General features: G+C 52.9%; 45 protein-coding genes, 2 pseudogenes and 1 riboswitch (1 of these 48 running past the window's edge). Of the genes and pseudogenes, 20 read left to right on the forward strand and 27 right to left on the reverse strand.

All coding sequences use genetic code 11. The annotated features are described in order from the left end of the window. Positions 1-185 (forward strand): annotated as a pseudogene (locus CPA45_RS15665) (IS110 family transposase); the annotation flags it as partial. Between the two features lie 469 nt (positions 186-654). Here CPA45_RS15665 and CPA45_RS15670 read toward each other — a convergent pair. Next, on the reverse strand, positions 655-1,494 hold the full coding sequence (locus CPA45_RS15670) for an AbiJ-NTD4 domain-containing protein (RefSeq protein ID WP_096653079.1): 840 nt from the start codon (positions 1,492-1,494) through the stop codon (positions 655-657). Positions 1,495-2,040: 546 nt separating this feature from the next. Beyond that, complete coding sequence (locus CPA45_RS15675; RefSeq protein WP_096653081.1) at positions 2,041-3,666, reverse strand: BCCT family transporter; 1,626 nt, start codon at positions 3,664-3,666, stop codon at positions 2,041-2,043. 392 nt (positions 3,667-4,058) lie between these two features. Between CPA45_RS15675 and CPA45_RS15680 the strand changes: the two genes are divergently transcribed. The 4 genes from CPA45_RS15680 (at position 4,059) to CPA45_RS15695 (ending at position 10,656) form a co-directional block, all read left to right on the forward strand. Further along, complete coding sequence (locus CPA45_RS15680; protein WP_244287628.1) at positions 4,059-5,819, forward strand: sensor histidine kinase; 1,761 nt, start codon at positions 4,059-4,061, stop codon at positions 5,817-5,819. Next, positions 5,816-7,198: a sigma-54-dependent transcriptional regulator gene (locus CPA45_RS15685; protein WP_096653085.1), complete on the forward strand. Its 1,383-nt coding sequence runs from the start codon at positions 5,816-5,818 to the stop codon at positions 7,196-7,198. The genes CPA45_RS15680 and CPA45_RS15685 overlap by 4 nt, the downstream gene beginning before the upstream one ends. A 217-nt stretch (positions 7,199-7,415) precedes the next feature. Further along, on the forward strand, positions 7,416-8,441 hold the full coding sequence (locus CPA45_RS15690) for a TAXI family TRAP transporter solute-binding subunit (RefSeq protein WP_096653087.1): 1,026 nt from the start codon (positions 7,416-7,418) through the stop codon (positions 8,439-8,441). A gap of 82 nt (positions 8,442-8,523) precedes the next feature. After that, positions 8,524-10,656 (forward strand): TRAP transporter permease, encoded by a 2,133-nt coding sequence (locus CPA45_RS15695; protein WP_096653089.1) that lies wholly within the window; start codon positions 8,524-8,526, stop codon positions 10,654-10,656. A gap of 199 nt (positions 10,657-10,855) precedes the next feature. Here CPA45_RS15695 and CPA45_RS15700 read toward each other — a convergent pair whose 3' ends face one another. Then, a complete protein-coding gene (locus CPA45_RS15700) occupies positions 10,856-11,719 on the reverse strand; it encodes a sensor domain-containing diguanylate cyclase (RefSeq protein ID WP_096653091.1) in 864 nt (287 codons plus the stop codon). Between the two features lie 91 nt (positions 11,720-11,810). Continuing rightward, a complete protein-coding gene (locus CPA45_RS15705) occupies positions 11,811-12,737 on the reverse strand; it encodes a YihY/virulence factor BrkB family protein (protein WP_096653093.1) in 927 nt (308 codons plus the stop codon). 314 nt (positions 12,738-13,051) lie between these two features. On the opposite strand from CPA45_RS15705, the gene CPA45_RS15710 reads away from it, so the two are divergent. After that, complete coding sequence (locus tag CPA45_RS15710) at positions 13,052-13,462, forward strand: DUF1090 domain-containing protein (RefSeq protein WP_096653095.1); 411 nt, start codon at positions 13,052-13,054, stop codon at positions 13,460-13,462. Between the two features lie 92 nt (positions 13,463-13,554). Here CPA45_RS15710 and CPA45_RS15715 read toward each other — a convergent pair whose 3' ends face one another. The 5 genes and pseudogenes from CPA45_RS15715 to CPA45_RS15735 all read right to left on the reverse strand — a co-directional run bounded on the left by CPA45_RS15715 (position 13,555) and on the right by CPA45_RS15735 (position 20,687). Beyond that, entirely contained in the window at positions 13,555-14,025 is a 471-nt protein-coding gene (locus CPA45_RS15715) for a pseudoazurin (RefSeq protein WP_244287629.1), read from the reverse strand. Between the two features lie 257 nt (positions 14,026-14,282). Further along, positions 14,283-14,804 (reverse strand): annotated as a pseudogene (locus CPA45_RS15720) (ABC transporter ATP-binding protein); the annotation flags it as partial. Beyond that, on the reverse strand, positions 14,801-15,844 hold the full coding sequence (locus tag CPA45_RS15725; RefSeq protein ID WP_096653099.1) for a FecCD family ABC transporter permease: 1,044 nt from the start codon (positions 15,842-15,844) through the stop codon (positions 14,801-14,803). The pseudogene CPA45_RS15720 and the gene CPA45_RS15725, both read right to left, overlap by 4 nt. Beyond that, the gene (locus CPA45_RS15730; protein ID WP_244287630.1) at positions 15,841-16,962 is read right to left on the reverse strand and encodes an ABC transporter substrate-binding protein; all 1,122 of its coding nucleotides are present in this window, start codon (positions 16,960-16,962) and stop codon (positions 15,841-15,843) included. Before CPA45_RS15730 ends, CPA45_RS15725 begins: the two co-directional genes overlap by 4 nt. Further along, a riboswitch (cobalamin riboswitch) is annotated at positions 16,920-17,108 on the reverse strand. (Overlaps the previous gene by 43 nt.) Before the next feature lie 123 nt (positions 17,109-17,231). Then, positions 17,232-20,687 carry an AAA domain-containing protein gene (locus CPA45_RS15735; RefSeq protein ID WP_096653101.1) on the reverse strand — a complete coding sequence of 1,152 codons (3,456 nt, stop codon included), beginning with the start codon at positions 20,685-20,687 and terminating at the stop codon, positions 17,232-17,234. A 174-nt stretch (positions 20,688-20,861) separates the two neighbouring features. On the opposite strand from CPA45_RS15735, the gene CPA45_RS15740 reads away from it, so the two are divergent. Genes CPA45_RS15740 through CPA45_RS15750 form a run of 3 tightly spaced genes read left to right on the forward strand, consistent with a single transcriptional unit; the run spans position 20,862 to position 24,395 of the window. Beyond that, entirely contained in the window at positions 20,862-21,659 is a 798-nt protein-coding gene (locus CPA45_RS15740) for an IclR family transcriptional regulator (RefSeq protein ID WP_244287631.1), read from the forward strand. 6 nt (positions 21,660-21,665) lie between these two features. Continuing rightward, positions 21,666-22,955 (forward strand): NAD(P)/FAD-dependent oxidoreductase, encoded by a 1,290-nt coding sequence (locus tag CPA45_RS15745; RefSeq protein WP_096653105.1) that lies wholly within the window; start codon positions 21,666-21,668, stop codon positions 22,953-22,955. Positions 22,956-22,988: 33 nt separating this feature from the next. Beyond that, a complete protein-coding gene (locus CPA45_RS15750; RefSeq protein WP_096653107.1) occupies positions 22,989-24,395 on the forward strand; it encodes a Na+/H+ antiporter NhaC family protein in 1,407 nt (468 codons plus the stop codon). A gap of 62 nt (positions 24,396-24,457) precedes the next feature. Here the strand turns inward: CPA45_RS15750 and CPA45_RS15755 are convergent, their stop codons facing one another. Together CPA45_RS15755 and CPA45_RS15760 are read right to left on the reverse strand one after the other, a co-directional pair. Further along, on the reverse strand, positions 24,458-25,078 hold the full coding sequence (locus CPA45_RS15755) for a LysE family translocator (RefSeq protein WP_096653109.1): 621 nt from the start codon (positions 25,076-25,078) through the stop codon (positions 24,458-24,460). Positions 25,079-25,154: 76 nt separating this feature from the next. Next, a complete protein-coding gene (locus tag CPA45_RS15760) occupies positions 25,155-26,036 on the reverse strand; it encodes a LysR family transcriptional regulator (protein ID WP_096653111.1) in 882 nt (293 codons plus the stop codon). A gap of 261 nt (positions 26,037-26,297) precedes the next feature. Between CPA45_RS15760 and CPA45_RS15765 the strand changes: the two genes are divergently transcribed. The 3 genes from CPA45_RS15765 to CPA45_RS15775 are packed head-to-tail and all read left to right on the forward strand — an operon-like array spanning position 26,298 to position 30,020. After that, positions 26,298-27,461: a M20 metallopeptidase family protein gene (locus tag CPA45_RS15765; protein ID WP_096653113.1), complete on the forward strand. Its 1,164-nt coding sequence runs from the start codon at positions 26,298-26,300 to the stop codon at positions 27,459-27,461. A 14-nt stretch (positions 27,462-27,475) separates the two neighbouring features. Further along, positions 27,476-28,900 carry a YfcC family protein gene (locus tag CPA45_RS15770; protein ID WP_096653115.1) on the forward strand — a complete coding sequence of 475 codons (1,425 nt, stop codon included), beginning with the start codon at positions 27,476-27,478 and terminating at the stop codon, positions 28,898-28,900. Between the two features lie 13 nt (positions 28,901-28,913). Beyond that, the gene (locus tag CPA45_RS15775) at positions 28,914-30,020 is read left to right on the forward strand and encodes a mandelate racemase/muconate lactonizing enzyme family protein (RefSeq protein WP_096653117.1); all 1,107 of its coding nucleotides are present in this window, start codon (positions 28,914-28,916) and stop codon (positions 30,018-30,020) included. Between the two features lie 192 nt (positions 30,021-30,212). Here the strand turns inward: CPA45_RS15775 and CPA45_RS15780 are convergent, their stop codons facing one another. From CPA45_RS15780 to hppD, 6 genes are all read right to left on the reverse strand, one after another. Next, positions 30,213-30,983: a M15 family metallopeptidase gene (locus CPA45_RS15780; protein ID WP_096653119.1), complete on the reverse strand. Its 771-nt coding sequence runs from the start codon at positions 30,981-30,983 to the stop codon at positions 30,213-30,215. A 5-nt stretch (positions 30,984-30,988) separates the two neighbouring features. Then, entirely contained in the window at positions 30,989-32,266 is a 1,278-nt protein-coding gene (locus CPA45_RS15785; protein WP_096653121.1) for a TRAP transporter large permease, read from the reverse strand. Beyond that, on the reverse strand, positions 32,263-32,790 hold the full coding sequence (locus CPA45_RS15790; RefSeq protein ID WP_096653123.1) for a TRAP transporter small permease: 528 nt from the start codon (positions 32,788-32,790) through the stop codon (positions 32,263-32,265). Before CPA45_RS15790 ends, CPA45_RS15785 begins: the two co-directional genes overlap by 4 nt. A gap of 132 nt (positions 32,791-32,922) precedes the next feature. Further along, the gene (gene dctP / locus CPA45_RS15795; RefSeq protein ID WP_096653125.1) at positions 32,923-33,954 is read right to left on the reverse strand and encodes a TRAP transporter substrate-binding protein DctP; all 1,032 of its coding nucleotides are present in this window, start codon (positions 33,952-33,954) and stop codon (positions 32,923-32,925) included. 346 nt (positions 33,955-34,300) lie between these two features. Then, positions 34,301-34,669 carry a Rieske (2Fe-2S) protein gene (locus CPA45_RS15800; RefSeq protein WP_096653127.1) on the reverse strand — a complete coding sequence of 123 codons (369 nt, stop codon included), beginning with the start codon at positions 34,667-34,669 and terminating at the stop codon, positions 34,301-34,303. Positions 34,670-34,696: 27 nt separating this feature from the next. Next, positions 34,697-35,803, reverse strand: a complete 1,107-nt coding sequence (hppD, locus tag CPA45_RS15805) for a 4-hydroxyphenylpyruvate dioxygenase (protein WP_096653129.1) — start codon at positions 35,801-35,803, stop codon at positions 34,697-34,699. Between the two features lie 128 nt (positions 35,804-35,931). Between hppD and CPA45_RS15810 the strand changes: the two genes are divergently transcribed. The 3 genes from CPA45_RS15810 (at position 35,932) to CPA45_RS15820 (ending at position 39,851) form a co-directional block, all read left to right on the forward strand. Continuing rightward, entirely contained in the window at positions 35,932-36,408 is a 477-nt protein-coding gene (locus CPA45_RS15810; protein ID WP_078089308.1) for an Lrp/AsnC family transcriptional regulator, read from the forward strand. A gap of 33 nt (positions 36,409-36,441) precedes the next feature. Continuing rightward, on the forward strand, positions 36,442-38,004 hold the full coding sequence (locus CPA45_RS15815; RefSeq protein ID WP_096653131.1) for a sigma-54-dependent transcriptional regulator: 1,563 nt from the start codon (positions 36,442-36,444) through the stop codon (positions 38,002-38,004). A gap of 386 nt (positions 38,005-38,390) precedes the next feature. Beyond that, entirely contained in the window at positions 38,391-39,851 is a 1,461-nt protein-coding gene (locus CPA45_RS15820; protein WP_096653133.1) for a sodium-dependent transporter, read from the forward strand. Between the two features lie 206 nt (positions 39,852-40,057). Here the strand turns inward: CPA45_RS15820 and CPA45_RS15825 are convergent, their stop codons facing one another. The 3 genes from CPA45_RS15825 to CPA45_RS15835 form a co-directional block, all read right to left on the reverse strand. Then, on the reverse strand, positions 40,058-40,519 hold the full coding sequence (locus CPA45_RS15825) for a DUF6455 family protein (RefSeq protein WP_096653135.1): 462 nt from the start codon (positions 40,517-40,519) through the stop codon (positions 40,058-40,060). Positions 40,520-40,699: 180 nt separating this feature from the next. After that, entirely contained in the window at positions 40,700-41,755 is a 1,056-nt protein-coding gene (locus CPA45_RS15830; RefSeq protein WP_096653137.1) for a TRAP transporter substrate-binding protein, read from the reverse strand. 227 nt (positions 41,756-41,982) lie between these two features. Continuing rightward, entirely contained in the window at positions 41,983-42,465 is a 483-nt protein-coding gene (locus tag CPA45_RS15835) for an Lrp/AsnC family transcriptional regulator (protein ID WP_096653139.1), read from the reverse strand. Positions 42,466-42,642: 177 nt separating this feature from the next. Between CPA45_RS15835 and CPA45_RS15840 the strand changes: the two genes are divergently transcribed. Continuing rightward, the gene (locus tag CPA45_RS15840) at positions 42,643-46,173 is read left to right on the forward strand and encodes an indolepyruvate ferredoxin oxidoreductase family protein (protein WP_096653141.1); all 3,531 of its coding nucleotides are present in this window, start codon (positions 42,643-42,645) and stop codon (positions 46,171-46,173) included. An 83-nt stretch (positions 46,174-46,256) separates the two neighbouring features. Here the strand turns inward: CPA45_RS15840 and CPA45_RS15845 are convergent, their stop codons facing one another. From CPA45_RS15845 to CPA45_RS15875, 7 genes are all read right to left on the reverse strand, one after another. Further along, positions 46,257-47,468, reverse strand: a complete 1,212-nt coding sequence (locus tag CPA45_RS15845) for a multidrug effflux MFS transporter (RefSeq protein WP_096653143.1) — start codon at positions 47,466-47,468, stop codon at positions 46,257-46,259. 130 nt (positions 47,469-47,598) lie between these two features. Continuing rightward, positions 47,599-48,243, reverse strand: coding sequence for a maleylacetoacetate isomerase (gene maiA / locus CPA45_RS15850; protein WP_096653145.1), 645 nt, complete (start codon positions 48,241-48,243; stop codon positions 47,599-47,601). An 11-nt stretch (positions 48,244-48,254) separates the two neighbouring features. Beyond that, positions 48,255-49,274, reverse strand: a complete 1,020-nt coding sequence (locus tag CPA45_RS15855) for a fumarylacetoacetate hydrolase family protein (RefSeq protein ID WP_096653147.1) — start codon at positions 49,272-49,274, stop codon at positions 48,255-48,257. A gap of 58 nt (positions 49,275-49,332) precedes the next feature. Next, positions 49,333-50,640: a homogentisate 1,2-dioxygenase gene (hmgA, locus tag CPA45_RS15860; RefSeq protein ID WP_096653149.1), complete on the reverse strand. Its 1,308-nt coding sequence runs from the start codon at positions 50,638-50,640 to the stop codon at positions 49,333-49,335. 46 nt (positions 50,641-50,686) lie between these two features. Next, a complete protein-coding gene (locus CPA45_RS15865; protein ID WP_096653151.1) occupies positions 50,687-50,887 on the reverse strand; it encodes a DUF2783 domain-containing protein in 201 nt (66 codons plus the stop codon). Continuing rightward, positions 50,874-52,619, reverse strand: coding sequence for an FAD-dependent oxidoreductase (locus CPA45_RS15870; protein WP_096653153.1), 1,746 nt, complete (start codon positions 52,617-52,619; stop codon positions 50,874-50,876). Before CPA45_RS15870 ends, CPA45_RS15865 begins: the two co-directional genes overlap by 14 nt. 75 nt (positions 52,620-52,694) lie before the next feature. Further along, on the reverse strand, positions 52,695-53,663 hold the full coding sequence (locus CPA45_RS15875) for an MBL fold metallo-hydrolase (protein WP_096653155.1): 969 nt from the start codon (positions 53,661-53,663) through the stop codon (positions 52,695-52,697). Between the two features lie 539 nt (positions 53,664-54,202). Between CPA45_RS15875 and CPA45_RS15880 the strand changes: the two genes are divergently transcribed. From CPA45_RS15880 to CPA45_RS15895, 4 genes are all read left to right on the forward strand, one after another. After that, a complete protein-coding gene (locus tag CPA45_RS15880; RefSeq protein ID WP_096653157.1) occupies positions 54,203-54,691 on the forward strand; it encodes a MarR family winged helix-turn-helix transcriptional regulator in 489 nt (162 codons plus the stop codon). 359 nt (positions 54,692-55,050) lie between these two features. Next, positions 55,051-56,124, forward strand: a complete 1,074-nt coding sequence (locus CPA45_RS15885; RefSeq protein WP_096653159.1) for a TRAP transporter substrate-binding protein — start codon at positions 55,051-55,053, stop codon at positions 56,122-56,124. Between the two features lie 30 nt (positions 56,125-56,154). Continuing rightward, positions 56,155-56,697 carry a TRAP transporter small permease gene (locus CPA45_RS15890; RefSeq protein ID WP_096653161.1) on the forward strand — a complete coding sequence of 181 codons (543 nt, stop codon included), beginning with the start codon at positions 56,155-56,157 and terminating at the stop codon, positions 56,695-56,697. Continuing rightward, on the forward strand, positions 56,690-57,671 hold the 5' portion of the coding sequence (locus tag CPA45_RS15895) for a TRAP transporter large permease (RefSeq protein ID WP_096653163.1). It continues 314 nt past the right edge of the window; the window shows 982 of its 1,296 coding nt (coding positions 1-982); it begins with the start codon at positions 56,690-56,692; its stop codon lies beyond the right edge, outside the window. The genes CPA45_RS15890 and CPA45_RS15895 overlap by 8 nt, the downstream gene beginning before the upstream one ends.

A 57,671-nucleotide genomic window follows, 5' to 3' on the forward strand; every position in this document is an offset into this window, starting at 1 on the left:
TTTCTGAGGCCGCTGTGCTTTATCTGCGCGGCAATCCAGGTGCACAAAAGCTGTTGCAACGCTTCCAGAAACGCATGAGTAAAGCTAAAGCTTTATCGGCTCTGGCCCACAAGTTGGGGCGTGCGGTCTATTTCATGTTAAAGAACGAAAAGGTGTTTGATGAACAACGCTTTTTAACGAGTTAGTCACGCAGCAGGATGATGATCAATGTCTAACTGGATCATCAAGGAGTGTGCTGAAACCGGGTGTCTGCTGACTGACTTTCATATCTAAAACCCGACTTCTACACCCAACTAGAAGCCCGTCGCTTTGATTATCCATCCTGCTGGCGTGCACCAATACCCTGAGCGAGTGGGCTTACACCGGCTCTGAACCTGAAACTAACTGGGACTATAAAGTAACCCGCTGTTTGAATAGGACAGATGCTGGTTAACCGATGAATGTCTAGTGCCCCAGACCAACCTGCAAGGAGCAACCCGGTTTGGCAGTGGTGAACTACCACGTTAGAGAGCCTCAATAGGTGTTTGCTGTAAGCCACCAACAGCCAACGATGACAGATGAAGTAGGATCACTGGCTCAGGGACTTGATATTGACCGCTTACGCGGTCAATAAAAAATGCTGCGGCCTATTGACAGGCAGAAGGCTCATAGGTGTTAGCTTTTTTCACTTTGTTTGCCTAATACATAATTTACGAAAGCACTGCATGCAACGAGCATAAACTTAGCATCGCTATAGCTTATTGTGCTTTCTTCTAACAGTGCGTGGCGAATTCCATCTGAGTCACTGGTATAGCCATACAAACTTGATAGCGCTTTCTTGAAAGCGGGATGCAACTTGTGTTTGGTCTCAATGGTGTTCAATGCATTACCAAGCGTGGCCTTGGAGTTTCCAGAAACTGCTACACAAATTGACTCTATCGCACTTATTGACTCTTTGATCGAGTTTCTATAATCAGGTGACTTACGATCTGATAACAGCGCGAGAGCAGTTTGCAGATGTTTTCTTGCTCCGGAGTGTTTTGTAGTCGCGTCAATCGCAGATTCAATACTCTCTAACTCTTCAGCGCTTGTTATATCAGTTAGCTGAATTCCAACAAAACGGTAAGCCGAAAGCTCTTTTTCCAATATATGGTTGCAAAAATCAGTGAATTTTTTTGCAAGACTTTCAGGGCAGTTCTGGGCGGTAAACTCAATAAAATCGTAAACCTCGTACCACTCACATTTAAAGAAATACTCTCTTACACGCCTATGAGCATCATCAAGGTAGCTAGGTAAATTATCTAAGGGCCTTTTAAAGAGATTGTGCCAATAATGCTGGAACAAACCATATACATTAGAAGATTTAAATGTCTGGGAGTAATGGTTATATTCAATTTGCTCCCATATACAAATATGTAAAGCATTCCAAAGCCCATGCCTGAGAGCATCGTCCATTCCGTCCTTCTGAACAGAATCACGAACAATTGATAGCCCTTTCCTCTTTGAAAATAGCACACTTATCTCCTACGGAAGCTAACCGTTTTATTCATGCGCATGCGCGTTTTTCTGGAAAGCCGTACCCTGCCAACAGGTACCTAAATTACTGATAGAAAAGGGTTGAATACTATTTTTTCTCGTAAGTCTCGTGAGAAAAATGCGCATGCACATTAACCTTCATGATCATTTTTTCAAAATGGCACATAAGCATACAACGCCTTTTTATAAACTATTGTTTTACCAAAACTTACAGCATACTTTCCCAGAAATATGCGCACTCATATTACAACCGCCACCAGAAAAACGCGCATTGTGAGCTGAGCGCTCCGTAAATATATGGTTATAGAGAACATCAGCTCAGGGTCGTTAGCAGCCTTTACACCCTACACCCCACTAAATTCAACCTAGCACAGGCTACTTAAGTGGGCTGGGTTTCTTAAGCGCTACATTTCAACGTTCTTTATGTAGTGAAGAAGCTATAGATATAAAGCTCAATCTACCCGGGTCACTCAAATTACAAAAACAGAGGCCTGCGAGAAATCGCAGGCCTCTGTTTCCTGTCACCTACTCCTCCGGCCTTAGTGCTTTCTGGCTGGGTGGGCTGCCTACTTTCACTTCGCTGAGGTCCTCTTGGGCCAGGCCGCGGAACAGTGAGAACATCATGGCGAACACCAGAATAAACATCGGTAGGCCAACGACGGTAATCACTTCCTGCAGTGCGCTAAGCCCCGCATCGCCAGCCAGCACAATCAGCATGGCTGCTAGCATGCCCTCAGAGACACCCCAGAATACTCGCTGGTGCCAGGGGCCGGGGTCTGGGCTGCCGGTACACAGCATATCAACGACCAGGGAGGCGGAGTCTGATGAGGTGGCAAAGAAGATGGCGACGATCACTACCGCTAAGCCCTGAATCAAAGTGGCGGCTGGGAAGTTTTCGAAAAACGCGAACATGGCGAGGGGGATGCTTTCGCTGACAGCCGCGGAGAGTACCCCGGCTTGGTCTCCCATGGCTGCCCGGGCTTCGGCCCCAATCCCGTCTATTTCCATCGCTGACCAGCCAAAGATGGCAAACCAGACCAGCGTAAAGATGGAGGGGGCGAACAGCACCCCAAGGACAAACTCACGGATGGTTCGCCCGCGTGAAATACGCGCCACAAAGATCCCAATAAAAGGCGACCAGGTGACTGTCCAGGCCCAATAGAACACTGTCCAGCTGCCTTGCCATCCCCAGCCGGTGCCGTCATTGCTGGTGTAGCTCGCCAGTGTGTCATTCCAGAACGCCATGGGTAACAGGTTCGATATGTAGAGGCCAAAGGTCTCGACCACGGCACGCAACAGGAAAACGGTCGAGCCGGTAAACAGCACAAACACCAGTAGGCCGACGGCCATCCCAATATTGATATTGGAGAGCCGTTTCACACCGGCATCCAGCCCCGCAACGATGGACCCCACGGCAACGGCCGTTAGCACGGCGATGATGATCACTTTCGTCATCACTGCATCCGGCACACCAAATAGCTCAGTTAGCCCTGCATTAATTTGCTGGGTGCCCAGGCCAATCGAAACCGCCACACCAAACAGGGTGCCGAGAATGGCAAAGATATCGAGGGTTTTGCCAATAGGGCCGTAAATGCGCTCGCCTATCAACGGGTAGAAGACCGAGCTGAAACGCATTGGCAGGTTGTAACGATAGATAAAGTACGCAAACGCCAGCCCAGGCATGGCGAAAATCGCCCAGGTATGCAACCCCAGGTGGTAGATCGAAAAGCTCATGGCATCGTCGGCGGCGGCCACCGAGAAGGGCTCTACACCCGGCCTAGGGGGAGCCGTAAAGTGGGAGATCGGCTCAGCCACGCCCCAGAACATTAATACCGTGCCGATACCACCGGCGAACAGCATGGTGAACCAGGAGATGTTGCTATAAGCCGGCTTGGCATCATTGCCACCCAGGCGAATCGCCCCGTAACGGCTAAGTGCCACCCACAGCAGGAACGCCACCCAGCTTGTCACCCCTAAAATAAAGAACCAACCAAGGTTGGTCACAATCCATTGCCGTCCTGCGCCGAAGGCTTCGCCTATTGCGCCTGGTGCAATCAAAAGCGCCACCAGGAAAAGAATCATGATCCCTGCGGATGTGAAAAAAATGGTGGGATCCGTTTTGAGGCCCAGCTTTCTCGCAAGTGCATCCATCGTTACGTCTCCCCGTGTTGTTATGCCCTGTCTTAAAGCTGGTCTTAAAACCGGCCTTTAAAACTAGCCTTTAAAGCTCTAGCCTCTAAAACTCTAGCCTTTAAAACTCTAGTCTCTAAAACAACGTAGGAGTTATTTGCTGATCATGCCAAGCGCTCTGCTGATTAGTAGCAGCTCAGTGAATAGGTGTGTGGTTTGGCGGGTTAAGGAAGTAGCCGGTCTTTTATCTGTAAATAGTGGTTAGGTTGGCTTAATCTTCTGGTTTTTTGTACTTTGGTGGGGTTTTTGCGCTGTTCATTCCTGGGCTGTAGCTGCCTTCGGTAATGGGAGTGATCACGCCTGGGTGATAAGCTCTTAGACCTGATCAATCCGACCTTTGAGGCAAACTCACCGTGAGCAGAAAGATGTGGCTGCGCGCCCTGGTTGTAGCATCTCTGACGATGCTGAGCCTTTTGGGTCTCTGGTGGTTATGGCATTGGCAATACAGCCAAGCTGAAGCGGATGCCCAACGCCACGCCAATAATCGCCTGGCTCTCTATACCAGCAGCCTGCAAGGCGCGTTAGAGCGCTTTACCTATTTGCCTGGGTTGCTGGCCCAGCAGCCTTTAATTCAGGCTGTTTTGCGTGAACCCAGTGATATCTTCCTGTCTCCGGTCAATCAGCATCTGGCACTGGTAGCTGAGCGCTCAGGCGCTGATGCCATTTTCCTGATGAATCAACAAGGGGTCACCCTGGCCAGTAGCAATTATGAGCTCGATCAAAGCTTTATCGGCCATGACTATCGCTTTCGCCCCTATTTTTTTGATGCCATGCAGAGCGGCAGTGGTGAGTTTTTTGCGATAGGTAGCACAACCGGAGAGCCCGGCTATTTCACCTCTTACGCTGTCACGCTTTCCGATGATACTGGCGCTGAGGGCGTTCTGGTGGTGAAGGTTTCTCTGGAAGCGCTACAAGATGATTGGCGCCGAGCGCAAGAGAACGTCATTTTGTCGGATGCCAATGGCGTTGTGATACTTTCCAGCCGCGAGCAGTGGCGTTTTCGGCACATTGATGGGCTTTCTGAGGATGCTTTTGCGCAGATTGATGCCCAGCGCCAATTTCTTGATAAGCCGCTTTCGCCACTAGGTCAGCGCCTACGTGACGATACGCTGGTAATAGGTGGGCAGGGAGTCGGCGAGCGTTTTCTTGTCACTTCCTTGCCGCTTTCCACGCTGGGGTGGTCGATGCATTATCTGAGCCCGGTACGGCCGCTTTATACCAGTGCCCGTAACCTGCTTCTGGCTGGCCTAGTCACGCTTTTGGCGCTCCTGCTGTTTGGTCTGTGGCTGCGCGAACGGCAAAAACGTCAGCATATGCGTGATGCTCAGGCAAAAATGATCCAGCAAACCAATATTCTGCTTGAAGAGCGTGTTCAGGAGCGCACTCAAGCGTTAGAGGATGCCCAGGCCGAGCTGGTTCAGGCGGGTAAGTTGGCTGCTTTAGGCACCATGGCGGCAGGGATTGCCCATGAACTCAACCAGCCGCTTTCTGGCATACGCACGTATGCGGCCAACGGCGAGCGGTTGCTGGCGCTTGGCCGCCTGGATATGGCAGGTGACAACTTTCAACGTATCCAGGTATTGAGTAAACGTCTGGCCCGGTTAATCGAGCAACTCAAGCTCTTCGCCCGTAAGGGCGGGAGCCGCGACAGCGTCAACCTCCAAGCCAGCCTGGACTTTATACTGGAGCTACTGGAGGAGCGTTGCCAGCAGCAGCAAGTGCGTTTGGAGCGGGACGGTGACTGGCAGCAGCCACTGCTGGTGCGTGGCGATGAAGTTCGCCTTGAACAGTTGCTCACCAACCTGCTGGGTAATGCTCTGGATGCTTTGAGTGACACATCAGGCGGTATAATTCGGTTGCATGCGGAGGTAACTCCAGAGCAGGTGCTATTAACTATTCATGATAACGGTCCTGGTTTGCCTCAAGACGTTATTGAGCAGATGTTCGATCCGTTCTTCACCACCAAGCCGGTGGGCGAGGGGCTGGGGCTGGGGCTATTTATCAGCTACGGCATTGTTCAGGATCTTGGCGGCAAGCTTAGCGCTGGCAACCACTCCGCTGGAGGAGCGTGGTTTCGTCTGGCGTTACCACGTGGTGAGGAGACATCTTTATGACCCAGTCATCTTCTACTCCTTTCTCTCGCATATCCGCCACCTCTCTGCCCGTTTGGTTGGTAGAAGACGAAGCCGATGTACGCGACTCTCTCAGCCAGTGGCTGGAGGTCTCTGGATTAGAGGTACGGGCGTTTTCGCGTGCCCGCGAGGCGCTCAAGGCACTGCAGAGCGACCAGCAGTGTGGTGTCTTAATCAGTGACATCAAGATGCCCGAAATGGATGGTTTAGCGCTGTTTGCCGCCGTGCAAGAGCTTAACACGCCGCCCCCGGTGATTCTGATTACAGGCCACGGCGATGTCCCAATGGCCGTTGCAGCGATTCAGCAAGGGGCCTGGGACTTCGTGCAAAAGCCCTTCGACCCTGAGCGCCTGGAAGAGTGTGCTCGTCGGGCACTGGAGCATCGCGCCCTGGCGCTGGAAAATCTGCAGTTGCAGCAAGCGCTACGCCAGAACCATCTGAGTACGCGGTTACTCGGGGATGCTTCGGGCATGCAAGCATTGCGGCGCCAAGTGGAAAACCTCGCTGCCAGCCGCGCTAACGTGGTTATCAACGGGGAAACTGGCAGCGGCAAAGAAGTTGTGGCCCGCGCCTTGCACGATTTTGGCACCGGTAGCCAAGGTGCCTTCGTGGCGTTGAACTGTGGCGCCATGAACAGCGAATTGATCGAATCGGAGCTGTTTGGGCATGAAAAAGGGGCCTTTACTGGAGCAGGAGAGCGGCGCATTGGCCGACTGGAAGCCGCCAGCCACGGCACCCTGTTTCTGGATGAAATCGAGTCACTGCCGCTGTCCGCCCAGGTCAAACTACTGCGCGCACTACAGGAGGGGGAGATCACTCGGCTAGGCAGCAACCAAGTGATCCGCCTCCATCTGCGGGTGGTAGCGGCAAGTAAAGAAAACTTGCTGGAGATGGTAGCGAAGGGCGATTTTCGCGAGGACCTCTATTATCGCCTGGCGATTGCTGAGCTAGCGATTCCCCCCTTGCGTGAGCGCCGTGAGGATATTCCGTTACTATTTCGCCATTTCTGCCATCAAGCTGCCGAGGTTCACGAAAGGCCCTTGCGCGAGCCCACAACGGAGCTACTGACTGCCCTTAGCAATCATCGGTGGCCAGGTAATCTCCGCGAACTGCGTAATATCGCCACGCGTTTTATTCTGGGGCTGGACCTGCCCTGGCAAAGTTCGCCCAGACCACCACACCAAGCATGTGCGCTCTCTGCACGCATGGAAGCATTTGAGGCGACCGTCTTGAAAGAGACGCTCCAGCGCCATCAAGGCAACATTCAAGCGGTGCTTGATGAACTCGACCTACCGCGCCGCACGCTCAATCAGAAAATGCAGCGCCACCAGTTACGCCGCGAAGACTTTCTCGTGCCCTAATTATAGGATCGATGCATCGGCCATTTTTTGCCGATGAGGGCAAAAAGCATCGGCGAAAAATGGCCGACGGTAGTGCCGCTGTCTTCGCCTTTTGTCGAATAATAAAAAATATAACAAATTGATTTATATGCGTTTGTTTAAAATTGGCTGGCTTCTCGCTCTATGGGAAATGGAGTAGTGATTACTCCAACAATTCCAATAAGCTGGGAGCAACACCATGCTGAAACGCCAATTTCTCAAAACTGCACTTTGCCTCGCTACCGCCGCTGCACTAGGTGTCAGTGCCTCCGCTGTTACCGCCCAGGAACCCGCCGAGGGTGGCCAATACATCATGGGTACTGCCACTACCGGTGGCACTTTCTATCCGGTAGGCGTTGCGCTGTCCACACTGATACGTGTCAAGCTCGAACCCACCCACGGTATTTCTGTTTCTGCGATCAGCTCGGCGGGGTCAGCAGAAAACTTACGCCTAATGGATGACAACCAAGCCCAGTTCGGCATTCTTCAAGCGCTTTATGGCGCTTGGGCGTGGACCGGTGAGGGGCCGGTGCCCAAAGCCTATGACAATGTGCGCTCGGTTTCTATGTTGTGGCAGAACGTCGAGCACTTCGTGATGCGCAACGCACTGGTAGAAACCGGTACCATTGATGATTTGGCCAAACTGTATGGCCGCGGTTTTTCTATCGGTGCGCGTAATTCCGGTACCGAGGGCTCTGGTCGGCAGATTCTTGCTGGTCTGGACATCGACCCAGAAGAGATGAATATCGCCTACCTGGGCTACAGCGCAAGCGCTGACTCTATGCAAAACGGCAATATTGACGGTATGAATATACCGGCAGGTGTTCCGGCTTCCGCTGTGACCAGTGCCTACGCCAATATGGGCAGTGACATCACCACCCTGAACGTGACCGCTGAGCAACTTGAGCGCATCAACAGCCAGTATCCGGTGTGGAGCGCTTTTGAAATTCCCGCTGAGACCTATCCCAGCCAAGACGCGCCAATCAATACCATTGCCCAACCCAACATCCTGGTGGTTAACGCCGATGTTCCTGAAGAGCATGTGTATCAGATCACCAAGGCCATGTTCGAGAACCTTCCGTTCCTGAATAACATCCATCCTGCAACCCGTGATATGGCACTGGAAAAAGCCCTTGAGGGCCTGCCGATGCCACTGCATTCCGGTGCGGCACGCTATTTCCAGGAACAAGGCATTGAAATTCCCGAGCACCTTCTCGAAGGCTAAAGGCCTATCGCCCTGCATCTGCCTGGCATAAGCCGGGTGGATGGCCTCCCTATATGCCTTACCTAGTTTTATGAGGTACACCATGAGCCATTCGACACCAGATACGGTGCGCGATGAATCCGCAAGCAACGCTATAGAGCGCCTTGAGCACCCTTGGCTTGGTAAAATTCTCAGCCTGTTTGCCATCATCGTTGCCTTGTCGCATATCTATTTCAATACCCTGGGCACCGTCTCAGAGATTTGGGTGAGTGCATTACACTTCGGCATGTTTGGCCTGCTATGCGCTCTTTCCGTGCCTATGTTTAAGGCACGCTCCGCTAGCGGCCAGCGCCTGTTACTCGCGATTGATGTGTGTCTTGGCCTAGCCGCCCTAGGCTGTGCGTTTTACTTGATCGGTTTTGAGGATGCGCTCTATGCCCGTGGGGTGCGCTTTTCGCTGGCCGATTGGATCGTGTCGATTACCGCTTTGGCACTGGTGCTCGAATTCGCCCGCCGCACTACCGGCTGGTTCATCCCACTACTATGTATCATTGCGCTGACGTACGTTGCTTGGTGGGGACGCTATGTCGGCGGGGTATTTAATTTTCCAGGGCTGAACTGGGAAACTGTCTTGTTTCGCAGCTTCCTCGGCGGCGACGGGATGCTGGGCTCGATTGCGCGAATCTCCTGGTCCTATGTGTTTATGTTTATTCTCTTCGGTGCCTTTTTGGTACGTTCCGGCGCTGGAGAGTTCATCATCGAGTTAGCACGTTGTGCGGCGGGGCGCTTTGTTGGTGGCCCAGGATTTGTAGCGGTATTTGCGTCGGGGCTTATGGGGTCTGTTTCCGGCTCTAGCGTAGCCAATACGGTCTCCACCGGTGTGATCACTATTCCGTTAATGCGTAAGGCAGGTTTTCCACCACGTTTCGCGGCCGGTGTTGAAGCTGCAGCGTCAACCGGGGGCCAGCTAATGCCGCCGGTGATGGGGGCGGGTGCCTTTATCATGGCCTCTTATACCCAGGTTTCTTACCTCACCATTATCGGTGTTGCGGCCCTTCCTGCACTGCTGTATTTCCTCTCGGTGGCCATGTTTGTGCGCATTGAAGCCAAGCGTAGCGGCGCCCAGCATATAGAAATGGAACAGGCCCCTAAGCTGATTGATGTACTGAAGGGCGGTTGGCACTACCTGCTGCCACTCGTGGTGCTGGTGGTGGCGCTGATCAATGGGTTCACTCCCACCTACGCTGCTGGTATCGCTATCGTGTCGGTGGTAGTTGCCTCCTGGTTGTCGCGTACTCCCATGAAGCTGCAGGCGATCATCGACGCCTTGGTGTTGGGCACCCGCAATATGATTTCCACCGCAATTTTATTGCTGACGGTTGGGTTAATCGTCAATGTGGTGTCGACGACCGGTATCGGTAATATCTTTTCGTTGATGATTTCAGATTGGGCGGGCGGTAGCCTGTTAATCACCATGGTATTGATCGCGCTGGCCTCTCTTGTGTTGGGCATGGGCCTGCCGGTGACCGCCGCTTACATCGTATTGGGCACCCTGTCGGCACCGGCGCTGTATGGTTTGATGGCAGAAAGCCAGCTGTTGGAGCTGATCATGAATGGTGCTCTGCCTGAGCAGGCACGGGCGATCTTTATGCTCGCAGCACCTGATGCCTTGGAAGCACTGAATGCCCCGATGGATGCCGCCAGTGCCCAGCAACTGCTGGCCGTGGTACCGGATGATTTCCGTTCACAGCTCTATGAACAAGCGCTTTCGCCGCACACGATATCAATGATGCTGGTGGCAGCGCACATGGTGATTTTCTGGCTCTCTCAGGACTCCAATGTGACCCCGCCAGTGTGTCTCACCGCTTTCGCGGCGGCAGCCATCGCCAAAACGCCGCCTATGCGTACCGGTTTTACTGCCTGGAAAATTGCTAAGGGTCTCTACATCATTCCCTTGCTGTTTGTGTGGTCGCCAATCATTACCGGAACGCTGACGGAGATGCTGATCGTGTTTGCCTTCGCGCTGTTCGGTATTTACGCCATTATTGCAGGGCTGGAAGGCCACCTGGAAAGCGAGTTGCCCTGGTGGCTGCGCTTGGCCATGTTCCCAATAGGTGCCTTGATGCTATGGCCTCATGGCTCCTTAATGATGGACTTCTTAGGCTTAGCGCTGTTTTTGGTCACTTTGGTGTGGAGTGCCAGACGTGACCGCCTGCCAGTTCATACCATGGCCTGACACCGAGTTCCTGGCATCAAGTTCCTGACATCGAGTTCCTGACACTGAGTTAGAGTACAGCGGGATGCAGAGAGAATACGGATAGCTATCCAGAGAGATGCCCAGAGGCGCTGATCAGCTCTTTGCGGAGTACTCCTGTAAAACGCCACCATCAAAAGATGGTGGCGTTTTTATGTCGCCGAGTTCTACCGCGGGTATGTCATCCTGCGGCGGAACGGCGCTTTTTAATTCGGTACATATGGCTGTCTGCATAGCTTAGCAGGGTATCGGCATCTTCCCCGTCGATGGGATAACAGGCAACGCCGATACTACAGGATGGCATCTTGATGCCCTTGAAGTCAGCACCCAGTGGCTCGTTCATGGCCATACGAATCTTCTCCACTTTTGCCACAACAGCATCAGCAGACTGTATCTCGGTTAATAGAATCGCGAACTCATCACCGCCCATCCGCGCCACCGTATCTGTCTCCCGCACGCAATCTTCCAGCCGTTGTGCCACTGTGCAGAGCACACCATCGCCCACGGCGTGTCCATGGGTATCATTGATCATCTTGAAGTCGTCAATATCCAGAAACAGCAATGCCAGGCTGTTTCGATGGCGATGGGCCGCACTCAGGCTCGCTGCCAGTCGATCATAGAACAGCGACCGGTTGGTCAGCTTGGTTAGCGGGTCATGGTGGGCAAGGAAGCGCAGCTCCTCCTCGGCTTGCATAAGGGCTGTCACATCCCGCGCAACTCCGATGCGAACCCTTTCCTCTGCGTACCATCGGGCCGACCACAGAATATGTACGATACTGCCATCCTTGCGGATATAGCGGTTGCGAAAATCAATGTGAGGTTGGCCCCTCATGACACGGACAATAGAGGCCCGGGTAGCTGCCAGATCATCAGGATGCATATAGCGGGTAATTAATGTACCGATCAACTCGCTGGAGCGGTAACCAAGCAATGACTCACAGGCATCACTCACAAAAACGATCTGGTTCTCCTCATCAACAACGAAGACGGTGTCCAGCATCAGATTTATCAGCTTGGGGGAGAGTGCTTGTAGGTTAACGGCCATAGGCTAGAGCCATCCTTTTAGCATTCCACGACTATAGAGCAGTCGCGAAGAGAGGTGCAAAAAAACCTGTCAACGTTTAAGAGGCTGACGTTTAGTCAACATGAGTGATAGGGGCACGGTCGGGGTCAACATACCACGCTAGGCCAAGGCGCGTATTACGCTCCAGTTCAGCAATGACTTGGGCTCCCAGCAATAAGATGATGGCCCCTATCTCGAGGCTGAGCAGTACAATCACCAGCGTTGCCAGGGAGCCGTAAACAGCGTTAACGAACGAGAGATGGGTGAAATAGTAGACCAGGAGTAGCCGTACGCCCTCCCACAATAGTGCTGCCACAAAACCACCCACCACCGCCCGGCGTAAAGCGATACGAACAACCGGGAGTACTTTATAAATAGCGCTGAACAGCAAGAAAACCCCAATAAAACTACTCAGGTTAAGCACCGGCTCAGAAAAGCCAGCAAACGGCAGTTCTCGTTCAAAGAGCGCCATGATCAGTGTATTGAGTGAGCTGGCCAGGGTGATTGCTAGTGTCAGAGCCATTAGCCCAGCACCTAGCACCAGCATAAAGGCGTAAGGCAACATTACGGAAACCCAGGCGCTGCGCTTGATATGGGGGCTCTCTGGCGCGTGGAATATAATCGCCAGGGCATCTTCGAGCATGCGAAAGGCGAATGAGCTGAAGAGCAATAGGATAGGAAAGCTAAGCAGGCCGATTACGTCGCGTGAATCCAGCAGGCCGCGGACAGCGTCCATCAGTACTTCGGCATGGGCCGGTGCTAAGTGGCGCGCTTGCACGGCAAGCACACTGAGCAAGTGCTGCTCATCCACTACTTGTGTTAACAGCACGACCAGAACAGCGAAGAGCGGCACGATGGAGAGAAGAATATTGTAACCGACCCCACCTGCAAGCAGGATGCCGCGGTTCTTCAGAAAATGGCACAGCACACGCCAGGCGAATTGTGCCAGCCGAGGCAGCAGGAGAAAAACGGCATTGAGTCGTGTGTCGTTGCGTGCCATCGCTTGCTATTCTCCTTATACACCAACGCTATGATACGCCGATGGTGCGGCTTAATAACAGCCATGGGCGATCCAAGCATTGGCAGTTTGAGCTTCAAGCGGTATCACCCGTTGTGCGACGACTGCTCTCAGCGGCGTAGAGGTATAATGTGTGGGCAACCGCCTTTAAAGTCGATCTTGGTCACTGAGTGGCCCAAGTGATTGATTACGCCTCTTGGGTTGCCACGCAGATAGATGTTAGCAACGGACGGGTTATTAACTACTTGAGTAAGCATGCCCAGTTATCAATCAATGCAATGCTCTAGGAGTAAGCCATGAAGAGACAGTGGTTAGGTTACTTAAGTTTAGCGGCAGTATGGAGTGTCTTACCGTTACAGTTCTCCCATGCTGCAGACGTGCTATGCGAAGACAAAACTCTTAACTTACGTCAGCAACTTGAATATGCCCAAACCTACGATAACCAGCAGCGCATTCGAGGGCTTCAGCGCGCGTTACAATCCATCGAGAAGAATTGCACCAATGAGCGAGTACTTGCAGAGGCTGCTGAAAAGGTGCGGGAAAGCGAGGAAGAGGTAAGTGAGCGCGAGTTAGAGCTTGAACATGCACTTAGAGACGGTGACGAAGATAAGATTCAGAAAAGGCGTGAGAAATTAGCAGAAGAGGTACGTGAGCTTGAAGAGCACATCCAGGAGCTGCATTCGTTGCAGCATCGCCTTAACGAATAACAAGCCTAGGCGTGTGCTCTTATGATACGCCGATGGTGCGGTTTAACAGCCATGGGCGGTTCATGCGTTGGCGGTTCGAGCTTCAGGCGGTATCACCCGTTGTGCGACGACTGCTCCAGAATATCCATAAAGCGTTGCCGTGCGGCAGGTGGGAGGTTATCAGGCAGGTCGTCTTCGGTCGCGGCGGTGTCGCCTACCTGGATCAGCATTACCATGCCCATAGTGTAGTGCGGTGAGCACTTGATTCCCCAAATGCCTTCTTCATTGAGTGTCACCTCAATTTCCTCGTTGATATTGCCGATAAACGCTTCTCCACCCTCGGGGATCATCTCCTCAATAGTGGCCGCATTGTGGCCAGAGTGGGTGGCCAGAAATTTCACAGTATCCCCAGGTTGGATAGCCAAATAGCCGGGTGAAAAGGGCATCGGGCCGGTGTCGTCGCGGTTGAGCATCTCGACAGTATGGGTTTGAGGGGCGGCTAACGCAGCGAGCGGTAAAAAGGCAATCGTCAAGCAACCAATCGCGAAGAAACCAAGCGATACGAGTCTAAAGAACATCTTCATATTGAGTGAATCCGTTGGAAAGAAATAAGCGATGCGCCACCGGCGGGGTCGGGAACAATCCGGGCGTCGACGGAGAATACATGGCGCATAAGGTCGCTGGTGAGAATGTCGGCAGGCGGGCCCAGGGCTACCTTTTTTCCTGCTTTCAGCACCATTACGCGGTCACAGCGCAGCGCATGGTGAATATCATGGAGCGCGATAACCGATGTCACCGGCAGCGTTTTGACCAGATCGAGAATAGCCAGCTGGTGATGAATGTCGAGGTGGTTGGTGGGCTCATCAAGCAGCAGTAGTTGTGGCGATTGCGCATGGGCACGGGCGATGTGTACGCGCTGGCGCTCGCCGCCTGAAAGCGTGTTCCACTCACGTGTGCTCATGGCTTCCATATCCACTGCCCGCAGCGCCTGGTTCACGGCAGCTTCATCGTCTGCTCCCCAGGGGCTTAGCGCGGTTAGCCAAGGTGTACGCCCCAGCTCCACCGCATCGCGTACCGTGATGCGGTCTTCAGTCTCGGCTTGCTGAGAAACCAGGGTGATCAGCCGGGCAATTTGGCGTCGGCTCATCTGCTGTATGGGCTTGCCATCAAAGCATATTTCACCGTAGGTCGGCGTTAGTAGGCCTGCCAGCATACGTAGCAGGGTAGATTTTCCCGAGCCGTTGGGGCCAATCAAACCGAGGGTTTCGCCATGTCGGACGCTGATATCGACATTGCTGACGATGGGCTGACCTTGGACCGACCAGCCGATACCATGGGCGTCGAGGATTGCGGTGTGATTCATCGCCGACGCCCCCGCACCATAATAAAAGCGAATGCAGGCGCACCGACTAGGGCAGTGATCACTCCTATGGGCACTACTTGGCCGGGAATGATAATCCGCGAGACCACATCAGAGAGAATTAGAAACACCGCGCCAGCCAAGGCCGTTGCAGGCACTAACTGACGGTGACGCACCCCAACAACAATCCGGCAGGCATGGGGCACCACAAGGCCGACAAAGCCAATGGCTCCGGTGATTGACACCATGACGGCGGTGACCAGTGCGGTGGTACCAATCAACAGGACTTTCGTCCAGCGCAGGTCGATCCCCAGCACGGCTGCGTTTTCGGCGCCGAAGGTGAAGGCGTCCAGGGTGCGGACATGCCATAAAGCCATGCCCACGCCAAGCCCTGCAATGGGAAGCGCTAGCCATGCCTCGGGCCAGCGCACACCCGAAAGACTGCCCAGCAGCCAAAACATAATGCCGCGTGCCTGTTCCGCATTGGCGGACTGAGCGATGACAAAGGCCGTCAGCGCATTGAACAGTTGCGCCCCTGCGATACCTGCCAGAATCAACACCCCGGCACTCTTTACTCCTGTCCCGCCACCCGACATATAGGCGAGTAGTGCGACGAACGCGAAGGCGGCCAACGCTCCGGCAAAGGCCCCAACGGACATCGAAATCACCCCCGCACCAATACCTGCGATAGTGACCATGACGGCGCCCGTCGAAGCACCCGCCGAAATCCCCAAAAGGTAAGGGTCGGCCAGTGAGTTGCGCAGTAGTGCCTGAAGCACCAGGCCCGAGAGCGCCAAGCCTGCGCCACAACAGGCTGCGACAACCGCCCGTGCCATACGGTAATGCCAGATTACCGCTTCATCCACGCTGCCAATATGGCGATCGCTCAGCCCCAGCTTGGCGCTGAGCACATCAATAACCGTCGAAAGTGGTATCTGCGTTTCACCGACAGCCGTACCGAACAGCAGTGCTGCCATCAACACTAGCGGTGTGATAAACAGCCATGACGTTCTAGTAAGCCGTGGCGCGTCAGTACGCATCATTCTGAAAAATCAAATTCAGCGAGTTTGTCTGCGAGGGTCTCCAGCGCAAAGATCGAGCGAACCGAGGGGTCCATTGCATGGGCATCGATCTCAATGATGTGGTCATGCTTCACCGCTTCGGTGGCTCTGGTGACAGGGTCGGCGTAGAGGAACTCACGCTTAACCTCGATATCGTCGGCCGGGAATCGGCGACGGTCCATTTTGGCAGCGGCGATAAAGGTAGGGTTACTACGTGCGATGGTTTCCCAGCCAACGGTGGGCCACTCTTCCTCAGAGGTCACCACATTGCGAATGCCCAGTTTGGACATCATCCAGCCCGGTACGCTGTTGATACCTGCCACATAGGGGTCAATGCTGAGATCGGCAGAGGAGTACCAGAAGACACCGCTAAGGTCTGCGGGTAAGGAGAGACGTTCAGCCTTCGCGACTGCGGCATCTTCACGTGCCTGGAGGTCAGTAACAACGTCATCGCCGCGCTCGGCAACGTCAAATATGTGCGCTAGCGTCGCAATGCTCTCGTAGAGCAGCGCGGTGTCGAAGAGATCGGTTCGAATGCCATCCATGCTTTGGTTATTGTCTTTACCAACGCATTCGGTGGGCAGGGTCCACACAGGGATGCCAGCATCATCAAACATTTCCGGGGTGCCCACCATGCCTGAGGGGCCGACCATCCACTCATAAGCCGAGATCACCAAGTCAGGCTGTTTAGTGATAACACTTTCATAGCTTGGCGCGTTATCCGAAAGCCGCTCAATTTTGGCATCAAGCTCGGCAAACTCCTCCAATACTGGGCTAATCCACAGCGCAGTTCCCGCTACTTTATCGCCAAGGCCCAGCATATAGAGCATTTCAGTGGGGGCCTGGCCGATACTCACCACGCTTTCAGGTGCTTGTTCTAAGGTGATCTCGTGCCCACAACTGGTTAGCGTGAGGGGGTATTCGGTGGAGGCGTAAGCCGCCTGTCCAAAGCCAACAACACTCGCGGCGATTGCCGTGGTCAATCTCAACATCATGTACACTCCCGTGCATGATGAGCGTAGCGCCCAGGCAGGTAATACTGTCGGGCCACTTTGCTCGATTAAGTAACGTGTCGGCAGTTCTCCTGACTGGCGGGTCATGGCTAGCTCGCCTTCCCAGACAATGCGTCCAGTGGCGTCATTGAGCATCGCTCTCCGCCTACAGTTGCGGGGGCAGTTCCGTTTCGCGGGTAAGCCGCGGTGGATTCTCTATTAAGTTCCGAGGAACACCGACGTTGGCTATTCTAGGTCGCGGGTAAAGGGTGAACAATGCAAAGCGATGAAGATATGCCGATACTCAAGCACGCTGGCATGTGAAATTGCTTGGGCAGCCTACTTTTGCTCTTGCCTACAGTGATGGGTTGAAACATCTATCTATGGGACGGTACGTTGAGTAGTGGCTCTTCCTGAACTGGTTGCAAGCTATCAGGCGATATCGAGGGCAGCCATTCGGCACAGTTTCCAAAATAGGCATATCTGGCCCAGCCCTCTCGCGTTCCGACAACAAATAAGCGCAACTTGGCGCGACTAACCGCGACATTTAATAGATTTGGGGTGGCCGATGCCCAGTCTTTAGCGCCAGCCTTCTGTGGGTTTCCGCCCAGCACTAAAATAACTACGTTGGCTTCCTTACCCTGAACCGTGTGGATCGTGCCAGCTTTTACGCCAGGGTAGCTCGCCGCCAAGTGGTGCAGTTTCTTGACCACAGTACGAAAGGGCGAGATGAGGAAAATATCTTTATTGGACACCTCTTGTGCGATTAGCTGCTCGATTAACGCTTTTGCAGCGCGGCCTTCGCCGGGTATCCAGTGGCCATCGGCCTGCTCTGGGGGTACATCGATCCAGGCGCTTTCAAAAAGGGAGCTCTCCGAGGGAGGCTTGCCATGCACCATGGCATTGTCATAGGCCACCTCGTTGCAGATCTCGAACATGGGACTATCGCAACGGCGGTGAACCAGCAGTGGTGCTCCTACCCAGGTCGTACCGATAATACTGCCATATATGCTGGCTTGGTCAGCCAGTGCCTGGGCCGAGGTGCTGCCTGGCAACCATGCCATGCTGACATCTAGGCTTTCCGCAAGTGAGCCCTGCAGGCGGTCGGGTACTGTCACAACTGGGGTTAACTGCAAAGGATCGCCGACCACCAGCGCGGATTTGGCTCGCCAAAGAGCGCCTGCTGCTTGCTGTGGCGCAGCTTGCCCTCCTTCATCAACCAACAGCCAGCCCAGGCTCTCACGGCCCAGCTCTGCAAATTGCCGACCAAAAGAGGCAAACGTAGTAGAGACGACCGGAACCAAGAGGAACAGGCTAGACCAGAGGCTTTCCGCGACTCCTTCGGGGAGGTCGCCAGGGGCTTTGCCACGCAATAGCTGCATCATGCCACGCAGGTTGTTCTGCAGTGGTTTTCCTGCATCGAGAACAAACGCATCATGGAGATCCAGAGCCGCTAGAAAAACTCGGACACGAGCAGCCTCCCATTCAGGGTCTGCCCATGGCGAAGCAAGCTCCTTGGTGTGTGAAGACTCAACGAGAAAGCCTGGTGCTAAACAGTAGTGGTGGCCGACCTTTTCACAATAGGCATTGATCGTTTGGCTGGCCGCTTGGGCTTTCTTCTCTGCCGCTACCCGCGCTGCCTGCTGGTGGGTAAGTTGATCGCGTATTTGCTCACAGCGTGTGATTGCTTGCTTGGCCACGGCTTCGCTGGATTGGTACTGCTGATGCTCAGTAGCAACTGCTTCGATTAGTGCTGAATGGCTTAATTGTTGCTCTGCACGGTTGCAGGTATCGAGAGCCAGCGCCTTGCGCTTGAGGCACTCTGACACTTGCTGGCGCACGGTCATCTCTTGGCTGGATAACGTGCGTAGCGTGTCTTGCCATGTGACCACGCTGGGTAGGCGACGCAACCACTTGCTCAGCCATCGCTTAACAACGCCTGGGCCATCCTCGTGGCAACGTTTAATCTGTTGTTGCACCCCTTGGAGTGAGTGCTCAGCGGCCAAGCAGTAGGTTTGCTGGCTCTCCACATCGCGTTCGGCAGTCTTTAAGGCGGCTTCCCTCTCGCTCTTCACTCGCAATAACGCACGCTCGAATGTCGCTTGGTGATCATCCCGTTGTTCAATGGTGCTTGTTTGATACAGCTCCGCTTGGGCCAAGGTTTCAGTCAGTGCCTGTTCGTGTTGCTGTAAGGCCGCGATCTCCCGCTGGGTCTTTCCCAGGGCCATGATCGCTTGATAGACATGTTGCCGTTCATGTCGACAGCGTTTTTCTTCATCAAGCGCTGTTTGGAAAGACGCCACCGCCTGGCGCCAGCCGGGCACGCCCTCTGGTCGAGGTCCTTTGAGCAAGTCGGGAATATGTAAGGGTTCTCCTTCGGCTTTCTTTTTCTCCCAACCCCAGAATGCGTCAGCAAAGGCTGTTTTGTTCTTGCTCTTCCCCAGGCATGCCGCTAAGAGCGACCAGGACTCTCCAGCATCGCCCAGCAAGCGGGAGCCAATCTCGGTGAAGGGACTATGCTTCCGATCGCCCCACTCAGGATCAACATCGGCCGCTTTCGGAAACTCCAAGGTGACGTTTTCGACCGCACCGTTATTGCTGGATGCCACTACAATACCGAAGTTGAGTAATGAGGCATCCAAGGGGGCAAAAAACTGCCGCCATTCACCGCTTTGCCAAGCAGGGCGAGATTTTTCAAAGGCATCGGAAGGGGAGGTAAAGCGTGCTAATGCCTGGGCACGTTCAACGATGATGCCTGCCACCACGTCTTTGAGCAGTGTCGTTTTACCCGTGCCTGGTGGGCCATTCACCGCCATGAGGCCGCTTTTGTTCCCCCCTAACCCTCGCAGTGCTTGGTTGACGGCGATTTGTTGGCTGAACACTAACGGATAACGACCTTTTGTAGGCCACCGCCCCGGCGGATACACCGCGGGGTTAAGTAGCTCCCAGGCTTCTTGATGCTCTTTGCGCAGGTCGATATGTGTCGGAGGGCGTTTACCTAGGTAATGCGCTAACGCTGCGCCAATATCACCGGTTTCAGCACTGCGCTGGACTAATGCAAGATCATCCAGAAAAAGGCTATTGAGCATCTCTAACGCAGCGGTTAGGCGGGCACTAGGGGGTTCCGTCTCTGGGTGTACGTCGTCATCCTCTTGTACCTCTTTTGCTATCGGACGGCGGACGCACTGTACCCGGCATATCGTGGGTGCCAGCGTTTGCGTGTCAAGCCCAAGGTAGTCAAATAACCACGCCAAGAAGTGAGATAGGTTCTCTATCGTTAGCTCGGCGCCTGAAAGCTCACTGGCAAAGCGGTCATACACCACGCCTTCGGCATCCGCAAAATCCTCGGTTCGTAGCGCATCAGCGTGTAGCGTGGTGCGTCCTTGTGCTGCCTGTTTACGTAGCGCACCAAAAGCCCAAGCAAAGGTTGATAACACCAATGTGTCGGCGATCACACGGCCTGCGCTATCTACTTGAAAGCCGATGGCGGATGTTCCAAGTGGTTGGCGCTCGTCGCGCACTACATGATCAAAATCATCCCCAAGCCAAGACTCGATTTCTAGGCGCGCGGTATTGATGTTGATCAGTCCTGCATAAACACCATAGGCCCACTGCTCGCGATGATTGTCATGGGTGAGCCTGAGTGATGTCTGGGAGCAACGATGCTGTGCATGAGGGTGGTTGGGCTGCCAGGGGAGGGCGTCGCTGGAGTCAGTGCGAATATCGTAAATCGGTTCACGTTCATCGCGTTTAGGATTGGTCTTGGGGAATGAGGTGGGTGTCAGCCATTCAACCAGACGCCAAAAGGCTACTATATTGCTGGGTGTCCCCATCGATGCACGCTCCTTGTCCTGTCATTGTTGTCCTGTTATTGGGGCAACCCCCTAAGCACCAGCCGCTCACACCCGCTTTATCGAATGAAAACGGTTGTGTCTCACTTAGTGAGATGAACTCGTGAATTTGTCTTGCTATGTTCTAGCTCACCTAGACAAATAACGATAAACATAATGCCTGTAAATAAAAATATCACCTCATCAGGCCCTGCCACGCTCGTTCACGCTATGCAGATACTGCAGGTTACCGCACGTGGCGGCCACCGGGGGGCGAGTGTAGACGATTATCTGAATGAGTTGAGTTTCAGCCGCCCTACGCTCTACCGGTTGCTAAAAGGTCTCAAGCAGCAAGGATTCCTGCGTTCCTCACCCATTCGTGGGCGTTATCTGCTGGGCTATGAGTTGCTAGTGCTTGGTGCTCAGGCGGGCAATGGCGCTGGGTTACGTGACTTGGCACGACCCAGGTTGCTGGTGCTGGCGCAATGCTGGGGAGACAGTTTCTATCTGTTTGCCCGAGATGGCTTCAACGCTGTCTGCCTGGAAGTACAGAACGGCGCTTATCCGGTGGGGAGTTTCGTCAGGGCGACAGGCGGGCGTTTGCCGCTAGGCGTCGGTCAAGCGTCGATTGCCTTGCTCGCGTATCTCGGCTCGGATGAGCGAGGCGAGATTCTCGATCATAACGCTGCACGGTTGCTGGATGATTACGCGATCGCCACCGCCGATGTCGAAGCCGAAATTAGCTATTTACTGCAACATGGCTACGCCCGCGGCGTTGAAGGTTCTCTGCTCCCGGAATACTGCGGCTTAGCCATTCCCATCCTCGACCATAGTGGACACCCCTTGGGGGCTATGAGCTGCTCGATGCTCAAGTCTCGCATGACAACGACTCATAAGCTGGAGGTGCTCCAAGGCATGCAGGAAGAAGTCGCCGCTATGGTTAATCAGGCCCATGGCCTGCTGTATCTGGATTAAATCGTCATGCCACAACCCTCGCATCCCTCCCATCAGCGCCTTTGCGGCTGGAACGCTTGGCTACCGAAACGCCAGCCGCGCCCCGCCTTGTGTGGCCAAGCTGAGGCGGATGTTGTCATCATCGGGGCCGGCTACACCGGCTTTGCGGCAGCCACGGCTTGGCAGCAGGCGCGGCCCGCAGACCGCATCAAAATTCTCGAAGCTGACCAAGTGGGTGAAGGTAGCCCTGGGCGTAACTCTGGTTTCATGCTGGAAATCGCTTTAGCCAATGATGCTCGCCCCGAAGAGCTTGAGCGCATGGAGAAACTGAACGCGTTAAGCCGACAAACCATGGCGCTACTGCGCGAGCGTGTCGAACGCCTGGAAATTGACTGCCAACTCGAACGTAGCGGCACTTATCGAGCTGCCCGTAGTGCGATAGGTCAGCGTGCCTTAACCCAGTATGCAGCTTTTCTTAACGCTGCTGGCCTTTCTTACCAGACCTTGAACGGTAGCCAACTGGCTGAGCGGATTGGGACGCGCTACTACGCCCAAGGCATTTATTCGCCGGACTGCTATCTGGTGCAGCCCGCGGCATTAATTGTTGGTTTAGCAGATTCATTGGCGGCTGGCATCGAGTTGCATGAGCACTCCCCCGCGACCCAGATTGTGCCTGATGGCAATAAGTGGCGTGTTATCACGCCTGACGGAGAAGTGGCAGCAGGGCGGGTAATACTCGCCAATAACGCCTTTTCCCGTGCATTAGGCGCCGATCCCGCTCGGCTAACCGCTATTTATACCTATGCCGCTATTACCGAACCTTTGCCTGAGCTTGAACGACAACGCATTGCTGCGACGACCTGGGGGCTGCTACCCGCACACCGCTTGGGTTGTACGCTGCGCACCACCGCTGATGGACGTTTGATGATCCGCTCGCGTTACAGCTATGAACGCGAAGCCGATAACGCCCGTATTGAGGCCGAACTGAAAGCGAGCCTTGAGGCACGCTATCCCGAACTCACCCCTGTGCGCTTTGACAAGGTTTGGGGAGGGACCACCGGGCTGACCTATAACGGTGCGCCACTCTGGGGTGAGATCCAGCCTGGTTTGTATGTGTCGGCGGGGTGCAATGGCGGCGGCATCGTCAAGGGTACTTTCCTTGGCGATGCCTTGGCTCGCCATGCTCTGGGCCAGCCGGTCGAAAATATAGCGTCGTTATTCGGCAAGGCTAGCTGGATGCCGCCCGATCCCGTGCGTCGGTTGGGTTTCTACCTGACCAGTGAAATGGAGCGCCGTAAGGCAAAGCACGAAACCTGATCCCCCTTCACCATTATAAAAAGAGAGATGACAATGGATCCTCAAGATCATATTGGGCTGCTGTCCATCATGCCGGCGGCGTTGGCCATTGTGCTGGCATTTATTACTCGCAATACCGTTTTCTCGCTGGCCGTTGCCTGTTTCGTTGGGGTAATTACTCTGGGTAATGGCTTGATGGGCTTTCCCACGCTGTTAAAGGAAACCCTGGGCACCACCAGCTTCTCCTGGATACTGCTGTTGGAACTTTTCATTGGCACGGTGATCGCGTTTTTCCAACGCACAGGGGCGATTCAGAACTTTACCGCTTGGGTGGAGCGTCGTGCTTTATCGCGGGTGCGGGTTCAGTTGGTCGCTTGGGTGATGGGTATGTTCGTTTTCTTCAGCGACTATTTCAGCCCCTTATTTGTCGGTAGCACCATGCGTGGCCTGACGGATCGGTATCGGGTTTCGCGGGAAAAACTGGCCTATATCGCCGACTCCACTTCGGCCCCGGTGAGTGTGATGGTTCCGATTACCGGCTGGGCGGTGTTTATCTCTGGCTTGTTGATTGGCATGGGGCCTATCGAAAATGCTGCCCAGGCGATGGGGGTGTTTCTACATGCCGTTCCTTTTAACCTCTATGCATGGCTCTCGGTGCTGGTCGTGGGACTGGTAATTGTCGGTGTTATTCCACTCTTTGGGCCGATGCGAGAAGCTGAGCGTCGAGCTCGGGAAGAGGGCAAAGTACTGCGTGATGGGGCAGAACCACTGGTGGGCGAGGAACTAACAGAGATTCCGCCTTATGAAGGGGCACGCACCAACCTGTTCTGGAATTTTTTCGCCCCGGTATTGGTAGTAATCGGTGTTGCCGTGGGCACCTTTATCGTGATGGACTCGGCCAAGACCATGGAGGCATTTCTGGCAGCTGCTGTGTTTCTCGGTATCGTTATGCGCCTTCAGGGCATTCCCTTCAATGACATTATGAAAACCTCGATGGCGGGTATGAAGGGAGTAATGCCAGCCATCATAATTCTGGCGCTAGCCTACTCGTTGAATCAACTTTCCAAAGACATGGGCACGGCCAGCTATATTGTTGAGGCTACTGGTGGATGGCTGACACCGGCGCTACTGCCAGCAATGACATTTCTGATCGCTGCTGTTATTGCCTTTTCAACCGGTACCTCTTGGGGCACTTTCGCTATCATGATGCCCTTGGCTGTACCGCTCGCCTTCAACTTTAGCAGCGATATGATTACACCGCTGGTGTATGCCACGGTGGCAGCAGTGGCGGGTGGCGGTGTCTTCGGGGATCACTGCTCACCGTTGTCGGATACCTCAGTGCTTGCCTCAACAGGGGCTGCTTCTGACCATATCGACCATATCAAGACGCAAATTCCCTTTGCGCTTGCTGTTGCTACTCTTTCCTTAGTGGCTTACCTGTTGCTCGGTCTTACGCTGTAAGCGATAAGTCCTATGATAGGCCGACAGAAGCCGTTCACGCAGGGCTTAAATACCGAACTGAGCTACCCTGCGGGACGGCGCATCACAGTCATTAGCACACCTGCGCCAATCAGGCTGCCTGCACCGCAGCGGTGCAGCAGACGACGAAACTTTGCGGTTATCAGTTGTCGGCTGGTCGTCGATAGGAGTGTGTAGCCGAGGTCTGAGATGACGCCTATTACAAGAAAGGTGGTAAATAGAATTGCTAGCTGCGGCGCTAATGGTTGGTTGTGGGTAATAAACTGTGGCATGAAGGCCATGAAAAATAGAATGCTTTTGGGATTTAAGAGTGTTACCCAAAATGCCTTTGCGGTGCCTTGCTTGACGTTCGCTCCAGAAGCTTCCAAATTGTTCAGTTGGCCGGATTCACGCCACATCTTTATTCCTAGATAAAGTAGGTAGAGGACCCCTAGCCACTTCACGATTGTGAATAGTTCTGCAGACGCCATCAGTAGGGCACCTACGCCTGCAAACGATAGCGACATAGCCACCAAGTCACCTAAGAAGAAGCCTGGTAACATCGCCAGGGCGGCCTTGCGCCCCTGGTTGATGCCGGTCATTACCAGCAGGGCAACGGCAGGGCCAGGGGATGCGATAACCAAGAACGAAGCCAGCACAAACGATAGCCATAGCTCAATCGACATAGCGTTAATCTTCCTATAGTTAATTTATTAACTATACCTCGCAATGTGACTGTGGGCCGGTTCTTAGAGGGAAAAGTTACAATGGTTCTGCCGCGAGGCGACAGAGTATTTTTACTGTCTCTGGCTGACGGCCCTTTTGCCAAGCCAGCATGAGGTCTGTCGCTATTGGCAAATCATCTAATTCGTGGGCCACGATGTCTTCATCTCCCAGTGCCATGATACTTGGCATAATCGCATAGCCCATTCCTGTTGCAACCAAACTGCGAATAGTAATGTCATCGCGACATTCCTGAACGGTATTGGGAATGAAGCCTACCTTTTGAAAACACCCATCTAGCCGATCAAAGCTTCCAGGAGTTGAGGTTCGGCTGAAGCGAATAAACGGCGCGTCGTGAAAATCCTTAAGCGAAGTAGGGGGAGTCGCGATGAGCGGGTGACGTTTACTGGTGAATACCGCCATACGAAAACTGGCCAATGGATAGTAGTCAAGACGTGGTTCATCTTCTCGCTCAATGAACAAAATACCCGCATCAAGCCGACCTGCCAGAATTGCAGCCGCTTGAGGCCCCGATAACATTGATTCCAGTGTTAACTGCGTCGATGGGTAACGTGACCGAAACTTGCTGATGAGTGCAGTGATGCTAGGAATATAGGGATGTATGGTGCTAATTCCGAGCGAGAGGCTTTCGCGGTAACCATTGGCGATATCTTGTGTTTTCTTTGCGACACTTTCTAGTTCTGACAGCAGGCGCTGCCCATTGGCATATAGGTAATGCCCTGCTGGGGTTAGAGACACCCCTTTGCGGTCACGATGAAATAAGACTGCCCCTATATCGGCTTCAAGTTGATGTATCTGTCGCGTCAAAGCGGGCTGAGCGATAGGTATCTGCTTGGCTGCAGACGATATCGAGCCTGCTTCGACCACCGCCATGAAGTACTTTAATTTTTTTGTGTTCATGTCCGCTCCCGATGACGTCACGATGCGCGACTCGTGTCGTACAGAAAATACAACTAAAGCCTCATCTCATAAAGGTATGACGCCATCGGGAAGAAGTATTTTATTCGCGCTAAGCGTTACAACATACTCAAAAACAATCTAGCTAAGCGCGTAACGATGTACGCAGCTCATGCTGTGTAAGCATGCGTTACCGCAGGCGCTAGACGGCGCAAACCTACCAAGGGTGTTCATTTACCAATTTACAATAAGGTTCTACCTCTCATGACGTTATCAGCCATTGAGCTTGAAAAGATGATCACGTTTCGTAGGGAGCTCCACCAGCACCCAGAGTTATCCGGTCAGGAGTCTATGACCGCTGAGCGTATTGCAATGACGCTACGTGACGTAGGGGTAGATGAGGTGCATGAGAATATAGGAGGCTACGGCGTGGTTGGCGTCATCAAAGGTGGCAGAACGGGTGCAACCGTTGGGCTCCGAGCCGATTTTGATGCCTTGCCACTTGAAGAAGCTAATCAGTTTTCGCACCGCTCCTGTCTGTCAAATGTAATGCATGCATGCGGGCATGACGGACACGTAGCAATGCTGATGGCTGCTGCTGCACGGTTGGTTAAACAGCGCTCAGCTCAAGGGACTGTCGTTTTGATTTTTCAACCCGCCGAGGAAATTGGCACTGGTGCTGAAGCGATGCTTGCGGAGGGACTGCAGGAGCGGTTCGCTCTTGATGCGATATTTGGACTACACAATTGGCCAGGTGTAGACGCAGGACATTTTGTCATTCATGACGTCCCTCACATGGCATCAAGCGATGACTTTGAGGTGACATTTCACTCCTCTGGTGGGCATGGTGCGATGCCTCATCTCACGACAGACCCCATCGTCGCGGCCAGCCTATTTACAACCGCCATTCAACATATTGTCAGCCGAAATATTGATCCTCAGGATATCGCTGTTATTAGCCTAGGTAGCCTGCAAAGCGGCCACGCTAGCAACATTATTCCTGCTGCCGCTCGACTGACGGGCACCGCGCGCTGCTTTAAACCAGAGTTACGCAAACGTCTTGAGGTCCGTATTAACGACGTTGCAGAAGGAGTTGCTAAAACAACCGGATGCGATGTCACACTCGATTACGTTCCCTCAACACCGGCGGTTGCCAATGACATCGTGTGTGCCCAATTGTGTCGCGATGTGGTGGTGCAGCGTTGGGGGCATGAACAGCTAGTAGAGCACCCAGTCAGTATGGGAGCTGATGATATGGGGGCCTTTCTTTCTCATATTCCTGGTGCCTATGTATGGATTGGCAATGGCTCAGGACCACAAACACCGAAGCTTCACCAGCCTGACTATGACTTCAACGATGCCATTCTATCGACTGGGAGCGACTTCCTGGCAAGTGTGGCAATGCAGTTTCTCGATAACCACCAATAAACTGGGGATACCCCATGACACCTCTCGAAAAAACAATGACACACGAGAAGAGTTCACGGCCAACATTTCGCTTCCCGCATATTTTTGTCGTGTTATTTAGTTTTATCTGTCTCGCTGCTTTATCAACTCACTTTCTTCAGTCGGGTAGCTACGAGCGTGTAACAAACGAGCAAGGGCGTACGGTTGTGGTGCCAGACAGTTATGCGGCTGTTGAAGCTCAGGGAGCTGGCTGGTTAAGTCCTTTCATGGCGGTCTTTGAGGGGATGGGTGAAGGCAGTAGTATCATCTTCTTTATTTTTATCTCAGGTGGTGCGTTTGGCGTTCTTAAAGCGACAGGAGTATTACAAAAAGTAGTTGCCAGTATCAGTAATGCGCTTACTGGACGCGATCTCATCCTCATACCTCTGCTGATGCTGTTATTTGCGATGGGGGGAGCAACCTTCGGGCTCGCAGAAGAGACAATTGCTTTTATTATTATCCTTGCACCGTTACTTCGTATGCTGGGGTATGACTCTATTACGGCCGCGGCGGTACCACTGGTAGGGGCTGGTGCAGGTTTCTCTGCAGCGTTTATGAATCCTTTTACGGTTGGCGTTGCTCAGGATATCGCTGAACTCCCTATTTTCTCTGGAATGACCCTTCGAGTTTGTTACTGGCTGATATTCGTCAGCATCAGTATTGCTTTCGTCACTCGCTATGCTGCAAAGGTGAAAGCTCATCCCGAATCCAGCCCGGTCTTTAATAGTGATCGCCGCCAGTTCGGTAAACCGCAAGCCAGTGAGAGACCAGGAACGTTATCGGCTGCCGATAAACTCGTCCTCACCGCTTTTGTAGGCACTATTCTCGTTATTGCCTACGGCGTGATACGACATGGTTGGTATATCGGTGAGATGTCTGGTGCCTTTCTCTTGATGGCTATTTTAATCGGTGTATTTGCGCGTATGAGCCCGAATAAAATTGCCGACCACTTTGTTGAGGGCATCCAAGAAATTGCGATGGGTGCTCTGGTAGTGGGCTTTGCTTTTGGCATCCTGGTGATTCTGAGAAGCGGGCATATTCTGGATACTATTCTTTTTCATCTCGAAGGGTTGCTGAGCGGGATGCCTGCTGTGATTACTGCAGTATGTATGTTCTTCGTTCAACTCATCCTGAACTTCCTGGTTCCTTCTGGTAGTGGTCAAGCTGCACTGACAATGCCTCTGATGGTACCTCTTGCAGACCTTGTGGGAGTGACGCGTCAGACTGCTGTTCTTGCGTTCCAGTTTGGTGATGGTATCTCCAATATTCTTACACCAACGTCGGGATATTTCATGGCAGGACTAGCTGTAGCAGGTGTGTCGTGGAGCAAGTGGATTAAATGGATACTTCCATTAGCGATTCTTCAGCTGGGCACTGCGAGTCTCATGATTACTCTGGCTCAGTTCTTTTCCTGGACATAATAAGGCATTACTAATGCGTATTAATAAAATCACAGTCTATGGCGTACGCCTTCCGCTTAAGCAGCCATTCAAGATCTCCTATGATACTTATCACGATATCGCCAGCCTGATAGTGAGTATAGAGACCGCTTCTGGGCAGGTTGGCTGGGGCGAAGCTGTGGTAGATCAACACGTGTCCGGAGAGACGTATCTCGGGGCACGAGAAATCATAACGCGTGAGCTCGCTCCATTATTAATCGGCTCCGAAGCCAGTGATATTGCACAATTCCATCACACTGCGAATCGAAAAATTCGCCATAATCCATCGGCTAAAGCCGCACTCGATATTGCTCTCCATGACCTCTTGGCTCGGGAGAGTGGGAAGCCCCTCTATGCCATGCTAGGTGGGCGTAGCCATGAGCGTTTGGAGCTTCCCTACGTTATCAGCATGTTAGCGCCAGAGGAGATGGCTCGGCAGGCGAAAGAGGCTGCTCGGCGTGGGTATCAATCTATCAAAATAAAACTTGGAGATACCCCGGAACATGATATTGAGCGAATTGCGCGTGTTAGAGAGGTGCTAGACCGATCAGTGGCGTTGCGTGTGGATGCCAATCAAGGGTGGAGTACAAAGCAAGCGCTACAGGTCATCCGACATGCAGCGCCGTATCAAGTGGATTGGTTTGAGCAACCCGTAGATATGGAAAATCTTGTGGCAATGGCACATGTGACCCAGTCTACTGAGGCTATCATCATGGCGGATGAACCTATTCATGGCGTAAAAGAGATGTTGGATGTGATTCAGCTTAATGCTGCTGATATGGTTAACATTAAATTGATGAAATCCGCTGGCTTACGCCCCGCTATGGTGATGGCTGAAGCTGGTATGGCTGCTGATATACCCTGCCAGATTGGCTCCATGGTGGAGTCATCTATTGCGACACTGGCAGGTGCACATCTTGCGCTGGCACATCCCAATATTATTGCGAATGACTTGGTAGGCCCGGCCATGATTCGGGAAGATGTTGCTCAGATGCCGGGGGATGAAACGCATATCTTGTTAGATGACTCACCTGGTCTTGGGGTAACTATTGAAAGTAGCCGAGTACAAGACCTTAGTGAGTTTGTCGATATCATTGATTGAGAAAGATTTTATTCTTGGGATCGCCCAACGCACATAAGATAAAAAGAGAGTGCAGGATACATCTGCCACACTCAGTGGTTGGGTTTTCCCTCAGGCAGGTTACTCGGCAAGTTTCAATATGCCGCCCAGTAGTCCATATCCCTATGGGGGCAGCTACCAACCCTGAATTGCAGCAGGACTAAAAGCTCTGAGCTAGCTGATGTGCCGCCGCCAGCGGTTCTCTATTGTCTCAAGCTCTGCTGGTCCGTAGCAGGCTTGGTTATGCCCTCCGTAATGCGCCCACAGTTGGTCACCTAAGTCGAAATGCCACCACTCACTGGGTAAGTTGGTAAATCCTTGTTGCTGCATTACGTGATACAGCAGCCGACGATTATCTCTTGCTTGCTGTTGGGGAGGGGACAATTCACCTAACAGCTCAAAATGCGCAGTATGGGAGGCAGGAATGGCTTCATCAAAGAGCGTTCCCATGTCTAGTGGTAGTCCATCGGAATCGCAGAGGGTAACGTCGACTGCCCCTCCGGTTAAATGTGGACTGGGGGCTGAGGGATCACGGCTAGGGAATGATACAAACTCGCTTGTGCGTGTTAATAGTTCATCCTCCGTGGCGTTAGGATGGTGATAGAGAATCGCTTCATACAGCGTATCAAACAGGTACTGCTGGACACGCCATGGGCGCCAGCCATCCAGTACCAGTAAGCTGATTCCCTGGGGTAAGCTCCGTGCTGCTGCCAGTAGCGCCCGATAAACCCCCTCGCGCACAAAACATTCCGGTATTGCACCAGGAATCCCTAGGCGTGCGTAGGCGGGGAATACCTTAATCGGCGAAGGCGCTAAGCTCATTGGCACTAAGCGTTCGCCACAGTCTTGAATGGCAATATGGCTAACACTCGACCACTCCAGCGCTGATATGCTCGGAATAGGCGCTAAGTTGATACTGGACGAGTCAGTAGAGGAGGTGTGCATCTTAATTATCCAAGCAATTGGGGTAGCCAAAGCGTTAAGGCCGGAAAGAAGATTAACAGTATCAAGACAGCGATAGCGGTGAGTACGAAAGGCCAAATCGTTTTGAATAACGAGACAATCTCTATTCGGCTAACGGCGGCGGCAACAAACACGCAGGCGCCCATCGGTGGTGTAATAAGGGCAATGGTGATGTTGAGAGTAATGATGACCCCCAGATGGATTGGGTCTATGCCTGCCATCATCGCCACGGGTGCAAAAATAGGCGTGAGTAGCATCAGCGCGGAGACTTCCTCCATGAACATGCCGGTCAAAAAAGTAATCAAGCTTAATAGCAGCAAGATAATCACCGCGTTTTCTGCATAAGGTGCTAATAAGGTGACAAATTGCTGGGGAACCTGGGCATAGGAGAGTAACCAGCTAATGGTAGCGGACGCTGCCATAATTAAAAAAATCGCTGACGTTAGGCGAGCGGTGTCTTTGATAGCTTGCCAAAACTGCGGCAACTGCAACCCACCTAGCAACACGCCACATAAAGCTACGTAAAGGGCTGTCAGTGCCCCTGACTCTGTTGGTGTAACCACGCCCAATACAATGCCCGCAACAATGATGACTGGTGCAATTAGCGCAGGAAACGCCACGAGGGCGGCAATACTTAAGGCTTTCAGGTTGGGCAGCTCACCTCGCTTGGGCATGCGTTTTTTCCATGCATACCACGCATTCATGCCCATAAACGCAACGCCCAGTAACAGGCCTGGCACCACTCCCGCCAGAAATAGGTCGCCTACAGAGGTGTTAGTAAGGGAGGCGTACAAAATCATAAAGATGCTGGGAGGAATGATCGGGCCAATAAGTGAGCTACCAGCGGTTAAACCAGCGGCAAAGGCACGTGAGTAGCCCTCTTTTTCCATGGCGGGCACCAGCAACGAGCCCAGGGCCGAGGTGTCGGCTACGGCGGAGCCATTAACCCCGGCGAAGAAGACGCTCGATACAACGTTTACATGGCCCATACCGCCGCGCATATGTCCCACCAGCAGGCGTGCCAAGCCCATTAGCCGCTCGGTTAAGCCGCTCACATTCATTAAGTTACCGGCTAAAATAAATAGCGGAATCGCCATCAAGGAAAAGGCGTTGATGCCACTAAAAAATTGTTGCGGCATCATGCGGGGGATCATCGCGGGGTCGACAAACAGAAAGCCAACAATAGCGGTGGTCAACAGCGCAATAAATAGAGGTAGCCCTAAGAGAACATGAACAAGGAAAACGCCTAACATCGTGACAATCATGAAGGGCGCTCCTGCTCTGGGCTGCTCTGCTCTAAAACGCCTTGTTCAGTTAGCACGGGTAGTGGTGCCGGGCCATACCAAAGTACATGCCAGGCAAGTAACGCGAAGCCGATAGGTACTGACATTAGCGGAATAGTGCGGCTAATACCCAGGCCTGAGGTGGTAAACATGCTAACCGAGAGCGCGTAGCGGTAACTGACCCAGGCTCCGCCAATGGCGATACTGAGTGTTAACAGCCACTGATACAGATTAAGTACGCGCGCTATGGGCACAGGCAGTAAACGTTCAATCAATGCGACGCGCATATGGCTGCCTTCTACCCACACTGCCCCTGCCGCCACCATAACGGTGCCGATAATCAGAAAGCGCGATAACTCATCGGTCCAAATAGGCGCTCCACCGATAAAGTAGCGCATAAAAACGCCATATAGAATGATGGCTAAATTGGTCAACAGCAGTAGTGCAGCCACGGTGATGGATAGAGGCCGACTGATCGCTAACATGCGATTGCGTAGCGCGTGCATGGAAAATCCTACCCGCAAAGAAAGAGTCACAATAGGAGAAAAGGACCGGTAATTACCGGCCCTTCTACTGCCGTCGATAGTGCTTAATTAGGTATCATTTAATTAGATAGTGCTTGGTTAGACAGCGATTAACTATTCAAGCAGTTCACTCATACCTGCATCTTCCAGTGCCATGTCGATCCAGCGCTGGTCAATATTACGCTCGCTTAGCCACTCAAGATAAGCTGGTTGGCCAACTTCCCGGAAGGCGTTAAGGTCCTCCTCAGAGGGGCGGATCACTTCCATGCCTTGCTCTTCAAGGTAGGCAATGCGTTCATCAACTTTGGCTTCGTTATGCTCACGCGCCTGCTGATTTGCTTCGGCCACGGCTTCCATAAAGGCGTTACGGGTCTCTTCTTCCCAGCTTTCAATCATTTGGCTGTTGCCGACCAAAAACTGGTTGGAGTACTGGATGTTCGCAAGCGTTAAGTAGTCCTGTACTTCGTGAAGGCTGCCTAAAATGATGTACATGGGCGGGTTCATTTGGCCATCGGCCACACCGGTGCGCAGTGCCATGTAGACTTCTGTCCAGGGTATCGGAGTGCCTGACGCACCGAAGGCCTCATAGAGGGCTACTTGGCTTGGGTCCATGGCGCGGAAGCGTAAGCCGGCAAAATCGTCAGGATGTGAAATGGGCTTTTTGTTATTGGTAAATGCGAGGAAGCCACCTTCTTCCACCACCGCCAGCATATCGATACCCGCACGCTCTTGCAGGACGTTTTCTATCTCCTGCCAGTAACTGCCCTCATCAAAGAAGCTGCGCGCTGCGTCAAAGTCATCGAATAGAAATGGAATGGCGCTGACAAAAATTTCATCGACTAGCGGAGACACGCCAGCAAAGGAAGCAATATTGAGCATCGGCGAACTCATCGTCTGCTCCATACGCTCCTGCTCTTCACCCAGCATACTATTCGGGTAAAGCTGCAGTTGGATCTCACCATCCGTTTTTTCTTCGATCAGCGCCTTTAGGTTAGAAGCAAAAACATGCACCGCGTTTTTATCAGGATCAGGGGCGCCGTTGTAGCCCAGATTAATGGTTGTTTGTGCCATGGCCTGACTGGCAGCTAGCGAGCTGCCTAAAAAGCAGGCTGTAGCGAGGGCTTTCATCGAAAAATGGGGCTTCATGGTAGTCTCCTATGTCCTCTTGAACGCCACCTGGGGCGTATGGATCTCTAATCACTTTTATTATTTGGTGCGCAACCTAAGCGTTGAAAGGTACTGTATTGAATAAGCAATATTAGTGCCGCTAACTCTATTAGCCAGCTATATACACATTACATTAGCAGCCTAGTGGTTGCTGCGCTGTTTTCTATGCCTGTTTGCTCTATAGAGAGCTTAGTTCTTGCACCAGCATTGCCCCATTAGCATCTTGTGATGCTAATGGGGCAATGCTGGTGAGAAGGAGGGGGGAGGACGTTATAGTGAGGGAGGGGAAGAGAGCTTTGGGCTTTAACTGGGCATTAATTGGCAACTAGCCAATGCGTAAGTTTCCTTCCTGGTCTTCAAAGACAGGTATGGCATCAAGTTCATCAATAGCGCCCGATAAGCAGTTGCCTGTTTTAATATCGAACGCTGCCCCATGGGCGCTGCATAGAAAGCGGCTTCCATCCGACGAGATGATGTTTTCAGAACGATAATTTAATGGCAAGTACTGGTGAGGGCAGCTATTGACATAGCAATAAACCAAGCCATTTAAACGTGCTATAACGACTGGAAAAGCGTCATCATTACTAATGATTTCTATGCATAGTGTTTGGCCTTCTTGGATTTTTTTAGCGGGGCAAATAATAGCCCCCCTTTGGGGGGCATTCGCATAGCTACGCCAAGCGTCGTCGTGCACAGTGTTTCCTTTTCGGCAGTGTTGTTATTATTCAGTCGTACTTTGCAACACGCCACGGTTAATTTGATCCTCTTCGATGGACTCGAAAAGTGCTTTGAAATTGCCCTCTCCGAAGCCGTCATCGCCTTTGCGCTGGATAAATTCAAAGAAGATTGGGCCAATCACCGTTTTTGAGAAAATCTGTAGCAAAATTCTGGTTTCACCACCGCCCACGACACCTTCGCCGTCAATCAAGATGCCACGCTTACGAAGCTTATCAAGAGGCTCTTGGTGGCCTTTTACGCGTTTTAGCGATTTTTCATAATAGATACTTGGCGGGCCAGGCATAAACTCTAGCCCTGCATCAGCAATTAAATCAGTACCGGTATATATGTCGTTACTCGCAATGGCGATATGTTGAATGCCTTCGCCGTTGTACTCACGTAGATACTCTTCAATTTGGCTATGATCGTCTGCACTTTCATTAATTGGGATACGAATTTTCCCGTCGGGAGATGTTAAGGCGCGGCTGGTAAGGCCGGTCATTTTACCGGTGATATCAAAGTAGCGTATTTCACGGAAGTTAAAGGTGTCATGATAAAACTTGTACCATGTATCCATGTTGCCGCGAATGACGTTATGCGTGAGGTGGTCAAGATAGTAAAAGCCAAACCCTTTTGGAGTAGGGTTTTCCTCGCCTAACCACTCAAACTCGTTTGAATAGCAGCTACCTTTTTCGCCGTACGTATCAATGAAGTAAAGCAGTGAGCCGCCAATGCCAATAACAGCCGGTGCATCGATTGCTTTGTTCCCTGTGTACTCTTCTGCGCCCAAGTCTACGGCGCGTTTGAGGGCGTGCTGAGCATCAACGACACGCCAAGCCATTGCCGGGGCGCATGGTCCGTGCGCTTCAATAAACGATGACGCATGGGAGTTGGGCTCGCTATTAAGCAGGTAGTTGATATCACCCTGACGATAGACGGTGATCGACTTCTCGCGATGTTTGGCAACAGGGATGAAACCCATTTGCCTAAATAAGTTATCTAATTTTTCCGGCTCAGGATGAGCAAATTCAACAAATTCAAAGCCATCTGTGCCTGCTGGGTTAGCATCACTTATGGTTACTTTTGGCGCGTTATGTGGGAAGGGGCCCATCGCTGTCACTCCTTTATTGTCTTGTTGTTTCACAAGGCCAGTATAGGGAAGAGAGGGTGCAATTAGGTTGCAAACTAGCCCCTTATGCAGCCAAATGGCGCACAGACTGTGCGCAACTGGAGTATTCAATGCACGGAATTTCTCTGGATCGTTACGATCTTGCAATTTTGTCGGTGTTGCAAAAAAATTCGGCTCTCACTAATTCAGAATTAGGAGAGCGCGTTAGCCTATCTCCCTCTCAGTGCTCCCGCCGCAGAGCGCGGTTAGAAGCTGAAGGTGTGATCAAGGGGTATTCGGCTCGGCTTGATGCCGCCAGCCTGGGCTTTGGGTTGCGTGCCATTACCCGAGTCAACCTTAAAGCTCACGGTGAAAGCATGGATGATGATTTTGTAGCGTTACTAACGAAGCATGCCATGGTGCGTGAGGCGTATTCTGTATCCGGTGATGCGGACTATGTATTGCACATCATCGCCAAGGACCTAACCGAGTTTTCAGACTTTATTCATCACCACTTATTACCTCACCCTAATGTCACCCAGGTCCGCTCTGAAATAATACTGCGCAGTATGAAAGAGGAGCAGGGGTTGCCGGTGGGTGGTGGTTAAGTAACTGCGTTTGTCTTGTATCGTGAGGGGTCTATGCGTCTTAAATTTCATTGTCAGAATCGAATCGGCATGCTTCGCGATATAGTGGCCCAGTTTGCCGATTACCGAATTAATGTAGCGCGGGGAGAAGTAGGCGGCGATCAGGGCAATACCATTTACTTATATGTCCCGAAATTGCTCAATGCACAGTTAATTACGCTTAAGCCTGTGCTGGAGTCCATCCCCGGTGTCTTTGGTGTCAAGCGCGCCAACTTGATGCCTAGTGAACGCCGTCACCTGGAGTTGGATGCGCTGCTCTCCTCGCTCTCCGACCCAGTGATGTCGATAGATATGCAAGGTCGAATCGTTGCTGCCAACCGTATTGCTGTTCAGGTGTTAGGGGTGCGTGTGCAAGAAGTACCTGGGCTCTCGTTAGACCGGTATCTTGATGAGGTTGATCTTCCTGATTTGATTCGCCGTAACAACTCACGCATCAACGGGCTGCGAATAAAGCTGAAGGGAAACACTTATCTTGCTGATATTGCGCCACTGCACACGGAAGACACTAAGGTGGATTCACTCGCCGGGGCGGTAGTCACTTTGCACCGGGCTGACCGTATTGGTGCGCGTATTTACCAGGTGCAGCGCCAGGAGCTGCGTGGCTTTGAGGCCATCTTTCAGTCGAGTTCGCGATTGAAAGCGGTGATCAACGAGGCGCGCCGCATGGCGCCATTAGATGCACCGTTATTGATCGTGGGTGAAACGGGCACTGGCAAAGAGCTGGTGGCCAGAGCGTGCCATTTGGCAAGCCCCCGTGGGCAAGCGCCGTTTGTGGTACTCAATTGTGCTGGGCTTCCCGAGTCGATGGCTGAGACAGAGCTATTCGGTTATGCACCTGGTGCCTTCGAGGGCGCTCGGCCGGAAGGTAAGCTTGGTCTTCTGGAGCTTAACGAAGGCGGCACTGTTTTTCTTGATGAAGTCGGTGAAATGAGCCCGCGTTTGCAGACGAAGCTGTTACGTTTTCTTCAGGATGGCGGCTTTCGACGTGTGGGTAGCGATGAAGAAACCTACCTGGATGTCAGAGTGATTTGTGCCACGCAACAGAATCTGCCACAGCTATGCAGCGCAGGGTTATTTCGACTCGATCTTTATCATCGTCTTAATGTGCTCTCGCTGCAGGTGCCACCCTTACGTGAGTGTATGGACGGCATTGATGAGCTGGCGGCGTATGTTCTGGATCGTGCGGCGCGTCAGATAGGCTGCCCCTTGCCCGATCTTTCGCCCGCAGCACTGGAAAAGATCACTCGCTACGACTGGCCGGGCAATGTGCGCCAGCTAGAAAATGTGCTGTTCCAGGCGGTGTCATTGTGCGAAGAGAAGGCTATTCAGCCGATGCATTTGCGCCTTCCTCACAGTGACCCTTCAACTGAGCTTGCTGGCATTCCATTAGAGGGAAGCTTGAGCGATATGTTAGGGGAGGTAGAAAGAAACATCTTAACTACCTTGTATCAACAGTACCCTTCTAGCCGCCAGTTGGGAAAGCGCCTGGGTGTTTCGCATACAACGATTGCCAACAAACTCAAGCGTTACGGTATTGGCACTCAAGACAGCCCTTGAGATAGCCCTTGAGATAGCCCTTGAGGATAGCCCTTAAGATCGTCCTTAAGAAAAAAGTACTTAAGCTAACCAAATTAGCTGTAACGATTTATTTACATGGTGTCAGCAAAATGCAACGGCTGGACCTTACTCTCCTGCATTTTGAGTTGAGTGTAACGATTTGTTTACAGTTGCGTCTAACCCATTTGGGTGACACTGCAGTGAATATGATTTAGCTCCACTACTGCCGTATAGCTATCTCCCTGGACTCTTTATAGATTGGTTGGCCGCAGTTGGCTGACCATGGCTGTTTGGCCATGGAATACAGCTAAACACACTTAAGTGGTTGTTCTAACTGCTTATAAATAAATAGCCTAAAAAACAATATAAATTTATAAGGTTTCCCAATGACAACGACGAATACGCCCCCCAAGACGCTGTGGTTGGGCCGCTGGGGATTTGTACTGGCAGCCACTGGTTCTGCAGTGGGTCTAGGTAATATCTGGAAGTTTCCTTACATCACTGGCGAGTTTGGTGGTGGCGCTTTTGTGCTGGTCTATCTCGCCTGCATATTGGCGGTAGGCGTTCCTATCATGATGGCTGAAATCAGCTTCGGCCGCCGTGGGAGGGGCAGCCCGATTGATGCTATTCGCCGTGTGGTGCATGAGTCTGGCCATGGCAGTTTCTGGTCAATCTTCGGCTGGATGGCCATGCTCTGTGGCTTTATGATTTTGTCTTTCTATGTGGTGGTCGCGGGTTGGTCGTTTTCCTATCTGTGGAAAATGCTGAGTGGCGGGCTGGCGGGCAATAGCGTTGATGACATGGCGGCAATTTTCGCCGCTAATAATGCAAATCCTTTCACGCTAGGCGCCTGGAGCACGCTGGTGACGGTGTTGACCATGTTCATCGTGGGCAAGGGCGTACAAGCCGGCATTGAAAAGAGTGTTAGCTGGATGATGCCAGGCATGGTCATCATGCTGGGTGTGCTGATCGGCTACGGTGCTTTTTCCGGTGGTTTTGCCGATGCATGGTCGTTCCTGTTCTCCTTCAATACCGAAGGATTAACCAGTGAAGGATTATTAGCGGCATTGGGGCATGCCTTCTTTACCTTGTCGCTCGCGTCCGGTGCGATTCTTACCTACGGCTCTTACCTGCCAGAAGGGCACTCCATTGCGCGCACCACATTCAGCGTGGCCATTGCTGATACCGTTGTCGCGCTGATGGCTGGCTTGGCTATTTTCCCGATTATTTTCGCAAACGGAATGAACCCCGGTGAAGGGCCAGGGCTGATTTTTATGAGCTTACCACTGGCTTTCCAAGCTATGCCGTTCGGCACACTGTTTGGCATTCTGTTCTTTTTGATGCTGTCGATGGCGGCGCTTACGTCGTCGATTTCGATGATCGAGGCGACGGTGGCTTGGCTCACGGGAAGCAAGGGAATGACGCGTAAGCAGGCATCCTGGGGCGTGGGTATTGTGCTGTGGTTGGTGAGTACCTTGGCTATGCTGTCGTTCAACATTGGTGCTGATTGGTCGCTGGCTGGGCGCAACTTCTTTGGCTGGTTAGATTACTTAACTTCCCGCTGGATGATGCCGCTAGGTGGCTTGGGTATGGCACTGATGGCAGGCTTCCTGCTGCGTAATGAAATCTTCAGGGAAGAGCTGGGGCTAACCCGCACCCAGCATACGCTGTGGCTGTTTATGGTGCGTTACGTAAGCCCGTTAGGCATCGTGTTAATTTTCATTGATGCGCTGGGCCTCGCGACCCTCCAGGTAGGTACTCAGTGGCCGTGGTTGCTGGCGCTGCTTGTGTTGATCACCGTGGTAGGAGAGCTAGCTAGCCCGCGACTGCGCCACCAAGCGTCTTAAAATACGTTCAGTAATACGTTTTTAACCCAGCTCTTATAGCCAGTTATTAGAACCGGTTATTAAAACAAGTTATTAGAACAAGCTCTTAGGCAAGTTCCGAATAGAGCGGTTAAAGCTAAAGCGCCCCCATCCTCTGGATGGGGGCGCTTTACGTTAGAGGGATACGTCGATGTGGAAACATAAATTGGTGGGCGTGCAAGTGAGCCTCAATCAACACAGCTTGACTGTGCCGCTAAGGCATCAAAGGCGTTTGCGTTGGGGCATAAGCGACGGCACTCCTCTATCTCGGCATTGGCTCGCATCGCTTTCCAGCAATCGCCCACGGCCGCACATGCATTGCAGGTGTCACGCAGTGCAACGTAGTCGGCATGACGAATCTGACCTTTTTCCTGAAGAACCCTCTCCTCAAGGCCAAAGCGCTGCATCATCATCGGCATTAGGGTTCTGGCTGGTTTGAAGTGGGCTGGTTGGCCTGCTGCCAATTGCCAGGCCACTGCCTGCTCAAAGCGTGGTTCTAGAGGTCTCTCCAGATCATTAACAAGCGCATCAAAAGCAGCGCCTGCTTGATCCTTTACGCTGCGTGCTAGCGTGTCGGTTGATGCCGTATAGCAGCGTTCTGTTAGGCGTCCCCACCAAGTCGTGGTGTCTTTATGCTGTGCAGTAGCCATGGTGGTTCTCTCCAGGTGTTCTTGATGATGACATCAGTATCAACTGGTGAGAGAAGGGGCATCTTGACGGGGATCAATTTAGTTTCAAGTGAAACAGGTGGGGGTTGTAGCTTCATCCGGCAATAGGCACTGCTCTCGCCGCCCACTGCAAGCAGCGGCGAGAAAGCCCCTTCTGCTGGTTCAGTTACTCACGACGCTGTTGGCAATGCTTTCTTCAGCCGCTGCCTTGGCTAACTGCTCACGAAAGAAGGTAAGCGCTGCTGGTGCGTCAACATTGCGGCTCTTTACCGATTCACTCCATGCATCCAGTAAGTTATTAGATACATCGCGCAGGTGTTCAATGTCCTGTTCTGATGCTTGGGTAAAGGTCGCGCCGTTTTCTTCACCAAACTCAACGCCCCGTTGGTCAGAAACATCCATCATATAGCCAAACAAGCGTGACAGCCGCTCGCCCGATACGCTTTCAATCGCCGCCCGGTCTTCATCCGACACTTGGTCCCAGAACATGGGGTTCATCACAATCGCAAAGCTGCCGCGGTAGAAACCGCCGTCTACGGTGAGGGTATGCGGGGCTACTTCAACGACGCGAAAGCTGCGCAAGCTCTCAAGCGTTAGCATCGCACCGTCAACCACGCCCTGGGAGGCCGCTTCGTAGGTGCCTGTCGGGGGAATGGCGACACCGGTCACTGACATTGCCTCGGCTAAGCCACTCATAACGCCGCCGCCAACGCGTAGTCGTTTACCTGCAAGCTCATCAATTGAGCTTATTTGATCACGGGTAAATATTTGGCCGGGGCCATGCACGCCCATGGCGACAACATCAACGCCGCGGTGCTCATTGGCTTGCTGTAAATATTCTTGATGGGTATGCCAATAAGCGGCGGAAGCATCTTCTGAAGAGAACTCCTCAAACGTAGGGAACTCTGGCAGTTGAGTTGCTAAAAAGCGGCCAGCCATATGGGCATGAAAAATCCAGCTTGCATCCGCGATACCATCCGCAATGATCTCCATTTGCGCGGGAGGTGGACCCATATCGTGCACTACTTCTACCGTGACACGATTATCAGTGGCTTCTTCAATCCATGCTTTCCAGGTCGGCCAAACAATGGTGTTAATACCGTGATTAGGGCCTCCCCACGTGCTTACGGTGATAGTGGACTGCGCCAATGCAGATAGGCTGAACGCCATGCTTGAAGCAGCAATAGCACCCACAATGAAGCGAGCTGGTTTATTCATGTATAAAGCTCCAGAACCGGCGCTATTAAGCCTTGTACGAACACCTAGCGCCTGTGTTGTTATTGGTAACGCCTGGTACCGAGCAAGTGACGCCTTCTCGGTATTGCGAAAATCACACCGCTCACCTTGCCTTTATATAGTTTCTATAGCAACTAATTTGAGAGGGGATGGCATTGTACTTAAGTCTTGTTTTTAAGCCATGGACGCAACGAGCTTGGTTGGTGTGTTCAACGAATCGGGATAGCGGTCTCTTCTTTGATATTACGCAGCACGAAATTGGAGCTGACCTGGGAAATACCGTCCAGGGTGAAGAGTTTCTCATTGAGAAACTTGTCGTACGCTGCCATATCTTCGATGACAACCCGCAGCACAAAATCGGCGTTGCCCGTTGTGGCATAGCACTGCAGAACTTCTGGGTATTGCCGGATGCGACTCTCGAACTCAGCAGTGTTGTCGATATGGTGGCGTACCAGCGTCACCATCACTAACGCCGCTAGTGGCTGGCCCACTAGGCTGGGTTCCACCAACGCTGCAAAACGACGAATAACGCCACTCTCCTCCAAGGCTTTTACGCGTCGCCAGCAGGCGGCGGGGGATAGGCCGATCTGCTCGGCAAGCTCATTATTGGTAATACGCCCCTGTTGCTGAAGTAGGGTAAGGATGTGTTGATCATACTTGTCCAAGGTGATCTCTTTGGTCGCTTCTTTCATGGCGGTATTTCATTTATTTATGATTTGGTAAATATAGTTGTGCAAAAACATAAAAAATGAAAGGAATTATTAATATCCAGGATTTTGAAGAGTGAATTCGCAAGCACCTTTAGTGCGCTCTTGGCTAGACTCAAGGGTATTACAACCATAACTCTTCAACCGTACTGGTGAACTCTCATGACAACCCCCTCAGTCACTGAGCAGGCGGGTTCAATTACCCAGCCTCTCGATATTGCACTCGATGACAATCTTCTCGATGACTATCAGTTGGCCGACCGCTATAACCGTAGCGAAGGCCGTGTCTTTCTAACTGGCACCCAAGCACTGGTTCGTATCGCCTTGCGACAGGCTGAGCTTGACCGCCGCGATGGTCGGCATACCGCGGGGCTAATTAGTGGCTATCGTGGTTCGCCCCTGGGCGGTGTAGACCAAGAGATTTGGCGGGCGAAAGCCGCCATGGAAGAGCATCACATCGATTTCGTACCGGCCATCAACGAAGACCTTGCTGCCACCATGATGCTGGGTTGTCAGCAAGTCGAGACAGACCCCGATAAGCAAGTAGATGGCGTGTTTGGCATGTGGTACGGCAAGGGGCCAGGCGTTGATCGCGCGGGCGATGCCTTAAAGCACGGTAATGCCTACGGTAGCTCACCCACTGGTGGTGTGCTGGTGGTTGCGGGTGATGACCATGGCTGCGTGTCGTCCTCCATGCCTCACCAGTCTGATGTCGCCTTTATGGCATGGTTTATGCCGGTGGTGAGTCCTGCGTCATTGGCGGAGTATGAGCGCTTTGGGCTATGGGGCTATGCGCTTTCACGCTTCTCTGGCTGTTGGGTGGGTTTCAAGGCCGTTTCTGAAACCGTGGAGAGTGGTGCTTCGGTGGATGTGCCACCTTTGCCCGAGTATGTAACGCCGGATTTCGATATGCCGGAAGGCGGGCTGCACTACCGCTGGCCCGATTTGCCGGGGCCTCAACTGGAGACCCGCCTTGAGCACAAGCTTGCCGCCGTGCAGGCGTTTGCTACTGCCAACCCGATTGATCAGTACCTGTTCCGCCAAGAGCAGGCGACCTTTGGCTTGGTCACCACCGGTAAAGCCCACCTGGACTTGCTCGAATCACTCCGTTTATTGGGGCTGGATGAAGCCAAACTACGTGATTTAGGGATTGAAATATATAAGGTCGGAATGGTGTGGCCGCTGCATCGGCATGGCATCCTTGAGTTTATTCATGGCAAGCGCGAGGTGCTGGTCATTGAAGAAAAGCGCGGCATTATCGAAAGCCAGCTTAAAGAGTACATGTCGGAGCCCGACCACCCAGGTGAGGTAATTGTTACCGGCAAGCAGGATGAAACCGGCCAACCTCTAATTCCCTTTGTCGGCGAGCTTGGCCCACGTCTATTGGCGGGCTTTGTGGCAGAGCGCCTAGCGCGCTTTTTCGAGATTGATTTTAGCGACAAGCTGGCAGCCGTTGATGCTTGCCAAGCCGGGGTTAAAGAGCTCGGCGGTGTACGCCGTATGCCTTATTTCTGTTCTGGTTGCCCACACAACAGCTCGACTAAAGTACCTGAAGGCAGCAAAGCCCTGGCGGGGATCGGCTGCCACTTTATGGCTTCGTGGATGGGTCGCAGCACCGAGTCATTGATTCAAATGGGTGGCGAAGGTGTTAACTGGGTGGGTAAGAGCCGTTTTACCGGCAATGGGCATATTTTCCAGAACCTGGGCGAAGGCACTTGGTTTCACTCGGGCTCCATGGCGGTGCGTCAGGCCGTGGCTGCCAACGTCAATATTACCTATAAAATCCTGTTTAACGACGCTGTCGCTATGACGGGCGGTCAGCCGGTGGACGGTCAAATCAACGTTCCCATGATTGCCCGGCAGTCGTTGGATGAAGGTGTACGCAGGGTCATGGTGGTTAGCGATGAGCCTGAAAAATACCGAGGACATGAAAAGGCGTTTCCTAAAGAGGTCACTTTCCACGGCCGCGAAGAGATGGATACGCTGCAACGTGAATTGCGCGAGATCCCCGGCTGCACCGTGTTGATTTATGACCAAGTGTGCGCGGCTGAGAAACGCCGCCGCCGCAAGCGTGGTCTGATGGAAGACCCCGCCCGCCGGGTGTTTATCAATCATCATGTTTGCGAAGGTTGTGGTGATTGCTCGGTGCAGTCCAACTGTTTATCGGTGGTACCACGCGAGACCGAACTAGGCCGCAAGCGCAAAATCGATCAGTCCTCCTGTAACAAAGATATGTCCTGCGTCAGTGGCTTTTGCCCCAGCTTTGTCACCGTCGAAGGTGGTGGGTTGCGTAAAGGCCAAGGCGTCACAGCAGATAACGCCTTTTGGGAGCGTATAGCACATTTGCCTAGCCCCGCCCTTGCGACACTTACTGCTCCTTATAACCTACTGGTAGGGGGTGTTGGCGGTACTGGGGTGGTGACGGTTGGACAGCTGATTACCATGGCGGCACACCTGGAGGGCAAGGGTTCCAGCGTGCTCGACTTTATGGGGTTTGCGCAAAAGGGTGGTGCGGTACTTAGCTATGTGCGCTTGGCATCACAGCCCAGCGAGCTTAATCAGGTACGTATCGAAGCGGGACAGGCCGATGCGGTGATCGCTTGTGACATGGTGGTGGCTAGCTCCCAGAAAGCGCTGAATGTGCTGCAGCCGACCACCCGTATCGTTGCCAATCTGGCTGAGCTAGCCACGGCGGATTATGTGCTTTATCGCGATGCGGATATGCAGCCCAGCAAGCGCCTTAACATGTTGCGCGAAGCGGTGGGAGATGCTCGCTTTGCCTCTCTGGACGCCAATCGCCTAGCTGAGCAATTGCTAGGGGATACGGTATTTTCCAATATGATGATGCTTGGGTTTGCCTGGCAGCAAGGTTTGGTGCCGCTTTCTGAACCTGCGCTACAGCGTGCTTTAGAGCTCAATGGCGTGGCGGTGGAAAAGAACCGTCAGGCATTTGCCTGGGGGCGTTTGGCAGCGGTGGAGCCCGACTACCTCCAGCAGCACCTGGATACGATGCCACTGTCCACGAATGCCACGCTGGACGAAGTGGTAGCGCGTAACAGCCGCCACCTGGAGCGCTATCAGAATCGCACTTGGGCTGAACGTTATGCCATACAGGTGGCTAAAGTACGTGAAGCAGAGGCCACTCTCATGTGTGGTGAAGCATTGAGTGAAGCCGTCGCTCATCAGCTCTATCGCTTGATGGCATATAAAGATGAGTATGAAGTGGCACGACTTTACACCCAGAGCGATTTTCTGGATGAGATCAAAGCGACGTTTTCCGGTGATTATAAGCTAGCCTTCCACTTGGCGCCGCCGCTGTTGAGTGGTCGCAAGGATGCGCAAGGGCGTCCAGTGAAGCGTCGCTTTGGGCCCTGGGTGTTGAAGGCGATGGGGGCGCTGGCAAAGATGCGCGGTTTGCGCAACACAGCCCTGGATCCTTTCCGTTTTAGTGCCGACCGCAAGCTTGATCGCGCCTTACTGGCTGACTACGAGCAGCTTATCGATGAGTTAGTCGTTCGTCTTGATAGCACCAATCATGCCACTGCACTGGCACTGTTCAAGTTGCCGGAAGAGATTCGTGGTTTTGGGCCAGTTCGCGAGGCTGCTGCGGAAAAAGCCGCCGAACGCCGCGAGAAATTGCTAATGGAGTTTCGCCAGGGTCGCCCCAAGACCATTGCTGTCGAAGCCGCTTGAAGTGGCTTATCTTGAAGTGTCTTATTTTGAAGTGTTTTAGATAGGTAAAAAAGGCCACGCACTGCGTGGCCTTTTGCTATCCATCAAAAAACTGTATCAGCAGGTTGGACCTCGATGCGACGACGTACCAGTAGCCAGTGGCTTACCAGGGCGAGTAGCCCCATCAGGCCGATGGTCAAGGCCATGGTGCGCGAGCTGCCGTCGTGGAATTGTCCTACTAACCCACCTACCACAGCGGCAATCGTCATCTGCAGGAAACCAAACAGTGAAGAGGCGGCACCTGCACACTGAGGGTTAGGGGCGAGTGCGCCAGCCATTGTTTGGGGCATTAAAATACCTACCCCTAGCATGAAGACTATATGGGGCCCCACCACTGCCCAGGGCTGATGGATACCGGCAGTAGCCAGGCCAGCCATGACGACACCACCTGCCGCGCAGACCGTAGCGCCCAACGTAATGAGGCGGTCGCGACCCAGCCGGTGGCTGTATCGGCCGCTGATCAGCGTCCCAACGAAGAAACCCGCTACGATCAGAGTGAACAGTACGCCATAAAGAGTAGGTGCTACGCCCATGTACTCGATGAGTACGAAGGATGAGCCTGAAAGGTACGCGAATAGCCCGGAAAAAGCGGCAGCATTCACCAAGGTATAGCCCATAAAGGCACGCTGGCTTAGCAGTAGCCGAAAGTTTGCCAGTACCCTCCCAGGATGAATTGATTGCCGTCGCTCCTTCGGCAGCGGTTCGGGCAGCAAATACACTAGCACAGCGAGCATCGCCGCTGCGTAGAGTGCAAGCAACACGAATACAGACTCCCAACCAAAAAATAGCAGTAAGCCCGCTCCCGCAACGGGGGCCAGGGCAGGGGCGAGCGCCATGGTGCTCGCCATGTAAGCAAGAATCCGCCCAGCCTCGATGGGACCATGGATGTCACGCACCGCTGCCCGCGCTAACACTGGGCCAGCAGCACCACCGAAGGCTTGTAGAAAACGGCCTACTAACAACCACTCGACGCTGGGTGCCAGGGTGCAGAGTATGCTGGCAGCGAGAAACAGTATCAGGCCAGCAATCATCACTGGGCGTCGGCCAAACCGGTCAGAGACTGGGCCACACAGCAGTTGGGCCAGTGCGAACCCGGCCATATAGAGGCTAAGGGTTAGCTGTATCTGATCTGGGCCAGTATTTAGCGCCTCTGCCATCGCCGGCATGGCTGGCAAGTACATATCGGTAGCCAGAGGGCCAAGCGCTGTTAATGCGGCTAGGGCCACGACAGTGGCGGTAGAAGACAGCTTCAGCACCCTTAGCTCCTTATCGTTGGATCGGCGGCCCACCCCAAGACAAGCGTCACGAAAATGGTGCGTCCACGTACACGAGGCGGGCGCTTTACCAAGTGGAAAGGCGCCCGCAAATTAGCCTGCTTATTATATCTTAGCTGGCGTCGGGTTGCGCCTCCGGTGCTGCTTTCTCAAAGGCTGGCAGCGCCCGGCAATTGGCAACGATACGCTGGATCGTCGGATACGCCGACAAATCACACTCAAAGCGCTCCGCGTTGTATACCTGGGGGACTAAGCATATATCTGCCAATGTTGGTGTGTTGCCATGACAAAAATCGCCGCTGCTGGGGTCAGCAGAGAGCGTCGCTTCCAGGGCTGCGAAGCCCTCGGTAATCCAGTGGCGATACCACGCTAACTTAGCCGCCTCATCCACCCCCAGCTCTCTGACGAGATACTTGAGTACCCGCAGGTTATTGAGTGGATGAATCTCGCAAGCGACCGACTGAGCAAGCGCACGAACTCTTGCGCGCGCTAACGCGTTAACCGGTAGCAGCGCGGGCTCGGGGTGTACCTCGTCGAGATACTCACAGATCGCCAGCGACTGGTTAACCACTGAGCTATCGTCCAGCACCAGACTGGGCACCATCCCCTGAGGATTGCGCGTCAGGTGCTCGCCACCACGCTGCTCACCTTTCACCAAATTGACCGGGACTTGGTCGTAGTCCAGGCCTTTCAGGTTTAAGGCGATCCGCACCCGGTAAGCAGCCGATGAGCGGAAATAGCCATAAAGCGTCGTCATTTAACCTCCCTCTATTTGGGCTGGTACTTCACTACTTGTTGGTCGATGGTGCCAAAGATGTTGTTGCCATCGCGGTCGAACATTTCGATACGTACCCGGTCACCAAAGCGCATAAAGGGGGTTTTTACTGTGCCGTGAAGGATCTGTTCCACCATCCGTACTTCAGCCAAACAACTATAGCCTACGCCACCGTCAACGACAGGCTTCCCAGGGCCACCATCGGGGTCCGGGTTGGAGACAGTACCTGAGCCAATAACAGCGCCCGCGCCGAGATAACGCGTCTTAGCTGCATGGGCTACCAATTGTGGGAAGCTGAAAATCATATCTGGGCCAGCTTCTGGCTCGCCAAACTTCTCGCCATTTAGGTGCACGGTCAGCGGCAGGTGAACCTTGCCATCCTGCCAGGCATCGCCCAGCTCATCTGGGGTAACCGCGATGGGGGAGAAAGAAGAGGCGGGTTTGGCTTGGAAAAAGCCGAAGCCCTTAGCGAGCTCGCCGGGAATAAGGCCGCGCAGGCTGACATCGTTGACCAGCATTACCAGTTTAATATGCTTAGCGGCTTGTTCTGGGGACACTGCCATCGGCACATCATCGGTGATTACGGCGATTTCACCTTCAAAATCGATGCCATGCTCTTCACTCACCGCCTCGATATCTTCGGTGGGTGCCAGGAAGCAGTCGCCACCGCCCTGATACATAAGCGGGTCGGTCCAGAACGTCTCGGGCATCTCGGCATTGCGTGCCTGACGCACCAGTTTGACATGGTTCAGATAGGCGGAGCCGTCAGCCCACTGATAGGCCCGTGGTAACGGAGAGTGCAGTGCACTCTGGTCCAGTGCAAAAGCACCTTCCGCATCACCGCTATTCAGTTGTGCATAGCGCTCTTCCAGCTTAGGGCTAACGGCATCCCACTGCTCGATGGCACTCTGCAGTGTGGGGGCGATATCAACAGCGCTAACTGCGCGGCTAAGATCACGGGAAACAATGATAAGTTCTCCATCGCGGCCCTGCTTAAGTGTTGCAAGTTTCATGGTGATTTAATCCTTGTCGTCAAGGTGGGGCACGGTAGCCCCACAAGAAAAAATAGCGTTAGGGCTTGCTTGGATCGAAGTGCGAACGCAGCGTCGACCAAACATCCACATAGTCACGTTGGCGGAAGTCAGCCTCCAGAGCAGCAGGCGTTGGATGGAAGCAGTAGCGGCTTTCAAACATAAAGGCCAGGGTAGCCCCTAGGAACTGGGGCTTCAGCTCAGCGTTGGAAGCTTTCTCAAATGTCTCTGCATCCGGGCCATGGGGGGACATTGAATTATGTAGGCTGGCGCCGCCAGGGGTGAAACCTTCCGCCTTGGCATCGTACTCGCCATGAATAAGCCCCATAAACTCGCTCATCAGGTTGCGATGGAACCAGGGCGGCCTGAAGGTATTCTCGGCCACCATCCAGCGCGGCGGGAAGATGACAAAATCAAGATTGGCCATTCCCGGCGTATCGGAGGGCGACGTTAATACGGTAAAGATTGACGGGTCTGGGTGGTCGAAGCTAACCGTATTGATGGTGTTAAAATTAGCGAGGTTATATTTATACGGCGCACAGTTGCCGTGCCAAGCCACCACATCTAACGGTGAATGGTTGAGCTTTGTTTCCCAGAAACGACCTGAGAACTTAGCCACTAAGCGGTAGTCGCCTTCTAGGTCTTCATAGGCTGCCACAGGGCTTTGGAAGTCACGCGGGTTTGCTAAACCGTTAGACCCTATGGGGCCGAGGCCTGGCAGCTCTAAAGGACTACCGTAGTTCTCGCAAATATACCCCCGTGCAGCCTCTACACCTTGAGCTTTACGCACTTGGAATTTAACGCCACGTGGGATGACAGCAATTTCACCGTTGTCGACCTCAATGTCGCCAAACTCCGTGCGTAGACGAATAGCGCCCAGTTGAGGAACGAAAAGCAGTTCTCCATCGGCATTGTAAAAAAACCGCTCTGTCATGTCCTTGTTAAAGGTGTAGACATGCACGCCCGTGCCCGCTTGAGTACCTGCATCCCCGTTCACGGCAATGGTAAATAAACCATCAATAAAATCAGTCGGTTCATTGGGTATTGAAACTGGGTCCCAACGCATTTGATTGGGGTCCGCCGCTGGTTTATCTAATGGAGCGGTGTGTACGTTGTGATTCTCTAGTGGCTGATACGCGCTCTGAACGACAGAGGGGCGAATGCGGTAAAGCCAGCTACGGAAATTTTGATGGCGTGGTGCTGTAAATGCTGAGCCAGTGAGTTGCTCTGCATATAACCCGTAAGCGCATTTCTGAGGTGAGTTTTGCCCAATTGGCAATGCACCAGGAAGCGCTTCGGTTGAAAAGTGATTATGAAAACCGTTCTGATATTTCAATTGTTCAGTCATTGTTAAGCCCTGCTTTATTTGAACGTATATTAATAAATGATGGTGGTTACTTATCGCCCACTAACCCAGCATGGGAAATTGCTTCTTCAAGCACCGATTGTTCGCCAATGTGGTTAGCAAGTAACAGGATCAGGCGGGCATTAATGCGTTCGCTCTCGGCTTCGCTTCGATCTCGATGCAGCGACGTTAGCGCAGCGTAAAAGGCGTCCGGATCAGTGAAGTTCGGATTCAGTTCAAGCCTTGGCATGACAGCTTTCCTGGAAGGTAGGGTCAACGGTGCCCGCAAGATGAACGCCCAGCGCGCGGTCTAACGCGTCGTCAACCTTGCGGGCAGTGATGGCGTGCCAGCGGGCAGCAATATGCTGATCAGGGCGAATAAGGTACCCGGCACCCGCCGTCAGGCCGTATCGTTGCGCCACTAGCCCCTCAATATCGTCCACGACGGTCGTGCGTGGCTGGGTGCCCAGAGCAGCAGACGTTGGGCCAATGATTACGGCACGCAAATCCTTGTGTCGGCTTAATAGCTCACTTAGCGCCTCTGCAAGCACCTCGGCACTAGATCCGTCGCTGCGGCCGTCGAGCAGCAGTACAAAACCGTCGCCAAATTGGTTGAGTAACCAAGCGCGCTCACAAGTACCCTTATCACTGCCCAAGCGGATGGGGGCGTCTTTGGCAGGGCTGCCAGGGCGTAATTCGTTCGGGCCACCATCAATATCGGGTGTATTAAGTGGCGAGTTGTCATAGCGGCACGGCATGGAAAGGCGGCCACTGTTGACCAAACTACGGGCGAAAGCATGCTTCTCAGCCAGCTCCAGTGTCACATCTCGAAACACTTGGCTGATATGGCTCTTCGGGGTAATAAAGTCAGTGGCGCGGGTAGAGTTAAGGAGGTTTTCTGCCGCGCCATGCTGGCGCTCAGTGTTGTAGGTGGACAAAAGTGTTGTTGGCGCCTGCTGTTTGAGAACGCGAGCAAGCTTCCACACTAAGTTATCCACACCCTGTAGGGCACCGTTGGCCCCTCTGGCACCAAAGGGGGATACCTGATGCGCCGCATCGCCCATAAATATCACGCTGTTATGAATAAAATTATCCATCTTGCGGCAGCGGAAGGTGTAGACACTGGCCCACTCAAGTTCAAACTCCACGTCTTCGCCAAGCATTGCCTGAACACGTGGGCGAATGTTCTCCTCTTTCTTCTCTTCTTCCGGGTCAGCATCCCAGCCTAACTGAAAATCGATACGCCACACATTGTCTGGCTCTTTGTGCAGCAGCACTGACTGGTTAGGGTGAAAGGGTGGGTCAAACCAGAACCAGCGCTCTGTTGGGAAGTCAGCCTTCATCACTACATCAGCAATCAGGAAGCGATCCTGAAATACCTGGCCTTTGCACTCTAGGCCCAGCATGTCGCGGATTCGGCTGTTGGCACCATCCGAGACGAGGAGATAGTCGCAGGTCAGCTGATAATCACCATCCTGAGTAGAGACTTTGATGGAGGTGCTGTCAGGCTGAGCATCGACATCGATGACCTTGTGCTTCCAACGAAGATCAATTTGCTCAGCAAAGTCGTGAGCGCGGTTGACCAGGAACTCTTCAAAGTAATACTGCTGCAAGTTAATAAAGGCAGGAATGCGGTGGCCGTCTTCTGGCAGCAGGTTAAAGTCGTAGACCTCGCGATCCTGAAAGAAGACGCGGCCGTGCTGCCAAGTGACGCCTTTTTCGAGCATCGGCTCAACGCACCCCAGGCGGTCTACGATTTCCAGCGAACGTTTAGCAAAGCACAGCGCCCGCGATCCAACGCTAACGGTGTTGTTATCGTCCAGAACAATCGAATGAATGCCTTGCTGAGCCAAATCGATGGCGGCGGCGAGGCCGCTAGGTCCGGCACCAACAATCACCACCGGGTAATGGCGGGCGTCTTGAACATCGAGTTCAGACGGGCGTCGGTAAGGATAGACAGGATTTTTATAGGTTGTTGGCATCTATTGCTCCCCTACAGCGTCGGGTGCTTTACACCCGACAGCTGGGCATGATCAGTGGGTGGCGCTGGTAAGCACTTACTGATTTCCGACGACGTCCTGCAGCGAGTGCCACATGGCGGTGTCGCGCTCTGCCGTCCAGATACGGGGGTCCGGATATTCGCCGCCAGCCTCGTCGTAGCAGCGAGTAATGTCGAAGGGGACGCAGTGGTCAAAGATTACCCAGTGGCCATACTTAGGCTTAAGTAGCGCGTAGGTCTCGGCGTAGCACTCGGAGAGAGATTTGCCTGCCGCCTTACCTGCTTTAACGCTTCCATACATATCGTTCAAGAAGTCGCGGGTACCCTGGATGGCTTCCTGGCACTGTTCGGCAGTTTGCAGAGCATCTCCACGGCCGGGTACCAGCTTTTGGGGTTGCATGGCCTGTAGGCGATCCAGTGTGGAAGGCCAGTTCTCATGGTAGGCGTCACCGGTGTAAGGGGTGGCGCCATACTCAACGAGGTCACCGGAAAACATCACTTTTTCCTTAGGTAACCAGACAATGGTGTCGCCCTTGGTGTGACCGCGACCAAGATGGATGATCTGCACCTCACGCTCACCCATGAACACGGTTAATTTTTCTTGGAAGACAATGTTGGGCCAGGTCAATCCTGGGACAGAGTCCACTCCCTTAAACAGGCGAGGAAAGCGCCCAACCTCAGATTCATAATCTTGCTGACCACGTTCAACAATCAAGTCATAGGTGTTCTGGCTAGCGTAGATATTCTCCGCATCGTACGCGGAAGCCCCTAAAACACGCACGGCATGGTAGTGAGACATCACTACATGCTTAATCGGTAGGTCAGTTACCTCGCGGATACGGCGGATAACGTCCTGGGCCATGATGGGGGTCGCTTGGGTGTCGATGACCATCACACTGTCATCACCGATCACAATGCCGGTATTGGGATCACCTTCAGCAGTGTAAGCATAGAGCCCCTCTGCCAGCTTGGTGAAACTGATCTGCTTCTCTTCGGTATCGGCATGGGATGCGAATTTCTTGCTCATGGTATCTCCGTTGCTAACAGGTGATTAGATTGTTATATGTTAGGAGGATAGTTTCTAGTGAAACTAAATGTCCAGTGCTTCATCGATTTGTCAGCCTGTCTTTTGCATGAAATTAACAATAATCCTCAGTAAATCAGATTATTATTGCAAGATGATACCTAAGTATAAGAAGCGAAATAGTCAAATTAGTTGCAAGAGAGATTATCTATCGGCACTGTTTTGCCTTATCTTTAGCGTGGATAACCTAACGCTGATGACACCACTGTGTGGTGAAGGCGAGTAAGCGGTAAGTCGGTTTATACGAAACAGCGTTATTGGAAACAGCGTTGTTGCGAACAGTGTTGTTGCGAACAGTGTTGTTGCGAAAAGTATTATTCGAAACAGTGTTATTCGAAACAGTGTTATTGGATGGAGCTAAGAGGACTCTCTTCCTCGGGGTGATCAGTGTGATAGGCGCGTTGCTGGTGCCCATATTCCCAGCTATCGTGCTGATCTTTGTCACCACCACCCCTGAAAACGGTGGCTCTAGGAGAAACACAATGACGATGGATAAAGTAGAAAGTGATACGCCTCTGGAGTCTTCGGCCAGGGCAGAGTTGGATCTCAACCAGTTTTTACCCTATCAGCTTAACCGTTTAGCTGATCGCATCAGCCAGGCGTTAGAGAAGCTATATGCCGAGTCTTATGAGCTCAACATCGCCCAGTGGCGCGTGCTTGCGTGGTTAAGCCACTGTGATGATTTAACCGCTAAGAAGGTATGTGCCTACACCAATATGGATAAGGCACGCGTGTCTCGGGCTATTCAGTCGCTGGAAGAACGTGGACTGATAAGCCGCACACCATCCCAGCAAGACCAGCGGCTTCATGACTTACAGCTCACAGATGCAGGGCAAGCGCTACTTAATAAACTAGTGCCCGAAGCTCAGGCTTGGGAAGCCGGTCTGGTGTCGACCCTAAACGTTGGTGAATATCGTGACTTGCTCAATACCATGCGCAAGCTTGAGCGGCAGCTGGAGAGAATTGGCTAAAAAGCGAGACACAATAAAGGCAAGCCAAGATGGCAGAAGGGGCCCATGTTTTGGAGATGGCGTGTCATTGATGTCAGTAATAATGTGATTTTTGTAACAAAAATGCGAATTCTAAATTATCTCCCTGTAGCCATTGATAGTGACTGAGAGAGGCGGCTTTTTTAATATAAATAATTGTAAATTAAGCAGTATATTTATATTGATACTTAAGTATTAGCATCTATTAGTCGATGGATCGTTGCATGATCCAGATGTCTGCAGGCATTGTGATAAATAACGTGATTCGTTTAATCGTTAAATGACAATAATAAAGTATCACGTTTTGCGCTTCCACTTCGTGACGACCAGAGGAAAGAACAGTGAATAAAACAACAAACCTGATGATTGGCGCTATCGCCGCCGCAACGCTGAGCACCACCACCTTGGCGCAAACGACAATCACCGTGAGTACCTGGGCGGGGCCCAACCACGGTATCAACACCATGGTATGGCCAACATGGAAGGCGTGGATTGAAGAAGCGACTGAGGGCCGCGTAACGGTAGATGTGATACATGATATGGGACCTCCTGCCTCCCAGATGGAAATAGTCGCTGATGGTATTGCCGACGCCACCTGGGTTTTCCATGGGTATAACACGGGCCGCTTTCAGCTAACCAAGCTCCCGGAATTTCCCACTTTTCAAGATTTCTCATCAGAAAATGCATCCAGCGCTTATTGGCGCACCCACCAGGAGTACCTGGCAGCCGCTGGAGAGCACCGCGGTGTTGATGTTGTCGCTGCCGGTGTTCACGGCCCAGGATGGATCTTCAGCAGCGAACAGTACGAGACCCTAGAAGACCTCAAGGGTAAGCGTATTCGAGTGGGCGGTGGCGTGATGGGTGATCTCTCCAATGCCTTGGAGCTGACCGGTGTTGCCCTCCCGCCTACGGGGGTTTATGAAGCAGGCTCTCAGGGCGTTATCGACGGCGCTATGCTGGTCCCTGAAGGTCTACGTAGTTTCCGGGTGGCCGAAATTTTCCCTTACACCCTTAAAGTGGATGGTGGCTTTTATCGCGGCAGCTTCACTATCGTCGTCAACCCAATGATCTGGGATGAAATGTCGCCCGAGGACCGTGAGGCCGTTGAGTCAGTCTCTGGTGAGCGCTTGTCGCGCTTGTTCGGCTACATGATGGATGTATCTGATGTGCGGGGTGTCGATTTTGCAGAAGGGCAGGGCCATACCTTTACCGAACTCAGTAGCGATGATTTAAGTACATTGCAAAGTATGAGCGACGAGATGATTACCGAATGGGCAGAGTCGGTTTCGGCAAACCGTAATGTTGATGGCATGGCGGCTATCGAATTCTTCCGCGAGCAACTTATCGCTGCCGCCGAAGAAGAGAGCATAAGCAGCCTAGTACCCGAAAACTTAGCACCAGACGACTTAAAGTAAGTTCCCACTGGCGCTGTACGGAGAGCGATCATGCAAACCCAAGTGACACGTGCTGCGCGCGTTAGCCGGGTTCTGCAGTTGACGTTAGAGGGGGTGGCAGGCGCTACCCTCTTTGGCATGATGCTGCTGACCACTGCTGATGTAGGTGGCCGCTACTTTTTTAATTCCCCCATTCTTGGTGCTGTTGAATTAACCCAACTGATGTTGGCGGCGCTGGTGTTTCTATCGTTGCCCGTCGTTTGCTGGCGCCAGGAGCATGTCAGTGTCGACCTCCTGGATGCTATTTTCCCTGCAAAATTGGTTTGGATACGCGAGGTGCTCGTCAATCTGATAGTGACGGCTGCTCTTTGGGTAATGGCGCAGCGCGTTTGGGCGCTGGCTGAGCGTGCCTTCTCATGGGGTGACGTGACTGAATTCCTGCGCATACCGCGTGGCTATTTGGTTGGGTTGATCGCAATCATGCTGGCGCTTTCAGCACTGTTGACGCTCATACGAGCCGTTTTCTATTTGCTCGAAGGACTCAAGGTAATCAAGCAAGGCGGCCCGTTGAGCAAAGGAGAACCCCATGACTGAAGCGTTATACGGTTTCGCAGTGTTGCTGTTTCTAGTCTTCCTGCGCGTGCCTCTGGCGTTTGCGATGGGGATCGTTGGGTTTGGAGGGTTCTACCTGCTGACCGGCAATTGGAACGCTGCTGAAGCAATGGCGGCGCGTAGGGTAGTAGATACCGCCATGGACTATGGTTTGTCGGTTATTCCGCTGTTCATCCTAATGGGTAACTTTGTTTCTCATGCGGGATTATCAGACGCTTTGTTCAGGGCCTCTAACGGCTTTCTAGGTCACCGTAAGGGCGGTCAGGCGATGGCGACGATCGTTGCCTGCGGCGGTTTCAGTGCCATTTGCGGTTCGAGCCTTGCTACCTGCGCCACCATGGGGCGAGTGGCCATGCCTCAGATGCGTAAGTATGGCTATAAGGATTCGCTGGCCGCCGCCTCCATTGCAGCGGGTGGCACCTTGGGAATACTGATCCCACCCAGCGTCATGCTGGTGATTTATGGCATTCTGACTGAAACCAGTATCCGTGAGCTGTTTGCGGCTGGCTTTATCCCGGGGATCCTGGGGATTTTCCTCTATATTGGTGCCATCAAGTGGGTTCTCTGGCGTGACCCCAGTGCCGGGCCCGCCGCAGAAAAAGTGCCCTGGCCAGAGCGCCTTCAGGCGTTAAAAAGCGTAGGCAGTACGCTAGCACTTTTCGTGCTAGTGATTGGCGGTATCTACCTTGGAGTGTTTACGCCCACTGAAGCTGCTGGCATTGGTGCCATGGGGGCCTTCCTGATTGCGTTGATGCGCCGCGCCTTAACGTTGGAAGTGTTAATGAATGTGCTGATGGATACCGTGCGCACAACGGCAATGCTGTTTGCTGTGGTGTTAACGGCATTGATCTTCGCCAACTTCATTAACCGCGCAGGCCTGCCTGGGGACTTACTGGCGCTGGTTAACGGCCTGAACGTAGCCCCTTTTGTGGTCATCCTGGTGATTATTGCGATCT

It is taken from the genome of Vreelandella nigrificans, from assembly GCF_002374315.1.
In the GTDB taxonomy this organism is placed as follows: domain Bacteria; phylum Pseudomonadota; class Gammaproteobacteria; order Pseudomonadales; family Halomonadaceae; genus Vreelandella; species Vreelandella nigrificans.

Bases quoted from the DNA above. Each gene is read 5' to 3' on its own strand.
- CPA45_RS15675 (WP_096653081.1), bottom strand. From the start codon at position 3,666: ATGGATGCACTTGCGAGAAAGCTGGGCCTCAAAACGGATCCCACCATT.
- CPA45_RS15685 (WP_096653085.1), top strand. From the start codon at position 5,816: ATGACCCAGTCATCTTCTACTCCTTTCTCTCGCATATCCGCCACCTCT.
- CPA45_RS15690 (WP_096653087.1), top strand. From the start codon at position 7,416: ATGCTGAAACGCCAATTTCTCAAAACTGCACTTTGCCTCGCTACCGCC.
- CPA45_RS15695 (WP_096653089.1), top strand. From the start codon at position 8,524: ATGAGCCATTCGACACCAGATACGGTGCGCGATGAATCCGCAAGCAAC.
- CPA45_RS15700 (WP_096653091.1), bottom strand. From the start codon at position 11,719: ATGGCCGTTAACCTACAAGCACTCTCCCCCAAGCTGATAAATCTGATG.
- CPA45_RS15705 (WP_096653093.1), bottom strand. From the start codon at position 12,737: ATGGCACGCAACGACACACGACTCAATGCCGTTTTTCTCCTGCTGCCT.
- CPA45_RS15710 (WP_096653095.1), top strand. From the start codon at position 13,052: ATGAAGAGACAGTGGTTAGGTTACTTAAGTTTAGCGGCAGTATGGAGT.
- CPA45_RS15715 (WP_244287629.1), bottom strand. From the start codon at position 14,025: ATGAAGATGTTCTTTAGACTCGTATCGCTTGGTTTCTTCGCGATTGGT.
- CPA45_RS15725 (WP_096653099.1), bottom strand. From the start codon at position 15,844: ATGATGCGTACTGACGCGCCACGGCTTACTAGAACGTCATGGCTGTTT.
- CPA45_RS15730 (WP_244287630.1), bottom strand. From the start codon at position 16,962: ATGACCCGCCAGTCAGGAGAACTGCCGACACGTTACTTAATCGAGCAA.
- CPA45_RS15735 (WP_096653101.1), bottom strand. From the start codon at position 20,687: ATGGGGACACCCAGCAATATAGTAGCCTTTTGGCGTCTGGTTGAATGG.
- CPA45_RS15740 (WP_244287631.1), top strand. From the start codon at position 20,862: ATGCCTGTAAATAAAAATATCACCTCATCAGGCCCTGCCACGCTCGTT.
- CPA45_RS15745 (WP_096653105.1), top strand. From the start codon at position 21,666: ATGCCACAACCCTCGCATCCCTCCCATCAGCGCCTTTGCGGCTGGAAC.
- CPA45_RS15750 (WP_096653107.1), top strand. From the start codon at position 22,989: ATGGATCCTCAAGATCATATTGGGCTGCTGTCCATCATGCCGGCGGCG.
- CPA45_RS15755 (WP_096653109.1), bottom strand. From the start codon at position 25,078: ATGTCGATTGAGCTATGGCTATCGTTTGTGCTGGCTTCGTTCTTGGTT.
- CPA45_RS15760 (WP_096653111.1), bottom strand. From the start codon at position 26,036: ATGAACACAAAAAAATTAAAGTACTTCATGGCGGTGGTCGAAGCAGGC.
- CPA45_RS15765 (WP_096653113.1), top strand. From the start codon at position 26,298: ATGACGTTATCAGCCATTGAGCTTGAAAAGATGATCACGTTTCGTAGG.
- CPA45_RS15770 (WP_096653115.1), top strand. From the start codon at position 27,476: ATGACACCTCTCGAAAAAACAATGACACACGAGAAGAGTTCACGGCCA.
- CPA45_RS15775 (WP_096653117.1), top strand. From the start codon at position 28,914: ATGCGTATTAATAAAATCACAGTCTATGGCGTACGCCTTCCGCTTAAG.
- CPA45_RS15780 (WP_096653119.1), bottom strand. From the start codon at position 30,983: ATGCACACCTCCTCTACTGACTCGTCCAGTATCAACTTAGCGCCTATT.
- CPA45_RS15785 (WP_096653121.1), bottom strand. From the start codon at position 32,266: ATGATTGTCACGATGTTAGGCGTTTTCCTTGTTCATGTTCTCTTAGGG.
- CPA45_RS15790 (WP_096653123.1), bottom strand. From the start codon at position 32,790: ATGCACGCGCTACGCAATCGCATGTTAGCGATCAGTCGGCCTCTATCC.
- dctP (WP_096653125.1), bottom strand. From the start codon at position 33,954: ATGAAGCCCCATTTTTCGATGAAAGCCCTCGCTACAGCCTGCTTTTTA.
- hppD (WP_096653129.1), bottom strand. From the start codon at position 35,803: ATGGGCCCCTTCCCACATAACGCGCCAAAAGTAACCATAAGTGATGCT.
- CPA45_RS15810 (WP_078089308.1), top strand. From the start codon at position 35,932: ATGCACGGAATTTCTCTGGATCGTTACGATCTTGCAATTTTGTCGGTG.
- CPA45_RS15815 (WP_096653131.1), top strand. From the start codon at position 36,442: ATGCGTCTTAAATTTCATTGTCAGAATCGAATCGGCATGCTTCGCGAT.
- CPA45_RS15820 (WP_096653133.1), top strand. From the start codon at position 38,391: ATGACAACGACGAATACGCCCCCCAAGACGCTGTGGTTGGGCCGCTGG.
- CPA45_RS15825 (WP_096653135.1), bottom strand. From the start codon at position 40,519: ATGGCTACTGCACAGCATAAAGACACCACGACTTGGTGGGGACGCCTA.
- CPA45_RS15830 (WP_096653137.1), bottom strand. From the start codon at position 41,755: ATGAATAAACCAGCTCGCTTCATTGTGGGTGCTATTGCTGCTTCAAGC.
- CPA45_RS15835 (WP_096653139.1), bottom strand. From the start codon at position 42,465: ATGAAAGAAGCGACCAAAGAGATCACCTTGGACAAGTATGATCAACAC.
- CPA45_RS15840 (WP_096653141.1), top strand. From the start codon at position 42,643: ATGACAACCCCCTCAGTCACTGAGCAGGCGGGTTCAATTACCCAGCCT.
- maiA (WP_096653145.1), bottom strand. From the start codon at position 48,243: ATGACGACGCTTTATGGCTATTTCCGCTCATCGGCTGCTTACCGGGTG.
- CPA45_RS15855 (WP_096653147.1), bottom strand. From the start codon at position 49,274: ATGAAACTTGCAACACTTAAGCAGGGCCGCGATGGAGAACTTATCATT.
- hmgA (WP_096653149.1), bottom strand. From the start codon at position 50,640: ATGACTGAACAATTGAAATATCAGAACGGTTTTCATAATCACTTTTCA.
- CPA45_RS15865 (WP_096653151.1), bottom strand. From the start codon at position 50,887: ATGCCAAGGCTTGAACTGAATCCGAACTTCACTGATCCGGACGCCTTT.
- CPA45_RS15870 (WP_096653153.1), bottom strand. From the start codon at position 52,619: ATGCCAACAACCTATAAAAATCCTGTCTATCCTTACCGACGCCCGTCT.
- CPA45_RS15875 (WP_096653155.1), bottom strand. From the start codon at position 53,663: ATGAGCAAGAAATTCGCATCCCATGCCGATACCGAAGAGAAGCAGATC.
- CPA45_RS15880 (WP_096653157.1), top strand. From the start codon at position 54,203: ATGACGATGGATAAAGTAGAAAGTGATACGCCTCTGGAGTCTTCGGCC.
- CPA45_RS15890 (WP_096653161.1), top strand. From the start codon at position 56,155: ATGCAAACCCAAGTGACACGTGCTGCGCGCGTTAGCCGGGTTCTGCAG.